This is a genomic window from Kribbella antiqua (genome assembly GCF_004345665.1).
In the GTDB taxonomy this organism is placed as follows: domain Bacteria; phylum Actinomycetota; class Actinomycetes; order Propionibacteriales; family Kribbellaceae; genus Kribbella; species Kribbella antiqua.
Genome location: NZ_SLWR01000008.1, coordinates 336,510 through 391,950 on the forward strand (window position 1 = coordinate 336,510; position 55,441 = coordinate 391,950).

The window sequence follows — 55,441 nt, forward strand, 5'->3', positions numbered from 1 at the left end:
GTGCCCGTGGGTGTTGCCGTGTTGCTCTTGTTGCCGGTAGCAATCATGTTCAATCGCGATCTGTCCGCGCTGGTGCTCGGTGACGACGTCGCGTCCTCGCTAGGAGTGCGGGTGGCCCGGATCCGGCTTGCGCTGCTGGTCGTGGCGACGGTGCTGGCCGCGATGGCGACTGCCGGCGCCGGGCCGATCGCGTTCATCGCACTGGTCGCACCGCAGATCGCCCAGCGACTCACCCGGATGGAACGACCGCCGCTGGTCACGACGGCCATGCTCGGCGCGCTGTTCGTCGTACTCGCGGATCTGATCGCGCGGAACGGGCTGGGGTGGTTGCAGGTCGGGCCGTACGAACTGCCGGTCGGTGTGGTCACCGCCGCGGCCGGAGCGCCGTACTTGCTTCATTTGATCGGCCGTCAGCAGAAGGGACGATAAGTGCACGTCGAGAACCTCACGCTCGCGTACGGCGCCGATGCGCCGGTGGTGTCGGGTCTGACGCTGGAGGTGCCGGCTGGGCAGCTGACTGCGGTGGTCGGGCCGAACGGGTCCGGCAAGTCGACGCTGCTGCGTGGAATGAGCCGGCTGGTGACGCCGCAGAGCGGTCAGGTGCTGCTGGACGGGAAGGACATCCACAAGCTGCCCGCCCGCGAGCTGGCGCGGCAGCTGGGAGTACTGCCACAGGGGCCGGTGACTCCGGAGGGCATCACTGCCGCTGAGCTGGTGTCACGCGGGCGGCACCCGCACCGCGGCCTGTTCGCGAGGCTGACCGCCGAGGACGACGCTGCGATCTCGGAGGCCCTCGCTGCAGTAGAGCTGACCGAGCTGCGGGAGCGGCCCGTCGACCAACTGTCCGGCGGTCAGCGGCAGCGGGTGTGGATTGCGATGGTCCTCGCCCAGGGGACTCCGCACCTGCTGCTCGACGAACCTACGACGTACTTGGACCTCGCCCACGCGGTGGACGTGATGAACGTGGTCCACGCGGCCGCTGTGTCCGGCCGGACCGTAGTGGCCGTGCTGCACGACCTCACGCTGGCTGCGCAGTACGCCGACCACCTGGTGGTGATGGGCGATGGACAGATCGCCGCGGAGGGACGGCCGGTCGACGTACTCACGGAGGAGTTGCTGGACGAGGTGTTCGGGCTACGGGCCACCGTGGTCGAGGTCGGCGGCGCACCGGTCGTCGTACCCGAACGTAGGCTGGCCGTGTGAGTTACACCACCCGCCAACTCGCGAGCATCCTCGAAGACTCGGTCTCATGGTTGTCGGTGCGTACGGCGGACTCCGTGCCGGGACCAGGGTGGGTGTCGTGTGCAGAGCTTGTCGCGGACCAGCAGGCTGGTGGTGACCCGACGTACGGCTGGCGCAAGGCCCTGCAGGACGACTACGGGCGGCAGTACGCCGTCGAGCCGCCGGTGCAGATCGCGGCGATGTTCACGCTGATGTGGTACGTCCAGGTGCCGTCGCTGGTGGCTGGAGTAGTCGCTGCGGTCACTGGGGTCTCACCCGACGTATCGCCGGCCTCGCTGGCGTTCCGGCGGCATCCAACCGCGCACTACCCGGTTGAGGTGGCGCTGCTGTCCTCGCAGGTCGTGCCGCTCGCCGAAGCTGCCGCACAGCTCTCGGCGCACACGACGGCCTTCCTGGAGTCGTATCGCCCTGGTGTGAAGTTGGGCTCGCTGCAGCGCTTCGGAGCGGTCAAGGACGAGCTTCGGCAGGCGATCCGGCTGCCGGAAGAAGCGCCGTACGCCGATCAGGCCGCGGCGGCCTTCGACGTGTCGCTGGACCAGAAACTGCGCACTACCTGCTGCTACTTCTACGCCTTGCCGAACATCAAGGCCTGCACGACCTGCCCGCGATTCCGCTGATTTTCAAAAACTGTCGGTGGGGCCGGGGACGATGGCCGGCATGACTGCTCACACATGTCCCATGTCACAGAGGGGTAACCCTTTGTCGGTTGTCCGGTCACTGGACCGGGGTTAGGTTCGACGACGTGACCGTATCGATGCCACGCCTCCGGCGCGGCGGGTCACGGGGCTTTGACTCCCGGCCTTCCCTCGTCACTCCGGTCGCTTCGCTCCCTGCGCTCCTCAGTCCAGGACGGGAGGCCCCATGACCATGCCCGGTGGTACTCCGGCGACGACTCCGATCGGCTCCCGGGCCGAGGCGGAGGGATTCGTCGCGATGGTCTGTTTCAAGCACGGTCCTCCGCAACTGCACGGCGTCGAGCTCGAGTGGACGGTGCATCATGCGGACGACCCGCGCCGGCCCCTCGACGCCGATCAGCTGAGCAAAGCCCTGGGCGTGCATGCGCCCGCCACCCTGGTCCGCGGCAGCCCGCAGGTGCCGCTCGGCCGGGGTGCTCTGGTCACCGTGGAGCCAGGTGGCCAGGTGGAGATCTCCGGCCCGGCCTCGGACTCGGTTCCGACGCTGATCGACAATCTGGCCGCCGACGCGGCCGAACTGACCTCCCTTCTTCTCGACGCGGACCTCGTCCCGGGCGACCACGGCCTGGACGCCTTCCGCCCGCCCCGCCGCATCCTGACCGTCCCGCGCTACGCGGCGATGGAGCAGGCGTTCCAGCGGCTCGGCCCGCACGGCCCCCGGATGATGTGCAGCACGGCCGGCCTGCAGATCTGCCTCGATGCCGGCGAAGTGGATCAGACCGGTCTTCGCTGGCGCGCACTCCACGACCTCGGCCCGGCCCTGGTCGCGCTGTTCGCCAACTCCCGCCGCCGCGCCGGCGTGGACACCGGATGGGCCTCAGCCCGGACGGAGGCGACCTTCGGTACGTACGCCCCGTTCACCGAGCCCCCGCTGCTCGACGGTGATCCAGCCGCAGCCTGGGCACGGATGGCGATGGAGGCGCCGGTGCTGTGCTTCCGCCGTGGAGACACCTGGGACGCTCCGGACGGCCTCACCTTCGGCGCCTGGGCCGACGGCGCACTGCCCGGCGACAGACCGACGTACGACGACTTGAACTACCACCTCTCCACCTTGTTCCCGCCGGTCCGGCCGCGCGGGTATCTCGAGGTGCGCTATCTCGACGCGCAGACGGGTGACGGGTGGATCGCTCCGACCCTGCTGCTCACCGCGCTGATGTCCGATCCGGCGTTGATCGACCGTGCTCTGGCGGCTGCCGAGCCTGCGGCCGGTCGATGGTTCCCGGCCGCTCGCGAAGGCTTGGAGGACAAGCTCGTCCTCCAGTCCGCGCGCGACGTGGTCGACCTGGGCACCGACGTTCTGGACCGCACCGGCGCGGACTCCCAACTCATCGATCAGGTCGCGACCCGACTGCATCGCATCGTCGAAGACACCCACGGAAGGCGAGCCTCATGAATCACCAGCTGTCCGAACTCTCCGCCGAAGGTCTCCGTGCCTTCGTCGCCGAGCAGCTCGAGCGGTCCCGGGCGCGGACGGTGCAGCTCGCCGACGCGGTCGACACCGACGACCTGGTCAAGCAGCACTCGAAGCTGATGTCGCCGCTGATCTGGGACTACGCCCACGTCGGCAACCAGGAAGAGCTCTGGCTCGTCCGCGACGTCGGCGGCCGCGAGCCGGTGCGGCAGGACATCGACGAGCTGTACGACGCCTTCATGCACGCGCGGGCGGATCGTCCGGGGCTGCCGCTGCTCGGCCCGACGGAGACCCGCGCGTACGTCGGTGAAGTCCGCGACAAGGTGCTCGACGTGCTCGACCAGGTGAAGTTCGACGGCGGCCGGGAGCTGGTCGACAACGCGTTCGCGTTCGGGATGATCGCGCAGCACGAGCAGCAGCACGACGAGACGATGCTGGCGACGCATCAGCTGCGGGCCGGTGTGCCGGTGCTCGACGCGCCGCCACCACCGGCCGGCCGTCGGCTGGCTGCGCCTGAGGTGCTGGTGCCGGGCGGCGTGTTCGAGATGGGTACGTCGGTCGAGCCGTGGGCGCTGGACAACGAGCGACCAGCGCACGCCGTGCGGGTTGCGCCGTACGTGATCGACACCGTGCCGGTGACCAACGGGGACTATCTGCGGTTTGTGCTCGGCGGTGGGTACGACGATCCGCAGTGGTGGTCCGAGGCCGGGTGGACGCACGTGCAGAAGGCGTCTCTGGTCGCGCCGCGGTTCTGGGAGCTTGCGGACGGTTCATGGTGGCGGTTGCGCTTCGGGCATCGGGAGGAGTTGCCGCTCGACGAGCCGGTGATGCATGTCTGCTTCTACGAGGCCGAGGCGTATGCGAAGTGGGCGGGGAAGCGGCTGCCGACCGAGGAGGAGTGGGAGTTCGCGGCGCGGCTCGATCCGGTCAGCGGGCGGACGCGGCGGTTCCCGTGGGGCGACGAGAGCCCGGGGCCGCAGCATGCCAACCTCGGTCAGCGCCACCTGCGGCCGGCGCCGGTCGGGGCGTATCCCGCTGGTGCGTCACCGCTGGGGGTTGAGCAGCTCATCGGTGACATCTGGGAGTGGACGGCGAGCGACTTCCGGCCGTACCCAGGCTTCCGGGCCTTCCCGTACGACGAATACTCGCTGGTCTTCTTCGGCTCCGACTACAAGGTGCTGCGCGGCGGCTCCTTCGGCACCGACGAGGTCGTTGCCCGAGGCACCTTCCGGAACTGGGACTACCCGATCCGCCGCCAGATCTTCGCCGGCTTCCGCTGCGCCCGCGACCCCCGCCCCGAAGAACTCCCCACCTGATGTGCCGCCACCTCGCCTACCTAGGCCCACCCGTCACCCTGTCCTCGCTTGTCCTGGAACCCACACACTCGTTGTTCGAACAGAGCTGGGCTCCCCACGACATGCGCGGCGGCGGTTCGGTAAACGCCGACGGCTTCGGCCTCGGCTGGTACGTCGACGCAACCCCAACGGTTCCGGCTGGCGTGCCGGGTTCCTCCTCGACCCCGGCTGCTCCGGCCGCCGCGCCCGTCTCGTCCATAGGGCCGGCGTCCACCTCCATCCCATCCACTACCCCCACGCCCGCCGCGGGCCACGTCTCTCCCACCACCCCCGCGCCGGCGCCGCGCGCAGCGCGGCAGCCGGTGCGGTACCGGCGGAGTGTGCCGATCTGGGCTGATGAGAACCTGCCTGCGCTGGTCGGCTCGATCAGCTCCGGTGCGGTGATTGCCGCCGTACGGAACGGGACGGTTGGCATGCCGCTGGGGGAGTCGGCGGTTGCGCCGTTCCAGCGGGATCGGTGGTTCTTCAGCCACAACGGGGTCGTCAGAGGCTGGCCGTCCTCAGTCGCGAAGCTGGCCGAGAGGTTGCCGGCCGCAAGCCTGCTGACGCTCGACGCATCGCTCGACTCGGCGCTGCTCTGGGCACTCATCGCCGATCGCCTGTACGACGGTTCGACACCGGCTGATGCGGTCGCGAGCGTCATACAGGAGGTGGAAGCGGCAGCGCCCGGGTCGCGGCTCAATGTGCTGCTGACCGACGGGGAGCAGCTTGTCGCGACCACCTGGACGCATTCGCTCTGGTTCCGGCAGACCGCCGACTCGATCACCGTCAGCTCGGAGCCGTTCAGCGCCGACGGCTGGACCGAAGTACCCGACTATTCGTTGCTCGTGGCCACAAATACCACGTTGCACATCACGCCGATGGAAGGACCCCAGTGACCCAGATCGACGTACATCTCACCCCGGACTACGCCGCCCGCGCATTGCGGGAGGACGCCCGGGCGGGGCTCACCGCGAACCCCAAATGGCTGCCGCCGAAATGGTTCTACGACGCCCGCGGCAGCGAGCTGTTCGAGCAGATCACCAGCCTGCCGGAGTACTACCCAACCCGCGCCGAACGCGAGATCCTCCAGACCCGCGCCGGCGAGATCGCCGCGCTCACCAAAGCGCACACGCTGGTCGAGCTCGGTTCCGGATCCTCTGAGAAGACCCGGCTCCTGCTCGACGGTCTGCGCGACCGCGGGACTTTGACGACCTTCGTCCCGCTCGACGTCTCGGAGTCGGCGTTGCGCGACGCCGCGGACGCGATCAACGTCGACTACCCAGAGCTCGCGGTGCACGGCGTGGTCGGCGACTTCACCGCCCACCTGGACAAACTCCCCGGCGATCCACCGCGGATCGTCGCCTTCCTCGGCGGCACCATCGGCAACCTGCTGCCGGCCGAGCGCGAGACTTTCTACACCTCCATCCGCGAGGTCCTCGAGCCGGGCGAATGGCTCCTGCTCGGCACCGACCTGGTGAAGGACCCGGCGACTTTGATCGCGGCGTACGACGACAGTGCGGGTGTCACCGCCGAGTTCAACCGCAACGTGCTCCGCGTCCTGAACCGCCAGCTCGGCGCGGACTTCGACGTCGACGCCTTCACCCACGTCGCCGTCTGGGATCCCGACAACGAGTGGATCGAGATGCACCTCCGCGCGACTCGCGCGATGCGTGTCCTCATCCCCGAGATCCACCTCGACATCAACTTCGCCGAGGGCGAGGAACTCAGCACCGAGATCTCCGCCAAGTTCCACCGCCACACCATAGAAGCCGAACTCGACAAGGCAGGCTTCACCCCCGCCGCCTGGTGGACCGACACCAAGGCCCGCTTCGCCCTCTCCCTCTGGCAAGCCGTCTAACCCCCATTTGACTGGTTGACCCACCAAGTGATGGGTTCACCGCCCGTATCCCGGCGGTGAACCCTCAATCTCGTGGGTCAACCAGTCAAATGCGTCAGGCGTAGGGGTCGAAGGGGATGCCGGCGGGCTTGGCGGCTGCCAGGTGGCTCTCGAAGTTGCCGTTTTTGAGGCCGAAGACGGCGCTGCCGAAGTTGGCCCCTGCGAGGGTGTCGCGGATGCCGGGCGGGTAGCCGTTCCAGCCGACCAGGTCCGGGAACTGCCAGGCGTGGTAGTGGTTCTCCGGCGGTTCGTCGTTGCTGTTGGCCAGCCGGAACGTATGCGTGCTGATGCCGTCCTTGTGATAGACGATCTTCGGATGCGTCCCGTCCCAGCGCACCTGCGAGGCCGGGTACTTGTTGAAGGACCCGTGCGCCGACGTCGACACATACACAGCCGTGTTGTTCTGGATCCACACCACCACGTGCTCCCAGTCATGCCGATGGCCGGCAGACCCCGGACCGAGCGCCGCCTGGTCCTTCTCGAAGTACAAGCCGTAGATGATCGCGCACCAGCCGTTGTTGCACTTGTAGCGCGCGTACCCGTTGGTGTTGTCGAGATCCCACGCGTCACGGCACTGCCCGTTCACGTCGCCGCCGAGCTTCAGCCCGCCGTTGACCGTGCCGTCGGGACCGATGGCCGGCGTGGGATAGCAGCCGTCGGTGTCATAGTCGTACGCCGGCTGGAACGTCTGCTCGAGACCGTCAGCGTTGGCCGGCAACGCCTGCGGCGGATCAGCAAAAGCAAGAGAAGGAAAAGCAACGGTCAGCACCAACGCGCCGACCAGACTCAGCGAAATCCTGCGCAACTTCACAGCGGCCTCCTGGGCGGGAGCGACCCCAACAAGGGTCGAAGGAGTGAGCCCGCCCAGGATCCGCTGTCTTTCTTAACGCTGTAAAGCCCTCAGGTGAAGCTCAGCCGCCTTGCTTGATCAGCCCGTTGATCTTGTCGACGTACGACGACAGTCCGGAGATCGGCTTCTTGCCGCTCAGGATCGGCTGGTACTCCGCCGTGGTCAGATCGCCGACCTGCTGCGCCCACTGGGTGGTGAACCGGACGCCGACAGTCTTCTCCGCGGACAGGTCGGCCTTGACCGTGTCGACCACGGTGGTCTGGTTCGCCTTCGTCAGCGCGTCGAAGTAGCTGGTCTGCGCCGGTGTGTAGGCCGGCGGCGCGACCGGGGAAGCCGGCAGTACGGCGTCCCACACCTTGGTGTTGAGGTACTCGAGCACCTTGAAGGTCGCGTCCTGGTTCTTGGTGTACTGCGGCGTGCAGATGCCGACCGAGTCGTACAAGGTCGCCGGGGTGTCGACCTGTGGGAACGGCGCGAACCCGTACTTGACCTTCGGCTTGTCCGTCTGGAACCCAGCCGCCAGCCACTGCCCACCGAACATCATCGGCACCTTGCCGGCGGCGAACAGCGACTGCACGTTCGCGGCGTCGTAACCGGGCGGGGCGACGGAGCCGTTCTTGATCGCGTCGGCCAGCTTCTGGACGCCCTCGGTGTACTTGGCGTCGGCCTCGGCCTTGGTCGGGTGGTTCACGTTGTCGGTGAACGGTGCGCCCCCGGCCGAGACGGAGTACACGCCCATCGTGAACGGTCCGTCGGCGCCGGTCAGTGCGTCGGCCACCAGCCCGTACTTCGCGCCGTTCTTGTTCGCCAGCTTCGCGGCGGCGGCGTACATCTCGTCCCAGGTCCAGCCGGCCTTCGGCTCCGGCAGGCCTGCGGCCTTGAAGGCGTCAGCGTTGTACCAGACGCCGTACGTGTTCATCAGCGACGGCAGGCCACCCATCTGGCCGTCCGAGGTCTTCCAGTTCTCGATCGCCGATGGGACGAACTTGTCGGCCTTGAAGTCACCGTCGCCGTTGCTGAGCTTGTCGGTCCAGTCGACCAGCAGGCCTTGCGAGGTGTACTGCTGCTCGGTGTCGTTGCCGCACCAGAACAGGTCCGGCAGCTTCTTCGCCTGGGTCAGCGAGGCGAGCTTGTCGCCGAAGTTGCCGGCCGGGGTGTCGAGCAGCTGGACCGTGATGTTGTCGTCCTTGAAGTCGGCCAGCGCCTTCTTGATCGCGGCGTTGGTCTCGGCCGACTCCCAGGTCATCACGGTGACGGTGACCGGGCCGTCGCTCGAGCCGCCACCGGAGTCCGATCCACTGCAGGCCGTTGCCGCCAGCAACCCGGCGCAGGCCAACGTTGTAACGATGAACGTGCGTTTCACAGGAGAGCCCCTTCTATTTCTGGTTCGTGCTGCCGAGAGCGCCGAGACCCTGGATGAAGTAGCGCTGCGCGGCGAAGAAGACGATCAGCGGCGGCAGCATGTAGAGCAGGTTGGTGGCCATGTAGTAACTCCAGTCCGGCGTCTTCCCGGCGAACGGGGAGATGAACGACGCCATCCCGACCGACAGCGGCCACTTGTCGGACGAGTACAGGTAGACCAGCGGGTTGAGGAAGTCGTTCCAGGACGCCTGGAACGCCAGGATCGACATCGTGATCCAGGCCGGCCGGGTCAACGGCAGCATCACCTGGGTGAAGATCCGGAAGTGCCCGGCACCGTCGATCTTGGCCGCTTCATCGATGGAATAGGGGATCGCGAGAAAGTACTGCCGGGCCAGGAAGATGAACAACGGATTCCCGCCCAGGAACGCGGGCACGATCAGCGGCAGCCAGCTGTCGTACCAGCCGATGCTCTTGTACAGCTGGAACAACGGGATCAGGCCGACCACACCGGGCAGCAGCATGCTGCCGACGAACAGGTAGAACCACAACTTCCGGCCCGGGAAGCGCAACCGTGCCAGCGCGTACCCCGCCATCATCGCGGTCATCACTCCGCCGACCACGCTGAGCGCGGTGATGATGGTCGAGTTGAGCAGCAGCCGGGGGAAGTGGATGACCTCCGGCCCCTTGATGAAGTTGCTCCAGGTGAACTCGTGCGGCAGCAGTTTCGGCGGGATGTCGAAGACCGCTGTCCGGCTCTTCAGGCCGATGGTGATCATCCACAGCAGCGGGACGATCATCACCGAGCAGATGAACAGCGCGGTCACGTACCAGGCCGTCGTACCCGCCGGGCGAGGCTTCTTGGTGGGACGGGCCTGAGTGGTGGCGGGCGGGGTGACCACCGCGGCGTCAGTCGGGAGTGTTGTCACTGTAGGTCCAGAGCGAGGTGAACTTCGCGGTCAGGGCGATCACGGCGATGATGATCACGAACAGCACCCACACCTGCGCGGACGCGTAGCCCAGTTGCGGGATCCGGCCCAGGTTCGGGAAGCCGTTGTTGTAGATCGACAGCATCAGCACGTTGGTACTGAAGCCGGGACCGCCGTTGGTGAGGATCTTCGGCTGGTTGAACGTCTGCAGCGCCGCGGTGGTCTGCAGGATCACCTGGAGCAGCATGATCGGGCTGATCATCGGCAACGTGATCCGGAAGAACACCGACGCGGATCCGGCGCCGTCCACCCGGGCCGCCTCGTACAACTCGGTCGGCACCGCCTGCAACGCAGCCAGAAAGATGATCATCGTGCCGCCGACGCCCCACAGCATCACCAGTACGACGGACGGCATCGACATCTGTGAACTCTGCAGCCACAGACTGGTCGGCAGGTGCAGTCGCTGCAGGATCGTGTTCAGCAGACCGACCTGTGGATCGAGGATGAACTTCCACAGCGTGATCGTCGCGATCGCCGGCAGGACGACGGGCAGGTAGGCCAGGGTCCGTACGACGCGAACGCCGGCGAACCGCTGGTTGCAGAACATCGCCAGCGCCAGCCCGAGCACCAGCGACAGTGGAACGTAGAGCACGACCAGATAACCGGTCGCCCGCAACGACGGCCAGAAGGCCGGGTCGACGGTGAACAACCGGCGGAAGTTGCCGAGGCCAACGAACACGGGATCGGTCAGCCCGTTGTACTTCGTCAGCGCGAGATAGAACGAACGGATCAGCGGATACACCACGAACACGGTGAATCCGATGATCGCCGGGGCGATGAAGAGGTACGCCGCCTTGACGTCGGAACCGGCGTTCCTGCTCATCGTATTTCGAGAGGCTCTGCTCATCCGGCCTCCTGGACGGTAACGTTTCCAAGGATTTACTGTTGTGTGACGATGCCGTGTCGGAAGAAGGAAGTCAACACCGTGCCCGAAACGTTTCCAACGCAGGCCGAGGCGAGCCGCCCCACGATGATCGACGTCGCCCGCCGGGCCGGGGTCGGGCTGGGCACGGTGTCCCGGGTGGTCAACGGCGGGCACGGAGTCCGGGAGGAAACCGCGCAGCGGGTCCGGGTCGCGATCGAGGAGCTCGGGTTCCGGCGCAACGAGGTCGCCCGGGCGCTCCGGCCGGGCAAGAAGTCGTCGAGCCTCGCGCTGGTGCTCGGTGACCTGACCAACCCGTTCTACGCGACCATCGCGAAGGCGTCGCTCGAAGTCGCCGGGCAGTCCGGCTTCGCCGTCGTACTGGGCAGTGTGGACGAGGACCCGGAGGGGGAGAAGCGGGCGATCCAGGAGCTGGTCAGCCGGCAGGTGGCCGGGTTGATGATCGTGCCGGATCAAGGCGACCACTCGTTCCTGGCCGGTGCCGGGGTGCCGGTGGTGTTCGTCGACCGGCCGGCGCATGGGATCGAGGCCGACATCGTGATGGTCGACAACGAAGGAGGCGGCCGGCTGGCGACCGAGCATCTGCTGTCGCAGGGTCATGAGCGGATCGCGATCCTGCTGGCGCCGTCGTACTACACGACCGGCCGCCGGTTGCGTGGGTACCGCCGGGCGCATCGGGCTTCACATGTCGACGTAGACGAGTCGCTCGTCGTACAGCTGCCCGAGGGTAATGCGGAGGCGGCGGAGAAGGCGACGTTCGAGTTGATGTTGCGCCCGGATCCGCCGACGGCGTTGTTTGCCTCGACCAACTTCTTGACCGAGGGCGTGTTACGGGCGTTGCGGGAGCTCGGCCGGGAGCCGGCGGTGGTCGGGTTCGACGACTTCCGGCTGGCCGACATGCTGCCGACGCCGGTGACGGTCGTTGCCTCCGACATCGCCGAGCTCGGGCGCAGTGCCGCGCGGCTCCTGCTGGATCGCGCGTCGGGTGAGGACACCCGGCCGCCGCAACGGATCGTGCTGCCGTGCGCGCTGATCCAGCGCGGGTCGGGCGAACGTCCGCCGGATTCTGCTGCTGACAGAAAGACCCGCTGAGCTGCCGCGCGGCCGGGTAGCGTCGGGGCGTGTACTACGAATCGTTCGGTGAAGGCCGGCCCATCGTGTTCCTGCCGGGCTGGGGCGGCGACAACGGCGAGGGCCGTGACACCCACGAGCCGGTCTTCGAGGGCCGGAGCGGGTGGCGGCGGATCTACGTCGATCCGCCGGGCACGGGCAAGTCGCCCTCAGATGCATCGATCGTGGATCAGGATGGCATGCTCGACGCCATCGCCGGGACGATCGACGAGGTCGTAGGAAGCGATCGCTTCGCGCTGGCCGGTACGTCGGCCGGCGGGCTGCACTCACGTGGCCTGATCAAGCGGGACCCGTCCCGGATCCTCGGCCTGCTGCTCCGGGTTCCAGGCGTGGTGGTGGATCGCACCAAGAGAACGTTGCCTAGTGACGACTACCTCGATCAGACTGCGGACTTCGTCGCTGCCTCGGCCGACAAGGATCGCCGGTACTACGACGCGGTCGACGACATCGCGGACCTGGACTTCCTCAACCGGATCCAGTCCGACCCTCGGACCTATGCACTCCGCGAAGACCCAGCCATCCGGTTCGAAGGCCCCACCTTGATCGTCACCGGCCGCCAGGACACCATGACCGGCTACGCCGACGCCTGGTCGATCCTCGACGACTACCCGCGCGCGACGTACGCCGTACTGGATCAGGAAGACCATGGCCTCCCAGTACGGCGGCACGCGGTGTACCGAGCGCTGGTCGGCGACTGGCTGGACCGCATGGCTGAGCGCCCGGACGCGTGAGGGGCGGCCACGCGTCCGGGCGCTGATCGGGGTTGTCGGGGATGTCGGGGTTAGAAGTTCGGCCAGGCCCAGCCGAGGTAGTTGGTGTAGTAGGGGAGTTTGGCCAGGCCGATCGCGCCGTTGACGCTGGTGGCCCAGAAGTAGCCGTCGCCGCGGGCAACGCCGACGTGGCCGTATGGTGCGGCGAGGTCCCAGAAGACCAGGGCGCCCTTCGGTGGGTTCACGTCGCCGGCGTGGGCGACCCCGCGGGCGACGGCGTCGTTCCAGTCCTCCTTGGCCGAGCCCCAGATCAGGTCCTTGCCGAACGAGTTCTCGGCGGCCTTCTCACAGAGGCCTTGGTACGCCGTTGATCCGCTGCGGGCGGCGTACCAGGAGATGGCCCGGTCGGCGCGTGGATTGCTGGTGCACAGCGGTGCGACCAGGCCGGAGCTGCCGGTGTCGACGTACGCGTCGGAGATGAAGCCCTTGCCGGGGACGTGGTCCCAGATCAGGCTGCGACCGAACTTGCCGGTGACGGGCTCGCCGTACACCTGACAGTCGATCTGGACCGGGCCGTTCGGCTGGGTGCCGACAGAGCCGAAGTTCGTGGCGTTGCCCGACCGGATGACCACGCCGGTCCCGCTGTCGGTGACGACGGTTCCGGTGGCGGCGTGGGCGGGCAGGGTGCCGGCGGTCGTCAGGGCGGCGGCGCCGAGCAGCGTGGTGGCGGTGAGGCGGGCGGTGATGCGCAAGAGGGCGGCACGCATGATGTTTGTCCTTTTCGCTCGATTAGTGGCGAACTGGCACTGATTTACAGAGAATCAGAGGGTTACTGTGTTGTCGCAGTGGGCAACACCGACCCGGGAGTGCGCCGTGAGGCCAGCACAGGCTCGCTATGTGATCGGCTGCCGGATGCGTGAGCTCCGGGAAGCGGCCGGCGTCGGACTGTCGCGCGCCGCCGCCCTGTCCGGCTGGGACAAGGGCCATCTGTCCCGGGTCGAGCGCGGCCACACCAAGCCGAGCCGCGAACTGATCGAGTGGTACGACGCCTCGTTCGGCGCCGGCCAGGCGCTCGTGAACCAGCTGATGGAGCTGGACGCCGCCGTACGGGCTGGGCGCGATGTGTCGCTGCGGGACATGCGCAGGCACGTGCAGCCCGTGCTGCTGGGTGGATCCGTGCCGGTCGACCACCACCCGGAAGACCGGGCGGAGCTGGTGGGGGAGACGGTGCCGGACGGGACGCGGGTGTGCCGGGATCAGTCGTTCGTGAAGGCTTGGGAGATCCGGAACAGCGGCTCACAGTCGTGGCACGGTCGATGGCTCACCCGGCAGGGGGCTGCCGGCACGCCGGGCTGGTTGCGGTCTCCGGCCCGTGCTTCGCTGCCGGACGCCGTACCCGGAGAGGTCGTGACGGTGTCGATGACTTTGCAGGCGCCGTCGCAGGTGGGCGCCTCGACGGCGTACTTCAAGATCACTGATGACGCGGGGCGGCTGTACTACCCCGGGCTGGAGTCACCACCGGTGTATTGCACGATCTTCACGGTCCACGAGCTCTGACCTTCGCCTTACTACCTCACTTATCTTCACACTCTCTCTATCAGGTCTTACGCGACGAGTTGCCGCGCCAGCGGCGCCTACCTTCCTTAGGGAATGCCCTTGACCTTCCTTTAGTGGGTGTTGCCGGGGGCACTTTGCGGATTAGGTTGCTGCTCTGTACCCGCCCGGACAGAGGGGGAGATGGCAGTGCTCAAGAAGATCGCTCTGGCCGTGGCTGTGGCACTGGTCGTGCCGCAGTTGGCCATCAGTTCGGCCTCGGCCGCCAAAGGTCCGCAGGATCCGCCGGTCCCGGCCATTCCGCAGAAATATCTCGACCAACCGATCCAATGGTCGGTCTGCTCGTTCGACGCCGCGGTGAAGCGGCTGTACCCGCAGGCTCCGACCACCAACTGCGCGAAGGTGACCGTCCCGATGGACTGGGCGCACCCGGACGCACACCCCGACATCCAGGTCGCGATCGCCTACAGCCAGGCGACCGGTACGTCGAAGGGCCTGATGACGACCAACCCGGGCGGACCGGGTGGCGCCGGGCTCTCGCTGTCGGCCGCGCTGGGGACCGAGAAGACCCAGCTGTTCAGTGACTTCGACTTGCTCGGCTTCGACCCACGCGGGTTCGGCGCGAGCACCCGGTTGCAGTGCCTGACCACGACCGACAAGCTCAACGCGCTGCCGTCCACCCCGGACTACAAGGAGCGCACCCGGCTGACGCACCAGGTCGAGGTGGCCGAGGCCCAGCTGTACGCCGACGCCTGCTCGTCGACCGAGTTCGGCCAGTTCGTCAGCAGCCAGCAGACCGTGTACGACATGGAGTTCCTGCGGGCGCTGTTCAAGGCGCGGCAGCTGAACTTCATCGGCTACAGCTACGGGACCTGGCTCGGCGGCTGGTACGCCGACACCTACCCGTCGAAGGTCGGCCGGTTCGTCATCGACTCGAACATGGACTGGACCCACACCCAGTGGCAGAACGTCAACTTCGACCCGTTCTCCGGCGAGCGCCGGCGCGACACCCAGCTGTTCCCGTGGATCGCCCGGCACGCCGACCAGATCGACGGCCTCGGCAGTTCCTTTGCTGAGGTGAAGTCGCGCTACAACGGGATCCGCGCGGATCTCGTCACCCTGGTGAAGGCCGGTACGTCGTCAGTTCGCGGTGACGACCTGGACGGCATCATCTACAGCACCATCTACGGCAACGTCCGCTTCATCCGGGCGACGCTCGACATCCTGGTGCACGACGAGTACGTCAAGGACCCCTCGGCCTCCGGTGCCATCGAGCTACGGCATGTGGACCGTGCCTGGGCCCGGATCTCGCCAGAGCTGCAGACGTTCGACACACTCGCCGCGATGAGGGCCCGGTACGGCGTGACGCCGGCCACCGCGACCACCGCCGCCGCGCTGCGGGTCGACTCCACCCGGTCGATCCTCGCCGACGCGCGTACCGCCGCGGCGCGCTCCGCGGCCGACGCTGTCCTCGACCTGGGCGCCATCGGTACGACGGTCCGCTGCAACGACACCGCGTGGAGCCACGACCCGGGCTTCTACCTGCGTGAAGCGGACAAGATGGCCCGCAAGTACGACTTCTTCGGCTACATGAACGGCGTGCCGTTCTGCGCCTTCTGGCCGTACGCACCGCAGGACCGCAAGCTCGACCTGACCGGCTCCCCACGGATCCTGATGATCCAGGGCGAGCTCGACCCGGCCACGGCGTACGAGGGCGCACTCCGCACCCACAACGACACGGCTCGCGCCACCCGCTTCGTCGCCATCGACGACGAGGGCCAGCACGGCCAGTACGTCGGCTCCGCGTCATCCTGCGCCGAAGAGATCGGCGACAAATACGTCTTCACCGGCGAACTCCCCGGCAAAGACCAGGTCTGCGGCACCAGCCCGCTGCCGGCCGAACTCTCCGTCTACCCAGTAGACGGCCCCGTAGACGGCAACGCCGTCCACCTCCCCCGCAACAACGGCCGCGTGAGCCCCCTCCTCCAGCAATCCCTGGACACAATCGCCGCCGGCACCCTCCGGTAAGCCCGACACAGGAACTGGTGGGTTGGAACAGGTCATAACCTGTTCCAACCCACCACGTGTTGTGCCAACCCCCGCTTCCAGGTCTTCAGACGGCCCTGCGGATGCGGTCGGCTGTGACCACCGGCTGCTCGAGGTCGGACCAGCTCGTACGGATAACCCGATATCCGCGGGCCCGGAGGCGGTCCTCTCGCCATTTCTCCGCGAGTACGACGTCGGCCGCGTTGCCGTACTTCAGGGCACCGTCGAACTCGACGATCAACGTGCCACACAGGAGAAAGTCAACCCGGCCGATCAGCCGCCCGTCCTCATCGCGAATCTCGGCTTGGAGTGTCGGTGCAGGCAGATTGTGGTTCGCCATCAGCACCCGCAGTCGCGACTCGCCGACCGACTCGCTCAGCCCGTCGGCGAACCGCGCCGCTGCTCGTGCGGCAGGCGCACCAGACCGGTACATGTGCCGATCAGCTGTCGCCACGAGGTCGTCGTGGGTGACAAGTTGCAGATGCAAGGCCGCGTCGCCCAACACCACCCCCACTTCGTACGACGAAGCGCCAGCGGCTTCAGCGATGGCGCGTGCGGGCATGACCACACGCAGGCCGTCGACCTCGGTGATCTCGTCCGGTCCGACCCGGGATCGGTGGACAGTAGTGACGGTGTCTGACCGCGGTCGGCCAACCACCTGGGTCACGTGGACCTTGGTCAGATCCAGTCCCCAGGTCGGAAGCCCGTGTAGTACCGCTGCGGACTGATGACTGACTACCGCCTCGGGACCCATGCGATGCATGACGGCCCGAGTCATCAACAGATGCAGCCGTTTGCTCCTATCCCACGGATGTTCGTCGGCCGGCCATTGCGACGGCTCGACGTACACGTCCCGGGACAGACGCCGCCATCGACCGGCTTGGAGTCGGCGCCGGAGCTCACTGTCGCTGTAGCCGGCTTCCAACGCATCCGCCCTGGTGAACCAACCGCCCCTGGCAGCCGCAATCACACTCAACTTCGGGTTCATACCAGCAACATGCAGTCGAACCGCCCTCAACCGGACTCCGACTTCCGCACCTGTGGACAACCACCGCTGGGGCCTTGCACGCCAACGTGGGCCGTGGGTCCTTGGATCGCCACCTCCTGGGGGTGGGCACAGGAATCGGGGGCTAGGAACAGGAAATAACGTGTGTCAGCTCCCGACTGCCTGTGTCAGCCTGCGGGCGCCGCCGGCCGGCGGGAGCGCGCCGCTCAGATGGTGCCGTATTCCGCGTCTAGTTGGGCGTCTAGTTCGGCTTTGCGTTTGGCCCAGCGTTCGGTGATGCCGTCGACTTCTTCGGCGATGAAGTCGATGAAGCCGAGGGACGCGCGGATGCGGCGGTGGGCGGCGGTGCCGTCGCCGGAGGCTTCGAGCACCTGGTTGAGCGAGTCGGACCAGCGGACCAGCGCCTGGTCCTGGCGCATCATGCTCTGGTACCAGAAGTCGTCCTGTACGACGTACACGTCACGCCGGCTGCCGGGCTCCCGCTCCCGGCTGGCCAGTCGCATCTGCAGCAGGTAGTTGACCGCGCCGGACACGGCGGCGGGGCTGGCCTGCAGCTGCTCGGACAGCTGGGCGGCAGTCATCCGGCCGTCCTCGCTGGCCAGGATGGCGGCGAAGACCCGGGCCGACATCCGCGGCCAGCCCGTGTCGGCCAGCAGATTGCCGAATTGCTCGGCGTACCGCCTGACGGCTTCGTCGTCTCGTTGTGCACTCACCGCCTCATCATCTCCTCTCCGTCGCCGAAAAACCTGATTCGTGAGAGACGTGTTAGTAAGATTCACAATCTTCTGAATGAAGTGTACGTTATGAATCATGACATCAGCCATCGTGGTCTCTGGACTGCACAAGTCGTACGGCAGTACGCACGCCCTCGACGGTCTCGACCTGGAGGTCGCGACCGGAGAGGTGCACGGATTCCTCGGCCCGAACGGCGCCGGGAAGTCCACCACCATCCGGGTCCTGCTCGGGCTGCTGCGTGGTGACGCTGGTGACGTCTCGCTGCTCGGCGGCGATCCGTGGCACGACGCGGCGAAGCTGCATCGCCGGCTCGCCTACGTCCCGGGCGACGTGAACCTCTGGCCGAACCTGACCGGCGGCGAGGTGATCGACCTGCTCGGCCGGCTGCGCGGCGGCGTGGACCAGAAGAAGCGGGCCGACCTGCTGCAGCGGTTCGACCTGGACCCGACGAAGAAGGGCCGCACGTACTCCAAGGGCAATCGGCAGAAGGTCGCGCTCGTCGCCGCGCTGGCCAGCGACGTCGAGCTGCTGATCCTGGACGAGCCGACTTCCGGCCTCGACCCGCTGATGGAGGAGGTGTTCCGGCAGTGCATCGAGGAGGAGCGCCAGCGCGACCGCACCGTGCTGCTGTCGAGCCACATCCTGTCCGAAGTCGAGGCCCTGTGTGACCGCGTGAGCATCATCCGCCGCGGCAAGGTGGTCGAAACCGGCACGCTGTCCGACCTGCGCCACCTCACCCGTACGTCGATCCACGCCGAACTGGCGGCTTCACCCAACGGCCTGGCCTCCCTTCCCGGCGTTCACGGCCTCGATGTCGAAGGCAACAGAGTCCGCTGCGAGGTGGACACGGCGCAGCTCGATGCGGTGATGCGGCAACTGTCCGCGAGTGGGATCAAGAGCCTGGTCGCGCAGCCGCCGACGCTGGAGGAACTGTTCCTGCGCCACTACGAGGACGACGCCGAACCTTTGGCGGCCGTGCGATGACCGACTTCGCCGGTACCGGAACGCTGGTGCGGCTCGCGCTGCGCCGCGACCGGGTCCTGATTCCGCTGTGGATCGTCGTGTTCGTGGTGATGGCGGCCGGGTCGGCGCAGGCCTCGATCGACCTCTACCCGGACGTCCAGTCCCGCGTCGAAGCGGCCCGTACGGCGAACGCATCGCCCGCGTTGGTCTCGCTGTATGGCCGGATCTTCGACGAGTCCTCGCTCGGCGCAGTCTCGCTGTTCAAGCTGACCGCGTTCGGCGCCCTGCTGGTCGCGTTGCTGGCCGCGATTCTCGTCGTACGGCACACGCGGGCCGAGGAGGAGAACGGACGGCTCGAGCTGCTCAGCGCTGGCGTCCTCGGTCGGTACGCCGCTGTGACCGCAGCGTTCATCGTGTCCGCGGGGACCGTCGTACTGCTCGGTCTGCTGACGGCGCTGTCGCTGATGGGCGTCGGCCTGGATACCAGGGGCTCGCTGGCATTCGGCTTGACCTGGGCGTCGGCCGGGCTGGCGTTCGCCGGGGTCGGTGCGGTGACCGCTCAGCTGTCTGAGGGCGCTCGTACGGCGAACGGTTTCACCGCGATCATCCTCGGTGTTTCCTATGTACTACGTGCAATCGGTGACGCGAAGTCCGACACAGGGTGGGTCTCGTGGTTGTCGCCGATCGGCTGGGCGCAACAGATACGCCCGTACGCCGGTGACCGGTTCGTCGTCGCACTCCTGCCTCTGGTGTTGCTGGTGGTGACTGTGCTCGGCGCGCTGGCGCTGATCCGGCGGCGGGACCTCGGCGCGGGGCTCGTGCGCCCTCGGCCGGGGCCGGCTACCGCGTCGGCTGCGTTGCGGTCGCCGTTGGCGCTGGCATGGCGGCTGCACCGCGGCTCCCTGTACGGCTGGGGGTTCGCGTTCCTGCTCCTCGGGTTCCTGGTGGGCAACATCGCCAGCAACGTCGACGGCTTCGTCACCAGCGAAAGCGCCAAGGAGCTGGTGCAGAAGCTTGGTGGCGTCGACGCCATCACCGATGCGTTCCTGTCCACCGAGATGGGAGTGCTCGGTCTGCTCGCCTCTGCTTTCGGCATTCAGGCGGCGCTGCGCCTGCGCTCCGAGGAGACGGCCCTGCGTGCTGAGCCGCTGCTGGCGACCGGTGTGACGCGGTCGAGGTGGCTGGGCAGTCATGTGCTGATGGCCTTGTTCGGTACGGGCGTCCTCGTACTGCTCGGCGGACTCGGTTCCGGCATCTCCAGCGGCGCCTCTCTCGGCAACATGGGTCGTCAGCTGCCGCGGATGCTCGCAGCCGCTGCCGTGCAGTTGCCCGCGATCTGGCTCGTCACCGCGCTGGTGGTGATCCTGTTCGGGCTGGCGCCCAAACTGGTCACGGCTGGGTGGGTGCTGTTCGGGACGTTCCTGCTGATCGGGCAGTTCGGCGCCGTCTTCGACCTGCCGCAGTCGGTGATGAACCTGAGCCCGTACGGCCACACCCCGCGCCTGCCCGGCGGCGACTTCTCAGCCAGTCCAGTCATCTGGCTGACGGTCATAGCCGCGGCCCTGACCCTGGCCAGCTTCACTACCTTCCGCCGCCGCGACATCGGGTAGCAGACCCGGCTCGGCCAACCTGTCAGCGCCGGTCTGAGGGGTCCGGCGCCCGGGCCCGCCCGGCACTACGCCGGGCCGGCCTGTCTACGATCGCGGGGTGCCTTGGAGTGAGCAGTTCGCTGAGTTCTGGACAGAGCGCCACCTGTGCGTGCTGAGTACGGTCCGCGCGGATGGGACCGTGCATTCGACCCCCGTCGGGGCGACCCTGGACCTGGAGACCGGCATTGCCCGGGTGATCTGCTCAGGCGGCTCACACAAGGCACGGACGATCCGTAAGGCCGGGCCGGACGGGGCTGCGGTCGCGGTGACGCAGGTGGACGGGCGGCGGTGGTCCACGCTCGAAGGCCGTGCAGTGGTGAGCGACGACCCGGACCGCGTCCAGGACGCCGTACGGCGGTATGCGAAGCGCTACCGGGAGCCACGGGAGAATCCGCAGCGCGTGGTCATCGAGATCACCGTGACGAAGGTGCTCGGCAATGCCGGCTGAGCCGCTGACCGTCGTGGGAATCGGTGCCGACGGATGGGAGGGCCTCTCACCCGTCGCCCAAGCCGCGGTGCAGCACGCCGAGGTGTTGATGGGGAGCGTCCGGCAACTGGCTCTGGTGCCAGACAGCTCTGCAGAGCGCGTTGCGTGGCCTTCGCCGCTGTCCGAGTCGTTGCCCGGGTTGCTGGAGGAGTACGGCGGCCGGCGCGTGTGTGTGCTGGCCAGTGGCGATCCGACGTTCCACGGCATCGGTACGACGTTGACGCGGCTGCTGGGCGCGGACGCCGTACACGTGATTCCGCACCCGTCGAGCGTGTCGCTGGCGTGTGCACGGCTCGGGTGGCCGCAGGACCAGGTGCAGGTGGTCAGTCTGGTCGGGCGGCCGGTTGAGCACGTGCACCCGCATGTCCAGCCGGGGCGGCGGCTGCTGGTGCTGAGCTGGGGTGCTCACACGCCGGCTGAGGTCGCTGAGCTGCTGGTGTCCCGCGGCTACGGCTCCAGTGAACTGACAGTGCTTGAGCAGCTCGGTGGGCCTTCGGAGCGCGTGCGGACCGGTCGGGCTGCTGAGTGGCCTGCCGACGACGTCGATGCGCTCAACGTGATTGGTGTGCTGTGCCAGGCCGATGCGGACGCGGCTCTGCTGCCCACTGTGCCGGGGCTGCCGGATGACGCGTACGAGAGCGACGGCCAGCTGACCAAGCGTGAGGTGCGCGCGGTGACGATGTCCCGGCTCGCTCCGATACCTGGGCAGCTGCTGTGGGATGTCGGCGGCGGCGCGGGCAGCATCGCGATCGAGTGGTCCCGCCATCATCCGACCTGCCGCGCGATCGCGGTCGAACGCGATCCGGACCGGGCCAAGCGCCTGGACCGCAACGCCGCGAACCTCGGCGTCACCGTGACCACCGTGGTCGGCGCGGCCCCCGCGGCGCTGGCAGAACTCGAGGCACCCGACGCTATCTTCGTCGGCGGTGGAGCGACAGCGCCGGGCATGATCGACGCCTGCTGGAACGCACTGCGACCCGGCGGACGACTCGTGCTCAACGGCGTGACGCTGGAGACCGAGGCGCTGATCGCCCAGTGGTACGGCGTACTCGGCGGCGATCTGGTCCGCCTCGACGTCCAGCGCGCGTCGCCCGTCGGCACTATGACCGGCTGGCGTCCCGCGATGCCCGTGACGATCTGGAGCGTGACCAAGTGACTGTCCACTTCATCGGAGCCGGGCCGGGCGCCGCCGATCTGATCACCGTGCGCGGGCGGGACCTGATCGCGTCCTCACCGGTCTGCCTGTACGCCGGAGCGCTCGTACCCGTCGAGCTCCTCGACCACTGCCCACCCGGCGCCCGCAAGGTCGACACCGCCGCGCTGAACCTCGACGAGATCATCGCCGAACTGCTCGCCGCACACAAAGACGGCCTCGATGTCGCCCGACTCCACTCCGGCGACCCATCCGTCTTCAGCGCGATGGCCGAACAGATGCGCCGCCTCGACGACCTCCAGATCCCGTACGACGTGACGCCGGGAGTGCCGGCGTATGCCGCGGCAGCCGCGACACTTGGCCGCGAGCTGACCGTTCCCGAGGTCGGCCAGACCGTGATCCTGACGCGGATCGCTGGACAGGCGTCGGCGATGCCACCGGGCGAGGATCTGGCGACTCTCAGTGCGAGCCGGGCGACGATGGTGCTGCATCTCGCCGTACAGCAGATCGATCGGGTGGTGGACGAGCTCACGCTTGCTTATGGATCAGACTGCCCGGTCGCGGTTGTCGCCCGGGCCTCACGCGACGACGAGCTGATCCTGCGCGGCACGCTCGCCGACATCGCGGATCAGGTCCGTTTGGCCGGAGTTCGCCGTACTGCCGTCATCATCGTCGGCCAGGTCCTGTCGGCGACCGCGTTCCGCGACAGCCACCTCTACTCGGCCACCCGCGAACGGAACTGAGGCATCACTCAGTCGTGGGAAAGTGCTGGCGACACCCGGCTATGGGCAACGAAAATCCACGAATGGATCCAGCGTGAAGGTCATGAATGCGGCATGAAGGCCGTGCGTCGGCGTGAGGGTCATGGGTGCGGCGTGAAGGTGATGGATACGGCGTGAAGGTCTTGGTGCTTGGCGGGACCGGCGAGGGGCGTGAGCTCGCGGGGCGGCTGCGCGACGAAGGCCTCGAGGTGGTGTCGTCGCTTGCCGGGCGTACGACGGACGCGCGGCTGCCGGTGGGGGAGGTGCGGCAGGGTGGCTTCGGCGGTGCTGTTGGCCTGACCCGATGGCTGCGGGACAACTCCGTCGACGTCATGGTCGACGCGACTCACCCCTTCGCTGCGACGATGACCGAGCACGCCGTTGCTGCTGCGCGCTCCGCTGGGATCCCGCTGGTGATCCTGCGACGGCCCGGCTGGGCCGCGCAGCCGGGAGACGAGTGGCACTGGGTCGACACAGCTGAAGCGGCCGCTCGCCTGTTGCCGACGCTCGGCTCTCGCGCCTTCCTCACCATCGGCCGCCAGGGCCTACACGCCTTCGCCGACGCCGGCGTGTGGATGCTCGCCCGCTGCGTCGACCCGCCCGAGCCGGGGCCGACGTGGTGCACCCTGATCCTCGACCGCGGCCCGTACGACGTCCCCGGCGAACTCGCCCTGATGAGGCACCACCACATCGACGTACTGGTAACCAAGGACAGCGGCGGCCCCAAAACCTCCGCCAAACTCACCGCAGCCCGCCAACTCTCCATCCCAGTCGTCCTGATCCACCGCCCACCGCTGCCGGTGGAGGTCGGGGCGGTAGGTGTTGGGGCGGTGGAGGTTGTGGTGGTGGAGTCGGTGGACCGGGTGGTGGGGTGGCTGCGGGGGCGTCGGTAGATTGGCGCGCATGGGGATTCAGATCGCGCCGAGCATCCTGACCGCTGACTTCGCCCGGCTTGCCGAGGAGGCGGCCGCGGTGTCGAATGCCGACTGGCTGCATGTCGACGTGATGGACAACCACTTCGTGCCAAACCTCACTCTCGGCATGCCGGTGGTCGAGTCACTGGCGAAGGCGACCGAGACCCCGCTCGACTGCCACTTGATGATCGAGGACCCGGACCGCTGGGCACCCGGGTACGTCGAGGCCGGCGCGTCGAGCGTGACCTTCCACGTCGAGGCCTGCCGGGCGCCGATCCGGACCGCGCGGGAGATCCGCGCCAAGGGTGCGCGAGCCGCGATGGCGCTGCGGCCGGCGACACCGATCGAGCCGTACGAGGACATCCTGCCGGAGCTCGACATGATCTTGATCATGACGGTCGAGCCCGGGTTCGGCGGCCAGAAGTTCCTCGACGTCTGCGTGCCGAAGATCCGCCGTACCCGCGAACTCCTGGACAAGCACGGCCTCGACCTCTGGATCGAGATCGACGGCGGCGTCTCGGTCGACACCATCGAACGCTGCGCCGAAGCAGGCGCCGACGTCTTCGTCGCCGGCTCAGCCGTCTACGCCGCCGACAACCCCAACACCATGATCGAAAACCTCAGATCCCTCGCCCAAAACGCCACCCACTAAGCCCAGAACGCCGTCCACTAAGCGCCGCGAACGCCGCCCACCGAGCCGCAGGGGAGTCCTCTTGGGTGCCGGCCCGGCACGGCGACACCGCGAGTACCTACGCGGGGTCCTCCACCGGGCGTGGTGGTGTCGTGGGGATGGTGTCTGGTTCGGGGGTGGGGGCAACTGGTTCCTGGGGTGGGATTCTCAGCAGCAGGACGAATGACACCGCGGCGAGCACCGCGGCGACGAGCCAGACGTAGCGCACGCCGTAGCTCTCCACGACCGCGCCGGACACCGCTGACCCAATCGCCGCTCCACCCATCGCCGCACTGCCCATCCACCCGAACACCTCGGTGCGGACCGTGTCAGGAGTCAGCGCACCCAACCGCTCGTACAGCGCACCAATAGCTGGCGCCAGCGTCAGCCCAGACACAGTCAGCGCGATCCCGAGCGACACCGGCGACCAGGTTGCGAACACGCACAGCAGCATCCCTGCCGCCACCAATGCAGCTCGCCGCCACAGGTACGACGTACGCCGGCCAGGCAACGCACCGGCGACGGCACCACCGACGAGGCTGCCGAACGCCCAGACGGCCTCCATGATGCCCGCGATCAGCCGGTCACCGTGCTGATCCGCGAACGCCACGATCCCGAGCGAGATCCCGTTGAACGCCATCACCCACAGCCCGAACGACAAGATCAACGGCAACCGCTGCCGATGCCACAGCAATTGACGCGCCGTCAGCGGCGGCGCGGTGTCGTCGTCGTGAGGAAGCGGCGCAGGTTGTCGGAGCGCGTACCACCAGATGAAGACCGCCGACATCGCCGCCGCTAGCAGCACACCGAGCCGTGGGCTCGCCACACTCACAGCTGTCGCCCCGAGCATCGGCCCGACGATGAACAGCAGCTCCTGCGACGTCGCATCCAGCGCGTACGCCGCTCGCAGTCCCGGGCCCTGCACGACCCGCGGCCAGGCGGCTCGGAGCGTCTGCATCACCGGTGGCACCACTGCACCGGCGAGGAAACTCAGCACCGGCATCAGCCGGTAAAGATTGGATGGCAGCGCGGCGAGCCCGGCCAGCATCACACTCCAGGAGATCCCGGTCACCAGCAGCACACCGCGTGGACCGCGACGATCCGCCGTCCGAGCCCAGAGTGGACCCGCGATCGCCATACCGACCGAGTACGCACCGGCGACGATCCCGGCCCACCGGAACGATCCGCCCGCGTCCTTCGCCAGGAACGCGACCGGCACCATCGTCGCCAGGACGGGCAACCGGGCAAGCAGCGATGAGCACAGCAACGCCATCACGCCGCGCGTTCGCCACAGCACTCGGTACCCGGAAAGCTCCATGACCGCATTCTCACTCCCGGCACCGACAGTTTTCGACAGCGGCAGTCACCCCACCCCCTACGATGAGGCGAGTCACCACCGCACCAGCGAGGAGACCCATGACCGAGCCCAAGCCAGTCGAGAGCTGGCTGACGGATATGGACGGCGTACTCGTGCACGAGGAGCGCGCCATCCCCGGAGCAAGTGAGTTCATCGGAGCCCTGCAGACGTCCGGGAAGAAATTCCTGGTGCTGACCAACAACTCGATCTTCACCCCGCGCGACCTGCGCGCCCGCTTGCTTGCCGGTGGCATCGATGTGCCGGAGCAGTCGATCTGGACCAGCGCGCTGGCCACCGCTCAGTTCCTCGACGACCAGCGCCCCGGCGGTACGGCGTACGTGATCGGGGAGGCGGGCCTGACGACCGCGCTGCACGAGATCGGGTACGTGCTCACCGAGCGCGCGCCGGACTACGTCGTACTCGGAGAGACCCGGACCTATTCGTTCGAGGCGATCACCAAGGCGATCCGGCTGATTTCGGAGGGCGCCAGGTTCCTGGCCACCAACCCGGACCCGACCGGCCCATCGCAGGAGGGCCCGCTGCCGGCGACGGGATCCGTGGCGGCTCTGATCACCCGCGCGACCGGCGTAGCGCCGTACTTCGTCGGCAAACCGAACCCGTTGATGATGCGCAGCGCCCTGAACCGGATCGAGGCCCACTCGGAGACCACGGTCATGATCGGCGACCGGATGGACACCGACATCATCAGCGGCCTCGAGGCCGGCCTCCGCAGCGTCCTCGTCCTCACCGGCTCCACCGGCAAGCACGAAGTCGACCGCTTCCCTTACCGCCCCACCCGCATCGTCGAGTCCATCGCCGACGTCGTCCCCCTGGTCACCGCCCTAGCATGACAACGTCCGGAAGCCGTACCCCTTCGCCTTGAGCGTCTTCAGGATCATCGGCAGCGCGGCGACGGTCTGACTGCGATTGCCGCCGCCGTCGTGCATCAGGATCACCGATCCGTTGTGTACCCCGGCCAGCACGCGGCGAGCGATGGCCGCCGTGCCGGGCTTGGTCCAATCGCGCGAGTCGACGTCCCACACCACCAGGTCCTTGCCGAGGGCCTTGGCGCGTTGCTTGACGGTGTTGTTGATCCCGCCGTACGGCGGTCGCAGGCAGCCCGGCGTACTCCCGGTCTGAGCGCGGATCGCCTGATCGGTCGGCAAGACCTCCTGCCGGAACGACGTCGCGGACGTCTTCCGGAGATCCGTGTGAGTCCAGGTGTGGTTCTGCACGCTGTGCCCGGCGTCGTGGATCCGCTTGGTCAGGGCCGGGTGCTTCGCCACGTTCCGCCCGACCTCGAAGAACGTCGCCTTGGCGCCGTACGTCGCGAGGATGTCGAGGATCTGGGGCGTGTACACCCGATCAGGCCCGTCGTCGAACGTCAGTACGACGTACTTGGTCGGCAGCGCTGCTTGTGCAGGCGCTGATGCCGCTGGGGTCGTCGTCGGCGGCTGCTTGGGCGGCGTGCGGGCCGCAGCGACCACGACCGTGCCGATCAGCGCGCTGACAACCATCATCATCGCCAGTCCGACCATGCGGTTGCCGGAGCGGGTCAAAGCCATGTGTCCCCCAGAGCGGTGGTGGGCTCACGTCCTCACGCGTCCACAATCGGCACGATCCGCCGGAAAGCGAGGACCCACGCCGCTTCCGCGTCAACAATCCACGGATACCGGACGCTACTGGCACCACAGGGGGTAGAAGACGTAGCCCCTGGCTTTGAGCGTCTTCAAGATCTTGGGCAGGGCGGCCACCGTCTGGCTGCGGTTGCCACCGCCGTCGTGCAGCAGGATCACCGAGCCAGGCTGAACCTTCGCCAGCACCCGCCGCGCGATCACCGACGCACCGGGACGCGCCCAGTCGCGCGGGTCGACGGACCACAGCTTGATCGTCTTGCCGAGCGCCGCTGCCCGTCTGGCGACGATCCGGTTCGTCGCGCCGTACGGCGGTCTGAGGCAGCGCGGGGTGTAACCGGTCTGAGCCCGGACGTAGCGGTCCGTGGTCCGGATCTGGTACTTGAAGGTCTTCCAGCTGACGTTGCGGAGATTCGGGTGCGACCAGGTGTGGTTCTGGACGCTGTGACCGAGCCGATCGGCCCGGCGGGTCAGGTACGGGTACCGCTTGACGTTCTGACCGACGACGAAGAAGGTCGCCCGCACTTTGTAGGCGTGAAGGATCTTCAGCACCTGCGCCGTGTAGCGAGCGCTTGGACCGTCGTCGAACGTGAGATACACCCACTTGGTCCCCGCCGCCACGGCTGGAGCGCCGAGCGCCTCGACCCCAGGATCCAGCGCCTCCACCTCGCCGCCTCGCGCGTCAGCCTCTGGCGCTGCGGTCGCGGCCGCGGTTTCAGTCTGCGCAGCCGCGCTCGTGGTGTCCGATGATGTCGTACTCGCGGCCAGGCCGAGCGCGATGCTCAGCCCGACAGCGAGCGCAACCCGAAGATCTCTCACGACAACCATCCCCCAGCTGTGGTCAAGCGCCCCGAGTCGGGCCTACCCCCCATCGTGGCCCTCGGCAACCATTTGCGCCAGGGGTCGCGCGCTCAGAGCACCTGCGAGAGGAACTGCCGCAGCCGTGGCGACTCCGCCGCTGTGAAGATCTGCTCCGGTACGCCGGACTCCACCACGACGCCGTGGTCCATGAACGCCACCTGGTCGGCCACCTCGCGGGCGAACCCCATCTCGTGCGTCACCACGACCATCGTCATGCCGGCCTGCGCGAGGTCCGCCATCAACCCGAGCACGCCCTTCACGAGTTCGGGGTCGAGCGCCGACGTCGCCTCGTCGAACAGCATCACTTCCGGCTTCATCGCCAGCGCCCGCGCGATCGCGACTCGTTGCTGCTGGCCACCGGAAAGGTTGCCAGGTCGCGCCGGCGCCTTGTTGCTCAGACCAACGAGCTCGAGCTGTTCCAGCGCCGCCGTACGCGCCTCCTCCGGGCCGAGCTTCTTGATCTTGCGCAGCGGCAGCGTGATGTTCTCCAGCACGGTCTTGTGCGGGAACAGGTTGAAGTGCTGGAACACCATCCCGATCCGCCGCCGCAGCTCGTCCGGATTGCCCTTCAGCACCGACTCGCCGCCGAGTTTGACGTCCCCGGCGTCCGGCTCGATCAGCCGGTTGACCGCCCGGAGGAGCGTCGATTTCCCGGATCCCGACGGCCCGATCACGCACGCCGTACGCCCAGCCGGTACGGCGAGATCGACGCCGCGCAGCACCTTGTTGGTGCCGAAAGCAAGCTCGATCCCGGTGACCTCGAGACTCGCCGCGGCGTAACCCTCCGCAGCGACCGTGTTGTTCTCAGCGATGGTCGGCATGAGCCAGCTCCTTCAGTACGACGTCCTGCTTGCCTGACTCGTCCGTCGGACGGCCTTCGCGAAGGCGCTTGTCGAAGTAGTTCACCAGGTGGGTCAGCGGCACCGTGATCACCAGGTAGAAGATGCCGGCCAGCAGCAACGGCGACAGGTTGCCGTTCGTCGCGGCGGCGTCCTGTCCGATCCGGAACAGCTCCCGCTGGCTGGCGAGCAGCCCGAGGAAGTAGACCAGGCTCGACTCCTTGACCAGCGCGATGAACTGATTCACCAGCGCCGGCAGCACCCGTCGTACGCCCTGCGGAATGACGACCAGGCGCATGCCGGACGTATAGCTGAAGCCGAGTGCCCGGGCCGCCTCGAGCTGGCCCTTCTCCACCGACTGGATTCCGGAGCGGAAGATCTCCCCGATGTACGCCGCCGCGATCAGGGACAGCGCCAGGATGCCGAGCGGGTACGGGTTCGGGCCCCACCAGTGGCGGGTGATCGGGGACAGGCCCTGGCCGATCAGCAGGATGGTCAGGATGGCCGGCAGACCGCGGAAGATGTCGGTGTAGATCTTCGCGGGCCAGCGCAGCCAGCGCTTCCTGGACAGGGCGAGGACCGCCACGATCATGCCGAGCAGGGTGCCCAGCACGACCGAGGCGGCCGCCAGAATGAGGGTGTTGACCAGTCCCACCTTGAGCATCTCCGGCAGGACTGCCTTCATCGACCCCCAGTCGAGAAAGGTGTCGTTCAGCGTCGACCAGATGTCCATGCTTATCCGGCTGCGGGGGTGGCGCTGGGCGTGGGGACGGTGAACTTGACGCTGCCGCTACCGGGCTTGAAGTTCGCCGGTACGGCGCGACCCGGGTAGTACTGCTCGACCAGCTTCGTCCAGGTGCCGTCGGCAATGACCTCGTCGAGCGCCTTGTTCACGGCCTCGCGCAGCTTGTCGTTGCTCTTGGCCACCGCGAACGCCATCGGCGCGTCGCTCAGCTCCTTGGCCGCCAGGATGACCGTGCCGCCGCCCTGCTCCTTGGCCATCTTCTCGCCGATCTCGGCCGGGGATACCCAGGCGTCCGCCGTACCGGCCTTGAGCTGGCCGAGCGCGGCGTTGTAGTTCGGCACGCGGACCGGGTTGAGGCCCTTCTGGGTGGCGTAGTCGTCCTGAACGGTGCCCTGGACCACGACCACGCGCTTGCCCTGGAGCTGGTCGAACGACGTGATGCCGGACGTCTTCGTGGTGTTCAGCCCGAGGTAGCCGAAGTCGTATCCATTGCTGAAGGCAACCGTCTTCTTCCGCGCCTCGGTCACCGTGATGGACGAGCTGCCCAGGTCGAACTGGCCGCCGTTCACCTGCGAGAGCAGCGCGGAGAAGTCGGTACCGACGAACTCGGGCTTCAGGTTCAGCTTGGCCGCGACCGCCGTGATCAGGTCGTTGTCGAACCCGGTGAACTTGCCGTCTTTCACGTACACGTTCGGCGGCGCGTCGGTGAGCGTCCCGATCCGCAACGTACCGGCCTTGATCAGCCCCAGGTCGGGGCCGTCGGCCGCCGAGTCGTCATCGCTGCCGCAGGCAACCAACGAGAAAGCCAGCGTAACGGCGGTTCCCACCGCGACAACCCGTCGAAAGGCGCTGAAGGCGCGCACAGATATCTCCTCACAACTGTTGATCCGAAGGCAGGACCGAGTCGCCCGCCACCCCGGAGCCAACACCATCAAGACAGCAGTCATTCCACCAATGACACCTGATGAGACAACCCCAAATGTCCACTGACCTCGTGATATATCGAACTCGTCTGCGAGATCTACGAGAACGAAGTCATGGCAGTCATCGGTGGCCTGTCGCCGGTTGCCATGGGTGCGATCAACGCCGGCCTCGCCGCCGCGCTTGGGCTGGCTGACTGATAGCTCAGCTGTGGTGGTGTTCGTAGTGAGCGAGAGCGTCGGCTGTGCGGCCAGTCCCGTAGGTGAGAAGGAGTTCGGCGAGTGCGGGGGAGTCGGACGCGACCGCCGCGGCAGCCCGCTGAATCTCCTCAGCCGACGCCACAGCCCGGAACAGATCCTGGATCTCCCGTACGACGGCACGCGCGGACGGCGCCGCACTCACGCCGAACCCCTGCGCCTGCCCAGTCGCTCGGGTCGTCTGGCCTCCTGGTGCTCTCGCCGTGAATGGAGGTGGCGCGCCAAACGGGGTTGGCTCCGGCAACTCCCCGCTCGATCGCGGCAACTGGGTGGTCGGCATGGAATGCGTGAAGGCGCCCGTGGCGGCCCGGATCCGGTCGACCTCGTCGGGGATGTTATCCGGGTTGATGTCGCCGATCATGGCCAGATTGGCGAGGTCGTCGAGCTCCCTCAGTCGCGACAGGACCGCTGGATTACCGATCTTCACCCGCTGGGCGCTCATCAACTGAGACAGCATCGGCGCCGACAGCCCGATCACCTGCGCCAGCGCGCTCTGTGTCAGTTGGAGCGGCCCGAGTATCCGCCGCACCAGCTCACCCAGCGGCTCGCCGTACAGTTCCATCTGCTGCTGCAGGTTGTGCGCTGTCTGATCCATGACCTTGCCCCCTCCTTGCCCGCCGTCTCCAGGCGCTCTGCAAACATCTTCGCAGTAGCGAACGCAAATTTCCAGTCGCACACCCGCAAACGTCAAACTCTCTCGCCAGCGGCTCCCAGGCGCCCGGGTACTACCAACGACCCCGGCCTGGCCTAGGGTTCGTCACCGCGAGAGGTTGGCCGGGCCACGGAATCCCGGTTTGACATTTGCTATAGCAAACTGGAAGGGTTTGCGGCAGCGAATCCGACAGGAGGAAACGATGACGGCTCTGCAGCGACACCGCCGCCCCGCGGTGTGGGCGATTCTCGCCATCACGCTGACCTCGGTGCTGGCCGGACTGACGACCGGGACTGCCCAGGCTGACCCCGATCCGGGCAGCGGCAAGCTTGTCCTGGTGCTCGACTCGTCCGGCTCGATGAAGGAGCCGGCCGGCGACGGCCAGACCAAGATCGCCGCCGCCCGGACCGCGCTGAACCGGGTGGTCACCAAGCTTCCGGCCGATGCGCAGGTCGGGCTGCGGGTGTACGGCGCGACGGTCTTCAAGCGCACCCAGCCCGGCGCCTGCACCGACAGTCAGCTGACCGTCCCGATCGGCACGAACAACCGCCCACAGCTGCAGACCGCCATCGCGAAGTACAAGCCGTACGGCGAGACGCCCATCGCGTATGCACTCCAGCAAGCCGCCAAGGACCTCGGCCCGACCGGCCAGCGGACCATCGTGCTCGTCTCCGACGGTGAGGCGACCTGCGCGCCGCAGCCGTGCGAGGTGGCGCGCTCGATCGCCAAGCAGGGCATCGATCTGAAGATCGACGTGGTCGGCTTCCGGGTCGGCGGCAAGGCCCGCAGCCAGTTGCAGTGTGTCGCTCGCGAAGGCCGTGGTGACTACTACGACGCCGACTCGCTGATCGACCTCGAGGCCGGGCTGGATCGCTTGTCCACCCGGGCGTTCCGCCCGTTCCGGATCTCCGGTACGCCGATCGTGGGCGGAGCGCAGCAGGAAGGTGCACCGACCGTTGCCCCAGGCCACTACTCGGACACCTTCGGCAACGACCAGACCGCGAAGTACTACCTGATCAAGCGCACGATGGCGATGTCCACCCTGCGCGCCGGCATCAGCTTCCGGCGCCCGAACGGTGGCAGCTTCGTCATCAAGGCCGAGGTCTTCCTGAAGACCATCGGTGGCGAGAACTGTGGTTGGAGCTATCCACTCGCCTTCGAGGGGGATCAAGGCATCGCGACCGGTGCGGCGTCGAGTTGGACCGGCGATTACCCCAAGGGCTGCACCGATGACGAGCAGCTGGTGCTGACGGTCTCTCCGGGCGACGCGTACCGCGAGCTGAAGGGCTCGCCGTACGAGCTGCGCATCGACGAGGAGCCGCCAGTCGACTCCACGGCCAACCTGCCGGCCGAGGCCGACGATCCGGTCTGGACGCCGATGCCGGGCGTGACGCCGCGCGAAATCATCCCGGGTTCGAGCTTCGCCGACGCGCCTGCGGTGACGCCAGGCAGCTACAAGACCACCCTCATGCCCGGCGAGGTACAGCTGTACAAGGTCAAGGCCGACTGGGGTCAGCGCATCCAGGCCCAGGTGACCGTGCCCAAGCTGGGCGCGGCGACTGCGAAGGCCGTGGATATCCGGTACATCGACATGGGCCTGATCTCGCCGATCGGCGAGGACGTGATCGCCACGTTCGCGAAGAACGTGCCGGGCAACGTGGGCAGGCGCGGAGTCGTGACCAAGGACGGTGCGGTCAAGGCGAACACCACCAAGGAAATCCGCTACCTCAACCGCGACGGTGCGAACACCATGGACAAGGGCACGGCGATGCCCGGTGACTACTACATCGCTGTGTCGCTCACTCGGAAGGACGGCGACAAGGCATTCGCCATCCCCATGACGCTGACCGTCGGACTTGAAGGTACGGCGGGCACCGGCAAGCCCGAGTACGTCGACGGTAAGACGCCGGTCGCGGGCACCTCCGTCACCCCGACACCAACCGCGGCCCCGTCGAGCCCCGGCGGCACGCAGGCAGGCGGTCCCGTCCAGGGCCGCGCCGACTCCGACAACAACAACACCCCGGTCGCCCTGATCGCCGGCCTCGGCGGTGGCGGCGTCGTACTCCTGGCGATCGCCATCCTGGTCATCCTCCGCCTCCGCAGGCAGCCGGCCATCGTCCAACCCAGCGCCTCCGGCTGGCACCCAGGCCAACAGCACCACCCGAACCACCCAGGCCCACAGCACCACCCAAACCAGCCGGGCCCCAACTACCCCAACCCCGGCCTCCAACACCCCAACCAGGGCGGCCACCAGCCTCCACAACAACCCCCGCACCGCTGACCACCCCTCGCCGTACCCCACACGGCTGACACCCAACGGCCTGCAGTCATCGCGCTGTTCTGCAGGACCACGAGCCCGGGCCACCACCTGGTGGCCCGGGCTCCTTCCGCTCCGCCCGCTGTCATCTGCGCGCCTGCATAAGTGCCTGAGCTTCGTTCACGCGACATCGGCACAGACCGTGAAGCAGCACCCGAGCTCCACCGTGCCGGTACCGGCCTCTGTCGACTCGGCCAGCAGCTGTCGACACCAAGTCTGGGAGGCGATGTCGGATCGCGGCCGGTGTGTTCGTAGTAGGGATGAAGGGCCGCCAACGGGAGCGGCCACCCGTACGCAAGGAGAGCATCATGAGCGCCACCTACACCTTCGACATCTTCTCCAGCCTCGACGGCTACTCCAACAGCAGGACGTTCGGTGGCTACTTCGGGAAGCAAGGTCCGGAACTGCTCGATCACCGCTTCGACCAGTACGGCGAGGAGCAGCGCCTGGTCCTCGGGGCCAACACCTATCGGGCGTTCGCGTCGATGCTGGCCTCGAGTTCAGCGGGGTCCGAGGTGCGTGACCCGTGGGTCACCCGGATGCGGAACCTGCCGACGACGGTGTTGTCGAACACCCTCGAAGGATCGCTCGACTGGCCGGATGCGACTGTCCTGAGCGGTGACCCCGTCGACGCCATCGCCCGGCTCAAGAAGGAGTCGGAGGTGCCGCTGCGCTCGCATGGCAGCCTGACGCTGAACCGGGCACTGCTGGCCGCCGGCCTGGTCGACCGCGTCCAGGTGACGCTCTTCCCCGTGATCACCGGTCAGAGCGGATTGGGCCGGATCTTCCAGGACGCAGCCGACTTCGACCTGGAACTGCTCGAGAGCCGCACACTCGACGGCCACACCCAAGAACTCATCTACCGCCCCACCCTGCACACCTGAGTGCACCGAGTGAGGTCGTGGCTGGGCGATGCCGTCGCTCCAACGTAAGGACGGAACTGCGCTGCGAGCGGCGCCATAGGCAGTGATGATCGAGACCCGCGCACCGCTGGTATGGCACGAGCGGGAAACTCTCCACTGCCACGGACAGCTCATCCCGACTGTCCCGATCGAGGTGCAACTCGCCACCATGATTGCCCGGCAGCAGGACGCCCGGATCGATGCGACCATCGCCGCGATCGACACGACTCGACTCAACGTGGGACTCCTGCGCCGCGCGATCTCGGACAAGCAGTCAGAAGTTCCCGCCATGACGGTTCCCGAATCGCTACAGCGCCTTCTCGCGGATGCTCAAACCACGACCGACTGAGCCTGACCTCGGCATCAGACCTCGACGTTGATGCGTGTCAGATCCCGCGGCCGCCAGATGCGGGCGTAAACCAAGAAGCCGCACACCGTGGCCGAGCATGCGGTGAAGGTCGTCGTACGGACGTCGGCGGGCTGATGGTGATCGGCCGTCAGGTGAGCAGGAGCCAGGTGGCGGTGCCGAGTAGGGCGATTGCTCCGGTGAGACTCACTGTCGCGACCCAAACCAGCAGTCGCCTCCGGTTGGGACCGAGCGCTGGTTGATCGGCAGTAGTTGCCGAGTGCTGTCTGCTGGCAGGCGGCGAAGAGGTGATCGTCTGCAGATCGTTTGGTGCCGTGGTAGCCGCTCGCGGGTGCTGAGAGCTGCGCCCGCCCCCCGCTGCTTCTCGCTCATGGCGCTCCCCGCCGGAAGCTGCCGGACGAGGCGCCGCGGGACCGGGCGCCGCGGGACCGGCTGCCGCGGGACTGGGGGTCGCAGGGGCGGTGGTCGACGGGGCGGGGGCCGCGGGAGTAGGCGTTGCGGGACTGGTTGTGCCGGGGGCGGGTGTTGCAGGGCTGGGGGTTCGGGGAGTGGGGGGCGGTTGGGTGGTGGGGCCAGTGGGGGTCCAGGGGGGTGGGAGGGGTGGGAGTTGGTCGAAGACTTCGGGGGTGTCGGGGGTGGTGGTCCAAGGGGTGGTGCCTGGGGGTGGGAGGGCGCCTGAGGCGGCGAGTAGGCGGGCGGCGGTGTGGGCGGATTCGGGGCGGTGGGAGGGGTCGGTCGCCGTACTGCGGTGGATGAAGTCGGCCAGTGGGCCGTCTACGTGTGGGAGTTTGCCGTCGGCGCCGGGGCGTTCGCCGGTGAGGAGTTCGGCGGCGACCGCTCCTACGGTGTACAGGTCCTGACGTGGGTCCGGGTCGGCGCCGGCCAACTGCTCGGGAGCGATGTAGCCCGGGGTACCGAGGACTGTGCTGTGGCGGGTCATCCGGGGTTCGTCGAGGAGGCCGGCGACGCCGAAGTCGGACAGGCGGAGGTGTGGGCGGCCGGTTCCCGTGACGTCGAGCAGGAGGTTGGCGGGCTTCAGGTCGCGATGTACGACGCCGGCCGCGTGGACCGCCGAGAGGCCGTGAAGGAGCTGGTCCAGCAGTACGGCGACGTACGACGGCGGGAGCGGGCCGTGGTCCCCGAGCAGGGTGGCGACTGAACCGCCGCGGACCAGGTCCATCGCGAACACGACCTTGTCGTCGTCCGCGGCCCAGCCGTGCGGCGCGACCACGTGCGGGTGCTCGATCCGCAACGACTGCTCCCGCACGAACCGCAGCAGCGTCGCCGCGTCGTGCTGCCCGAGAACCTTCGCGGCGACGTACGCCGACCTCCGCAGATCCCAGGCCCGCCAGACCGAGCCCATCCCGCCGGTCCCGATCAGGTCGATCAGCCGATACCGCCCAGCAAACGCCTCCACCGGCACGAAAATACAGCTCCACCCGCCCACCGAACCCCCGGACGCGACCTTTCGCCGCCATCCGCGCGGGTTCCACGGTCAAGTCGCCCACCACCTGTGTGCCGTCAGGCCGGCGGCAGGACGCGCGGGCGTGATGGGTGAGGACTGCGGCGCGGCGATCCTGCGGGAGTGGCGTGGCGGCGCGGCGGCGTGGCGGTGTGCGGTGTGGTGGTTGGGGGCGGCGGTGCGGGGCTGGCGTGGCGGGGCGGCGGCGTGGGGGTGTTGTGGTGCGGCGTGGGGCGGCGTGGGCTGCTGTGGGCTGGGTCGTCAGCGGGCAGCGGGCTGGCGGTGGGGGCGGCGGTCCCGGCGTGGCGGTTGCGGTGCGGTGGTGGGGGGCGGCGGTGCGGGGCTGGCGTGGCGGGGCGGCCGCGTGGGGGTGTTGTTGTGCGGCGTGGGCTGCTGTGGGCTGGGTCGTCAGCGGGCTGGCGGTGGGGGCGGCGGTGCCGGCGTGGCGGTGTTGCGGTGCGGTGGTGGGCGCGGCGGTGCGAGGCTGGCGCGGCGGGGCGGCGGCGTGGGGGGTGTTGTGGTGCGGTGTGCGGGCGGCGGGGCCGCTGTGGGTTGGGTCGTCAGCGGGCAGGGGGCAGGGGGCTGGTGGTGGGGGCGGGGCAATCGGGTTGCTGTGGGTGGGGAAATCGATTTGACTGCGAAGGATGACCGACGGTCGGGGGAGAGGCACCCGCACGGAGTTGCGTCGCGTGGTCGCCGCGCTGGCGATCACCTCGACAGTTGGATACGGCGTCCTGACCTACGCCTTCAGCGCACTCCTGGGCCCGATGAGCGCCGAGCTCAGGATCTCAACCACAACCGCCGTTGGCGCGTCGACCACCGCAGTGCTGGTGAGCGGCCTGATGTCCATCCCCGTCGGCCGGTGGCTCGACGCCAGAGGCGGACGCGGGCTGATGGCATCTGGCTCGCTGCTCGGCGCGATCGCCGTACTCGGGTGGTCGCAGGTGCAGAACACCCTTCAGCTGTACGGCGTTTTCGTCGCGGTCGGCGTCGCGTCGGCGATGGTGCTCTACCCGCCGGCGTTCGCGGTCGTGGTGGCGGTCGCCGATCCGGCCGCGCGTACGAAGGCCATCCTCAGCATCACGATCGTCGGCGGCTTCGCCAGCTCCATCTTCATCCCGCTCACCGGCCACCTCGCCGCAGACTACGGCTGGCGCGCTGCCCTCGTCGACCTCGCCGCAGCCCTGGCCGTCACCACCATCCCCCTCCACGCCTTCCTCATCCCGCGCACGACGCCCGCGCCGCGCACCACCACCAAAACCCCCAAGACCCCTGCAAGGGTCCTCAAAGACCCCGGATTCTGGTTGCTCGCAGGCGCGTTCGTGGTGCACAGCGCCGCGCTGGCAATGATCTCGGTACACCTGGTGCTGTACCTGATCGGCCTCGGCCACCCGCCCGCCCGCGCAGCAACCCTGGCCGGCCTGCTCGGCCTGCTGTCCGTCACCGGCCGCCTCGTCACCAGCCTGTCCGCGCGGTGGTTGCCGATGGCCACCATCACCGCCACAGTGCTCGGCATCCAGGGCCTGTCGATCTCACTGCTCCCGGTCGTCGGCAAACACCTCAGCGGCGCGATCGTGTGCCTGGTGCTGTTCGGGCTCGGTTTCGGCGTCTCGTCGATCGCGACCCCGGCGATCCTGCTCGACCGGTACGGCGCCGACGGGTACGCGACCATCAGCGGGATCCTGACCACCCCGGTCACCATCGCCAAGGCCGTCGGACCGCTCGGCGGCGCCGTCGTGGCCAACGCCCTCGGCTACCGCGACATGGTCCTGACCGTCGCGGCCGGCTGCCTCGTGGCAGCAACTGCCCTGGCCCTGACGCCGCGACCAAGTACCACGATGTGACCTGGCTCCTGGCGCGCTGGCCTGGCAGGGGCATACTTGAACCACGAGTGAACCCACTCGCGTGCTCCGGGGTCGGTGTAATTCCGAGCCGGCGGTAACAGTCCGCGACCCGGCCGCAGCAGTTCGGCGGCCGGTTGACCTGGTGGAATTCCAGGACCGACGGTGAAAGTCCGGATGGGAGGCGCACGCGATCGGCGGAGCGCGCCAACGGGCCTGTCACCAAGCCCGCCTGGAGCGAGTCGCCGGTTGTCACGAGCCCCGGAGTGCGTCCGTGACGACGAGGGACCGTGTGTGAACAACGCTTCGCCGATCGATGTCGCCTGGATGCGGCGTGCGGTCGAGCTGGCTGCCCGGGGCATCGGCAGCACCCACCCGAACCCGGTGGTGGGCTGTGTCATCACCGGCAAGGACGGGCATCCGGTCGGTGAGGGCTTCCACGCCGTTGCCGGTGGCCCCCATGCCGAGGTCGAGGCGCTGCGGATGGCGGGAGACGCGGCTCGCGGCGGTACGGCGTACGTGACCCTGGAGCCCTGCAATCACACCGGCCGGACCGGGCCGTGTGCCGACGCGTTGATCGAGGCCGGAGTCGCCCGCGTGGTGTACGCCGTACCGGACCCGAACAACGAGGCGGCCGGTGGCGCCGAAAAGCTCAAGAGCAAGAACATCCAGGTCGAGCAGGGCGTGCTGCAGACCGAAGCCGAAGCCGTCAACCACGTCTGGCTGCACAGCGTGCGGATGGGTCGGCCGTTCGTCACCTGGAAGTTCGCCACCACCCTCGACGGCCGCAGCGCGGCGCCGGACCGGACCAGTAAGTGGATCACCGGGCCGCTCGCGCGGGCCGACGTACACCGGAAGCGAGCCGAGTGCGACGCGATTGCCGTCGGCACCCAGACCGTGCTGGACGACGACCCTGAGCTGACCGTCCGGGACGAGTACGACGTGCCGGCCGAGCGGCAGCCGCTGCGCGTCGTCGTCGGCGACCGTGAGGTACCGCTGACCGCGAAGGTCCGCAACGACCGCGCGCCGACCCTGATCCTGCCCACCCACGACCCTGCCGAGGTGCTCCGGCAGCTGGACGACCACCACATCCGGCACCTCTGGCTCGAGGGCGGCCCGACGCTGGCCGCCGCGTTCCTCCGCGCCCGCCTGGTCGACCAGATCGTCGCGTACATCGCCCCGGCCGTGCTCGGTTCCGGGTACGCCGCGATCGGCGACCTCGGCGCGGAATCTATCGACCACCTGCGGCGGTTCAAGCTAGCGGACGTCACCCGCCTCGGCGACGACGTCCGGCTGACCCTGACGCCGCTCGATCCGCAAAGGACGCACTGAATGTTCACCGGAATCGTCGAGGAGCTCGGCACTGTCGAGGCGCTCGACCTGCTCCCAGGTGACGCCGCCCGGCTCACCATTCGAGGTCCCAAGGTCACCGAGGACGCGCACCACGGCGACTCGATCGCGGTCAACGGCTGTTGCCTGACCGTGGTCGAGACCGGCGACGGAACTTTCACCGCCGACGTCATGAGCGAGACGCTGAAGCGCACCAGCCTCGGCCAGGCCGCGAAGGGCTCGCACGTCAACCTGGAGCGGGCAGTCGCAGCGCACGCGCGCCTCGGCGGGCACATCGTCCAGGGCCACGTCGACGGCGTCGGCACGATCGCGAGCCGTACGCCGTCCGAGCACTGGGAGGACGTCCGGATCGCCGCCGACGCGAGCATCCTCAAGTACATCGCCGAGAAGGGCTCGATCGCGATCGACGGAGTGTCCCTCACCGTCACTGGCGTGGACGACGCCACCGGCACCTTCGGTGTCAGCCTGATCCCGACCACCCTCGAGCTCACCGTGCTCGGCCGCAACCAGGTGGGCGACCTGGTCAACCTCGAAGTCGACGTGATCGCCAAGTACGTCGAGCGACTCCTGGGAGGCGACAAGTGAACCCGGTCGATTGGCTGCTCCACGCACAGGTGGAGATCGCCGGCTCGCCGGTGCTGGTCCGCGAGATCGTCGGCAACGTGTTCGGTCTCGGCAGCGCTCTGTTCGGCATGCGCCGGCTGGTCGCCGCCTGGCCGGTCGGCATCGTCGGCAACGTGCTGCTGTTCACGGTCTTCGTCGGCGGGATCTTCGACACCCCGCAGGACAAGGACCTCTGGGGCCAGGCCGGCCGTCAGGTGTTCTTCGCGATCGTGAGCCTCTACGGCTGGTACCGCTGGTACCAGACCCGCCACGCCGGCGCCGACAAGGCAGTCCAGCCGCGTTGGGCGACCGCACGCGAGCGGCTCGAGCTGCTCGGCATCGGGGTCGTGCTCTACGCGATCGCGTACGTCGTACTCCGCGAACTCGGCTCCTGGGGACCGCAGTGGGACGCGTGGATCCTGACCGGTTCGATCCTGGCGACGTACGGGATGGCCCGGGGGTTCGTCGAGTTCTGGCTGATCTGGATCGCTGTCGACGTGGTCGGCGTACCGCTGCTGGTGCAGGCGAAGTTCTATCCGTCGGCGACGATGTACATCGTTTACGGGCTGTTCTGCGTGCTCGGTTTCGCGTCCTGGTGGAAGATCCAGAACCGCGAGCGGGTCTCGACTCCGGAACCAGTGGTGGTGGGCTGACATGGGTGACGTGCTGAAGCTCGACACGATCGAGCATGCGATCGACGAGATCCGGGCCGGGCGGCCGGTGATCGTGGTGGACGACGAGGACCGCGAGAACGAGGGCGACCTGATCTTCGCCGCGTCGAAGGCGACGCCGGAGCTGCTGGCGTTCCTGATCCGGTACAGCTCGGGTGTCGTCTGTGTCCCGATGGAGGGTGCTGAGCTGGACCGGCTCGGCATTCCGCTGATGACGCCGCACAACCGCGAGCGGATGCGGACGGCGTACACGATCTCGGTCGACGCCCGCGACGGCATCGCCACCGGCATTTCGGCGGCGGATCGGGCCCGGACGATTCGAGTACTCGCGGACTCGGCCTCTGAGCCGTACGACTTGGTGCAGCCGGGGCATGTGTTCCCGCTGCGGGGGCGTGAGGGCGGCGTACTGGTGCGGCCCGGACATACCGAGGCGTCGATCGATCTCGCTCGCCTGGCCGGTCTGACGCCGGCCGCGGTGATCTCCGAGCTGGTGAACGACGACGGCACGATGAAGCGCGGTCCGGAACTGCGCGAGTTCGCCGACGAGCACGGGCTGGTGCTGGTGTCGATCGACGATCTGATCAGGTACCGGCGCCGGACCGAGTCGCAGATCAAGCGGGTCGCGACGACCACGCTGCCGACCCAGTACGGCGATTTCGTTGCCCACGGCTACCGAAATGTCGTCGACGGGTCGGAGCAGCTCGCGCTGGTTCGCGGCGAGATCGGTAGTGGGCCGACGCTCGTACGGCTGCACTCGGAGTGTCTGACGGGCGATGCGTTCGGGTCGTTGCGGTGCGACTGTGGCCCGCAGCTCGACGAGGCGTTGCGTCAGGTCGCGGCCGAGGGTGGTGTGGTCGTGTATTTGCGCGGTCATGAGGGCCGGGGGATCGGGCTGCTGCACAAGCTGCAGGCCTATGAACTGCAGGACGCCGGGCGCGACACGGTCGACGCGAACCTGGACCTCGGGCTGCCGGCCGATGCTCGTGACTACGGCACCGGCGCGCAGATCCTGGCTGATCTGGGCGTCAAGGAGGTGCGGTTGCTGACCAACAACCCGGACAAGCTGTCCGGCGTGCAGGGGTACGGCATCGAGGTGGTGGAGCGTCGGAGCATCTCCATCGACCCGACCGAGCACAATCTTCGGTACCTGCGCACGAAGCGCGACCGGATGGGTCATCACCTGCCCGGTGGAGCACTCGCTGAAGAGAACGGAGCCGGCTGATGTCGGGCAGCGGAGCACCCACGATCGAAACCCCCCGCGTCGAAGGGGCCCGCGTCGCGATCGTCGCGGCCCAATGGCACCCGAAGGTCACCGACGCCCTGGTCGCCGGCGCCATCCGGGCCCTGGACGAGGCCGGCGTCACCGACTACACGGTGATCCGGGTGCCGGGCTCCTTCGAACTCCCGGTCGCGTCGTTGCACGCGGCAAAGAACGGGTACGACGCGGTGGTCGCGCTGGGCGTGGTGATCCGGGGCGACACCCCGCACTTCGAGTACGTCTGCCAGGCGGCGACCGAAGGTCTGATGCAGGTCGGCGTGACCACCGGGATCCCGATCGGCTTCGGCGTACTCACGTGCGACAACGACCCACAGGCACTGGACCGAGCCGGCCTCCCCGACAGCCGCGAAGACAAGGGCTACGAAGCAACCCAAGCAGCCCTCTCCACCCTGGTAGCCATCCGCAACCTGTAGATCCTCCCCACGCCTGAATCGCATCGAATGTTGTGATTCAGGTGCCTTTTTGCTTGGTCGTTACGTAATCTCTGTCGGTATGGATTGGCACGAGTGGCACGGGGACTATGACGTACCTGGGTCTTCGCTGGCGCGGCGGCTGGAAGTCGTCCAGGGGCAGGTTCGGTCGGCGCTGGATGGGTGTCCGCCTGGGCCGTTGCAGGTCGTGAGCATGTGTGCTGGTGAGGGGCGCGACCTGCTGGAGGTGCTGCCGAAACATCCGCGGCGGGATGACGTACGGGCGCGGCTCGTCGAGCTGGATCCGCGCAGTACGGCGATAGCCGAGGAGACGGCCCGGTCAACAGGTCTGACGCAGGTCGAGGTGGTCGAAGGGGATGCGGCCCTGACCGACAACTACGCGGGGATGGTGCCGGCCGACGTCGTACTGGTGTGTGGAGTGTTCGGCAACATCTCCGACGAAGACATCGAACGGACCATCGACACCTGCCGCGCACTGAGCAAGAGCGGCGGTACGACGATCTGGACCCGGCACCGCGGCGAACCGGACCTGGTGCCGACGATCTGCGACTGGTTCGAGGAGCGCGGCTTCGAACGGCTCTACCTCTCACCGCCCGACGCCGGCTTCGGTGTCGGCGCGCACCGCTTCACAGATCCGCCCCAACCTCTCACCCCAGGCCAATCCATGTTCACCTTCGCGAGCCAGCGGTGAACTACCGCCCGCTGATCTGGCTTGCCGTCGCGGCGTTCTCGACCGGGATCGACGGATATGTGCTGGCCGGTCTGCTCCCCGCCATCGCCGACGACCTGAACGTCGTACCAGCGGTCGCCGGACAGTTGATGTCGGCGTTCGCGCTGACCTCCGCACTCGCCGCCCCGCTGCTCAGCACCGTGACGAGCCGCTGGGAGCGGCGCAGGACCATCGCGATCGCTCTGGCCGTCTTCGTGCTCGGCAACCTCATCGTCGCCGCGGCGCCGAACTACCCGATCGCGCTCGGCGGCCGGATCGTCGCGGCGCTCGGCGGATGCCTGCTCAATGCCGCCGTGAGCGCGTACGTGATCGCGCTGACGCCGGCCAAGGATCACGGCAAGGGGCTGTCGTTCGTACTCGGTGGCTGGATGGCCGCGACCGCGCTCGGCGTACCGGTCGGCTTGGTGATCGGGCAGTCGAACTGGCGGTTCCCGATGATTCTGGTCGCAGTCGTCGGCAGCGTCGCGCTGGTCGGCATCCTGCTCAAGCTCCCGCGCTTGCATCTGCCGTCCGCAACACTGGCCGAGCGCTTGCGACCCCTCGGGCAGCCACGCCTGCTGGCCGGTCTCCTCGTCACGACCGGCATCCTCTGCAGCAGCTACACCTGCTTCACGTATGCGTCGCTCATCCTGCACCGGGCGTTCCCGGCCGAATGGATGATGATCCTGATCATGTTCGGCTATGGCCTCGCCAGCATGCTCGGCAACGCGGTCACCGGCCGGCTCGCGGACCGATTCACGCCGCTTCGGGTGCTGACCGTCGTACTGATCGGGCTTTTCACCAACGCAGTGCTGGGAGCCCTGGCGTTCAGGTTCGCTCCGCTGGGCGTCCTCGCGGTCGCGGGCCTGGTGTGGTTCTTCGCCGCCGGAATCGGCAACGGCGGCGCGGCCGTCCCTCAGCAGGCCCGCCTCGCCGCCTTCGCCCCGGACTCCGCCGCCATCGTGATGGCCCTCAACGGCAGCGCCATCTCGCTCGGCGCCGCCCTCGGAGGTGGTCTCGGCGGCGTGACGCTGGCCGCCGCCTCATCGCCGTACGACCTGCTTGCCGTCGCCGCCGTCGTCCTGGCCCTGACCCTGGGCCTCCACCTCATCGTCGCCAAGACTCGCCAGTACGACGAGGTGGTCTCCTAGCCGATCCGGGTGTGCTGCATTTGCCAGTTGGGGAGCCAGGTTTTGCCGCCGTCGGTTGAGAAGGATTGTTCCCAGGAGGCTTTGTCGGTGCCGGGGGTCCAGGTGAAGCGGACGTCGATGGGTTGGCCTTCCCAGGTGTCGGGGGCGTCGAAGATGCCGGTGCCGTCTTCGCGGAAGGAGCCGACGACGGGGGTTTCGAGTTGGCCGCGGAGGCTGTTGATCCAGTGGATCGCCCAGGTCTTCGACGAAGGGTTGTAGATGCGCAGGGTCGCGCCGCGGAAGCCTTCGGTTGGGAACCAGCCTTCGTCGAAGGAGATGGCGCCGTCGAAGTACGTCGTTACTTCCATCTCGGACTGGAAGTCGTACCACTCAGCAGGCTCCCCCAGCGCGGGCTTGCGGCGGCGATTCGCCATGTCCCAACGCCCGACGAGGAAGTCGAAGTCGCCGGTCACCTTCGGCACATCCAAAGCAGGTGGCGGTGTCTCCCGGCGAGTGAACTCCATGATCCAGTTGGTTTCCCAGGTCTCACCCCCGTCGTTCGAGTAGCTCTGCTCCCAGTGCGCCGACGACTCGGTGATGTCCGACCATGAGTAGCTCGCCAGGATCGGCTGCCCGTCGACCTCGTCCTCGCCGACCAGCCAGCAGTTGGAGCCGTCGTCCGACCAGCGGCCGCGCACTGGCGGATACAGCCGCATCGTCCGGCTGTCGACCCACCAAATGCTCCACTCCTGTGAGACCGGGTCGAACAGCCGCACCGAGAGCCCGTACGACGACTTGGTCGGAAACCGCATCTCGTCGATGCTGATGGCTCCGTCGAAGTACGTCCGGGCCGTCGTCGTCCCGTCGTACTCGAGCCACTCGTCGGAGCCCTGGAACACCTTCGTCAAAGTCCGGTGCCGGACGTCGAAGTCCCCGTTCAGGAAGTCGAAGTCGCCAGTCACCTTGGTCCATGTGGTCATGCCGCCAGCCTCGCCTCTATACCTGACAGCACCTGGCAGCGTTAAGGACTAGCCTGAGGGATATGCGTTCGAGCCGGCTGCTGTCGATCCTGCTGTTGCTGCAGACCCGCAGGCGGTTGACCGCGCGCGAGCTCGCGGACGAGCTGGAGGTCTCACTCCGGACCATCTATCGCGACGTCGAAGCACTCGCGGCGGCCGGCGTTCCGGTGTACGCCGACCAAGGCCGAGCCGGCGGCTATCGGCTGGTGGAGGGCTACCGCACCCGCCTCACCGGATTGAACGAGCAGGAAGCGGCAGCGCTCTTCCTGGTCGGCATGCCCGGAGCGGCGGCCGCACTCGGGCTGACGGAGCAGACGAGTGCGGCCGAGCTTAAGCTGTTGGCTGCGCTGGCGCCGGACCAGCGTGATCGCGCCGGGCGACTGAAGAACCGCTTCCACCTCGACCTGCCGGCTTGGTACCAGGACGCCGAGAACTCGCCCTACCTCGCGCCGGTCGCGGACGCCGTACTGCACGATCGCCGGATCAAGGTCCTCTACCGCCGCTGGGAGGCTCCGCGCGAGGTCGAGCGCGTGCTCGAACCGTACGGGCTCGTGTTGAAGAACGGCAGCTGGTACGTCGTTGCCGCCACTGCCGGCGGGATGCGCACGTACCGGGTCTCCAGCATCCTCGCGCTCACACCGACCGATGAGGAGTTCGAGCGGGCGGACGGCTTCGATCTCGCGGGGTTCTGGCAGGAGCACCTGGATCAGTTCGACCAGGCCCGGTTCACCGCGGAGGCCGTCGTACGGGTGTCGGGGCCGCTCGTCGCGCGGATGCATGACGTGTCGTTTCCGCTGCTGGTGAAGGCGGTTGCGGCGGCGGAGCCGGCGGAGGACGGAAGCGTGACGGTCACGGTGCCGATCGAGTCGGTGGGCAATGCGGCCGCCGCCTTCTGCCGGTTTGGCGACGCGCTGGAGGTGCTCGAGCCACCGGAACTGCGGGCCGAGCTGGCCAAACTCGGCCGCACTCTGGCCGGCATCTACGAGTCCTGAGTCAGCTTCCCGTTGGCGGTGCGGCCGGCTTCGGTGCAGCGCTGGAGGAAGCCGGCGATCAGGTCCAGCTCGGCGTCGGTGTAGTCGGTCAGTACGTCGTCCATCGCGCCGATCATCGGCTGGTAGAGCCGGAAGACCTCCATGCCCCGGTCGGGAAGCACGCGGATGGTGACGCTCCGGCGGTCCCCGCGCGCCCGGTCCCGGACGATCCAGCCGGCCCGCTCGAGCCGATCCAGGATGCCGGTGAGCGTGGCCGGGTGCAGGCCTGCTTGCCGGGCGAGCGCGCTCGGGGTGAGCGGTCCGTTCCGTGACAGAACGTCGAGGCAGTCCAGATCGACGTCCTTCAGCGCCAGCTTGCCGCCGACCTGGTGGTTGAGCAGGGCGAGCTGGATCCGCAGGTCGCGCAGCGCGGCCTTGATCTCGTTGCCGGTCCGCCGGCGGTGACGCGCGTCACCGGGTTGTGTCTGTTCCATATCTTATGAGTTCCGTACTATATGAGTTACAGAGATCCTTACGACGAGCACGGTACAGGGAGTTCGGATGAAGATCACGGTTTTCGGAGCGACCGGCGGGATCGGCGGTCAGGTAGTGCGGCAGGCGCTGGAGGCAGGGCACAAGGTCTCGGCGGTCGTACGCGCGTCGTCGTCGTACGACCTCGTGGATCCATCGCTCGAGGTGGTGCGGGTGGCGGGGCTGACCGACGCCGGGCCGCTGTTCGACGCGGTCGACGGGAGTGACGCCGTCATCTCCGGGGTCGGGCCGCGGGGCCGCAAGGACGGGCCGGTCGCGTCTGGCAGTACCCGTTCGATCCTCGCCGCGATGTCCCAGGCCGGCGTACGGCGCTTTGTCGCGGTGAGTGCGGCGCCACTCGGGCCGGTCCCGCCGGACGAGAGCTTCCTCAACCGGCGCGTGATCCTGCCGATGATCAACGCCTTCGCGGCCGACGTGTACGCCGACCTGCGGGTGATGGAGGCGGACATCCTCAGCAGCGCCACGGACTGGACGATCGTCCGCCCGCCGAAGCTCACCAGCAAGAGCTTGACCGGGACCTACCGCACCGTCATCGGCGGCACTGTCTCCCGCGGCTACAGCATCTCGCGGGCCGATGTCGCACATCTGATGCTCGCGGCCGTCGGCAACCCGGCGATGGTCAACCAGCCGGTCGGGGTGGCGTACTGATGGACAAGTTGTTGCGCACGGCAAGTCTGTTGTTCAGCGGACTCTTCGCCGGCTTCCTGCTCGGCGTACTCGTGCTGGAGAGCTCACTCCGCGAGTACGACGCCGCCGTCTACACCCAGGTCCGTCAGGTCGAGCTCGACTCGCTCGACACCCTCGCATCGGTCACGTTGATCCCGGCAATCATCACCACCGTGGTCCTCGCGATCCGGGCCAGAGGCAACAATCGCCGGTTGGTGCTGATGGCGGCCGCGTTGTTGCTGGTGGTGTTCGCCACCACGCTCGCGATCAACCTCCCGATCAACGCCGACCAAGGCGACTGGTCCGTGCAAAACCCACCGGCCGACTGGGCAAGCCTGCGCGACCGCTGGCAGGTCGCCCACTTGGTCCGCACGGTCGCAGCAATCCTGGCCTTCGCCTCCCTGATCACAGCCACGCTGAGCCGCCCGACCCCAGTACCCCGTCCAACCCCCGAGGCCATCAACGCCGGTCGCTAGCCGCTCAAGCCACCGCGGTTTCCGGAAACTTTTGGTCGCTGGGCGCGACCTTATGTTCCGAAAAGGCCGGGGAAGGTCGGGGCGCGGGCGGGTCGGGCCCCGGGGGGATGGGGAACGCAGGGGAATGGTGAGCGGGCCGGGCGGTGGGCTGCTGCCATTTCATGGGTTAACCCTTGACGTTGTGGGTTGCCCGCTCGCATGCCGGGGGAGAACCCACAACGCAAGGGGTTAACCCATGAAATGCGTCGCGGGTTCGGGTCAGCTGAGGGTGCCCGCGGAGGCGAGGCGGCTGCGGACGAGGTCGTGGGAGACGGCGTGGGCGGTGTGGCCTTGGAAGCCGGTTGTGGTGGTGGCCATGGTGAGGGAGTTGAGCAGCGCTTCCTCGACCGACTCCGTGGTGGCCTGGAATGGGGCGCGGAGGTCCCGGTCGGAGAAGCCTGGGGTGCGGTTGGTGGTGAAGGCGATGGCGTAGTCGCCGCTGCCGGGGGCGTAGTCGGAGCCGACGCGGCCCATCGCGAAGATCGCGCGCCGGGCGACGCGGCCGACTTGGCGGGCGTCGAGCGGGAGGTCGGTGGCGACCACGATCATGCAGGAGTTGCCGTCGTCCGGGCCAGGATCGTCGCCGCGGCTCGCGTCCCGGCGATCGCTCATCTCCCGGACGCCGGGGTCAGCGTCGCCAGCGGCCGGGATCGGGGTGCCGAGGACGGTGAGCGTGCCGGAGAAGTTGGTTTGGACGAGGACGCCGATCGTGCCTGAGCTGACCGCGCGAGACGACGTACCGATGCCGGCTTTGAAGCCCAGGGCGGCGGTGCCGGTGCCGGCTCCGACGCAACCCTCGGCCGGGAGGTCGGTGGAAGCGGAGTCGAGCGCGGCGTGGACATCGTCGGGGGTGATCGGGCGGCGGCGGATGTCGGAGAGATGGCCGTCGTTCGTCTCGCCGACGACCGGATTGAGGCTGGTCGCCAAAGGGTCCCGGTCGAGCAGCCAGGTCAACAGCGCGTCCGCGACCCGGAAGACGCTGAGCGTGCCGGTGAGCAGGATCGGAGTCTCGATCACGCCCAGCTCGTCCACCTGGGTGGAGCCGACGAGCTTCCCGTAACCGTTGCCGACAGCAATCGCAGCCGGAAGCCCGCCCGCAAACCCGTCCGGCACGATCGCGGTGACGCCGGTCTGAAGCTCACCGGTGGAGATCGTGGTCTGCCCGACACGAACCCCTGGTACGTCGGTGATCGCATTCAACGGACCGGTCGGAAGCGTGCCGACGGTCACACCGAGTTCACGGACTCTCCGGGGTATCTGCATGCCAGCTATCGTCGGGCAAATGCTGCAGCAGGTGAGCGGGCGGGTCTGGATCTATCCCCACGACCCCGACCCGGACGCGATCCGGCCGTCGGTCGCGGTGATCGCGGACGAGCGGGGCAGCGTGCTGATCGACGCCGGCAACAGCCCCGAGCATGCGGGGGCCATCCAAGCGGCGATCGCAGAGGCTGGGCTGCCGGCGCCGAAGTGGCTGGTCTACACGCATCACCACTGGGACCACATCTGGGGAGCCTGCGCCTGGCCTGACGTGACCGTGGTCGCTCATGAAGCCGCCGTCGACATCCTGGCCAAAGAGGCCGAGCGCCCCTGGAGCCACCGCTACCTCCGCGACCAGGTCGAGGAGAACCCGAAGCTCGGACCCAGCTTCCGCGCCCGGGCCCTCGCCGTACCGGACTGGACGGACTTCCGCATCGTCCTCCCGGATCAGACCTTCGACGACACCCTCACGCTCCCGACAGGCGTCGTACTGCGTCATGTCGGCGGCAAGCACGCGCCTGACTCCCTCGTCGCGATCGACTCCGGCGTCATCCTCCTGGGCGACTGTTTCTACCCGCCGCCGTTCCACCTCCGCGGCCCGGACGACACCGTCGACCACGGTCTGATCAAGCGTCTCTTCGGCGAGCGTCACACCTGGTACGTCGATGCTCACTCAGCTCCGCGCCGTCCGGGAACCGGACCTGGGGGTGGAGAGGCCGGCGTGGCCATCTAGGCTGGGCGGGCGATGAAGAGCTTTGAGGAACTGTTTGCCGAGCTGGGCGAGAAGGCGCTGACGCGGCCGGAGGGATCCGGGACCGTGGCCGCGCTGGATGCCGGCGTGCACGCGATCGGCAAGAAGCTGGTCGAGGAGGCCGCCGAGTCCTGGATGGCCGCCGAGTACGAGAGCAAGGAGCGGGCCGCGGAGGAGCTGTCCCAGCTGCTCTACCACGCGCAGGTGATGATGCACGCGCTCGGCCTGGACCTCGACGACGTCTACCGACATCTGTAGGAGCCACCCACAGATTCCGGTATTCACCTCTTCAGGAAAGGGCAGTGTCATGCTGCGCGTCGCAGTACCCAACAAGGGCTCGCTGAGCGAGGCCGCCACCGAGATTTTGATCGAAGCCGGCTACAAACAGCGCCGGACCACCAAGGACCTCGCGCTCACCGACGCCGCGAACGAGGTCGAGTTCTACTACCTCCGCCCGCGCGACATCGCCGTGTACGTCGGTGAGGGCACCCTCGACGTCGGCATCTCCGGCCGTGACCTGGTGCTCGACTCGCACGCCGACGCCGAGGTGATCATGGAGCTCGGCTTCGGCGGGTCCACCTTCCGGTTCGCCGGCCCGCCCGGGGTCGCCGACTCGGTCAAGGACCTGGCCGGCAAGCGGATCGCCACGTCGTACGCCGGAGTCCTCCAGGACCACCTGGCCGAGAACGGGGTCGAGGCCTCGGTCGTCCGCCTGGACGGAGCGGTCGAGTCGGCCGTTCAGCTGGGCGTCGCGGACGTGATCGCGGACGTCGTCGAGACCGGTACGACGCTGCGCCAGGCCGGGCTGGAGGTGTTCGGCGACGCGATCCTGAAGTCCGAGGCGGTGCTGATCAAGCGGCACGGCGTGGAGATGCCGCCGAACGGGCTGCAGCAGCTGGTACGACGGCTCGAGGGCGTCCTGATCGCGCGGAACTACGTGATGATGGACTACGACATCCGCGCCGAAGCCGTCGACGCGGCCACTGCCTTGGCGCCCGGCCTCGAGTCGCCGACCGTGTCGCCGCTGCACCGGGAAGGCTGGGTCGCCGTCCGGGTGATGGTGCTCAAGGCCGACGCGCAGCGCATCATGGATCAGCTCTGGGAGGTCGGTGCTCGTGCCATCCTCACCACGGATATCCACGCCTGCCGGATCTGACATGCTCTGGTCCTTCCACCCGCGGATTGTCGCCGTCATGGCGGGCGGAATGGGACTGTCGCTGGTGGCGATCTTCGGAGTGATCTGGTTCCGGTTGCCGGATGACGCGCGGGAGACGTTCAGCTGGTTCCAGCGGCTGACGTTGCTCGCCTTCTTCGGCGCGGTGCTATGGATCCTGTACCGGCTGGCGACACTGCGGGTGACGGCGTACGACGATCGGCTCCGGGTCCGCAACGTGTTCAAGTCCTACACACTTCCGTGGACCGAGGTGTCGGCGTTGCGGTTCCGGCCGGGGGACGCGTGGCTCCAGCTGTTCGATGCCGACGGCAACCGCCTGGGCATCCTCGCGGTCCAGACCGCCGAGGGCGCCCGGGCGTCACGTGCGGCGAAGGAGCTGGCGGCGGTCGCCCGCGAGCATGGGGCCGGGCCTAGGCAGACACCCGGAACGTAGTCGTGTGTGAGTCGCCGGGCTTCAGGACGACCAGGTTCTGCCCGGTGATGAAGGCGTTCGGCGGACACGTCATCGGCTCGACGGCGAGCGCCGTACGGCCGATCGCGCCGCCGGTGTAGAGCTGCATCCATGCGGTGTCACTGGTGAGGACAGACCTCGCGCCGGAGTCCGGGTCGGTCAGCGTCACGGACCACTCGCCGCCGCCCAGCCCGGTGAACGAGTTGTCGATGTCGAGATCCCCGATCGCCCGTGGGCTGTGGAAGTCGTACGGCGAACCGGCGACCGGCGACAGCCCGATCGGCGTCATCCGCTCCGGCGACACCTCCAGCCACTCGGCCGCGCTGAACTCCAGCACGCACTCGTCGATTGAGCGCCCCACGCTTAGATAGGGATGCGCTCCATACCCGTACGGCGCATCCGACGCGCCGACGTTGGTCGCGCTGGCAGTCACCGCGAGCCCGTCGGCCAGCTCGTATCGGATCTTCAGCTCGAGCTGATGCGGGTACCCCGGCTGGCCGTGCAGCCGATGCCCGACCTCGACCACCGCCTCGTTCGACCCGTCGTCGAGGCGTTCCCAGTTCGCCCAGCGCGTCAGGCCGTGAATGGCGTTCCGGCGGGCCGGCTCGGTCAGGTAGAGCTCGTAGTCGACGCCCTCGAACGTGTACTTGCCGTCGGTGATCCGGTTCGGCCAGGGGAACAGGTGCTGCCCGATCCCGGCGTGTGCCATCTCATCTTCGCCGTACCCGAGCAGCACCTCACGCCCGTCGTACGTGAGCCCACGCAGCCCGCCGCCGACACTCACCACCGTCCCGGTGTATCCACCGGCCCGAACCACCCACTGCTCCCCGGAAGGCAGAATCATGACCCCATCCTCACAAATTCCTGGCCGACTGTGTCCATCGGCGCCGACGCCGTTCGTGGTGATGCTGTAAACACGCTGACAGGAGGTTGGACATGAGGTATTTGCTGCTGATCAACGCCGGCGAGCTCGACCTGACCGGTGGGGCGGTCGGGTGTGAGCCGGAGGACTGGATGCGGTTCGACAAGGAGATTCAGGAGTCAGGTGTGGTCGTCGCGTCCGAGTCGCTCGCGGATCTGGTCACCGCGACGCGGGTGCAGGTGGACAACGACGGCAAGCGGACGGTGACCGACGGGCCGTTCGCCGAGACGCGGGAGGTGCTCGGCGGGTTCTACGTGATCGACGTACCGGACCTCGACGTCGCCCTCGACTGGGCCGCCCGCTGCCCCGGCTCCCGCGCCGGTGGCTCGGTCGTCGTACGCCCGGTCGCCGAGTTCCCGGGAGCCTGAGAATGGACCAGGTCGAGGCGGTGTTCCGGGAGGAGCGTGGGCGGTTGCTGGCCGCGCTCTGCCGGCGGTACGGCGACCTCGACCTGGCTGAGGAGGTTACGTCCGAGGCGATCGAGGCGGCGCTGGTCCGCTGGCCGGTCGACGGCGTACCGCCGAACCCGGGCGGGTGGCTGATGACCACGGCGCGGCGGAAGGCGGTTGACCGGTTGCGTCGTGACCAGGTGTACGCCGCCAAGCTCGCCGTGATGCAGGTCGAAGCCGACCGGGCCGCGCCGCCTGCCACGGGTGACGAGTTGCCGGATGAGCGGTTGCAACTGTTCTTCACCTGCGCTCATCCGGCGCTCGCCGCCGAGGACCGCGGTGCGCTGACGCTGCGGTGCCTGGCCGGGCTGACCACGCCGGAGGTCGCGCGGGCGTACCTGGTCCCGGTCGCGACGATGGCGAAGCGGATCGTCCGGGCGAAGAAGAAGATCCGAGAGGCGCGGATCCCGTTCCGCGTCCCCGGCGCGGATGAACTGCCGGAGCGGCTGCCGGGTGTCCTGCAGGTGATCTACTCGATCTTCACCGAGGGCTATGCGGCCAGCTCGGGCCCGTTCCTGCAGCGCATCGACGTCGCCGAGGAGGCGATCCGGCTGGCCCGGATCCTGCACCGCCTCCTTCCCGGCGAACGGGAAGTCATCGGGCTATTGGGTTTGATGCTGCTGACGCACGCCCGCCGCGACGCTCGCACAGGTCCTGGTGGCGCGTTGATCCTCCTGGAGGAGCAGGACCGCGGCCGTTGGGATCGAGCCATGATCGAGGAAGGCCGGGAACTGGTCGTCGCCGCGCTCACCGGCGGCCCGGCCGGACCGTACGCCGTGCAGGCCGCGATCGCCGCGGTTCACGACGAGGCCGCGGATTTCGCCACCACCGACTGGCCGCAGATCGTTGCCCTGTACGACGTCCTGTTCACGATCGACCCGTCACCGGTCGTCGCGCTCAACCGGGCAGCCGCAATCGCGATGCGCGACGGCCCCGAGGCCGGCCTAGCGCTGCTCGACGAACTCGCCGATGAGCCGAGATTGCGCGCGTACCACCCGTATGCCCTGGCCCGGGCGGATCTGCTGCACCGCCTCGGCCGGTTGCCCGAGGCAACCACAGCCTATGAGGAGGCGCTGGCGTCGGCCGGTACCGAACCAGAACGAGAGCACGTACGCCGCCGGATCGAGGAGACACAGCCATGACGGATGACGAGCGTCTCGCGCGGGTAGCGCGCGGCTGGGACGAGGCGGCCGACGGCTACGAGGAGTACTTCGTACCGCGCTTCGCACCCTGGGTGAAGGCGGCTGTCGATGCGATCGGCGACGTACCCGAAGGCCCGGTCCTCGTACCGTGCTGCGGGACATTTCCCGAGCTGGACCTGCTGGCGGAGCGATTCCCGGATCGCGCGATCGCCGGGATCGACCTGTCCGCCGGGATGGTCCGCCGGGCTCGCGAGCGAGCGGCTCGCCTGAACCTCCCAGGCGTCGAGGTGGTGCAGGGTGACGCATCCACGCTTGATCCACGGTGGTCGGAATCGTGTGCCGCCGTCGTCTCGGTGTTCGGTCTCCAGCAGCTCCCCGACCCGGAGACAGCGGTGCGCTCGTGGCTGGATGCGCTGCGCCCAGGCGGCCAGCTTTGTGTCGTCTTCTGGCCGGAGACCACCGAGGAGGCCGGGCCGTTCGCGTTGGTCGCGAGTCTGGTCGGTGAGCGCGGTGACTTCTCCTGGGAGGATCGCCTGGCCGCCGTACTCGGTGAAGTCGAACGCGACGAACTGGTTTCGTATCCGATGACTCACGAGGGCGGGGCGTCGTACTTCGACGCTGCCAACCACTCCGGATCGATGCGGGCTCTGGCTCTCGCCCGCGGCGACGATTTCATCGCGCGGCTGCGGCAACAATTCCTGGCGCAGGCGCCAGCAGGGGAGTGGACGCACCACCCGCGAGCGCGGCTGATCGTGGTCAGGAAGCCGCTGAGTCGTGCGGAGGCAGCGCCACCGACTTCGTG

At 68.0% G+C, this 55,441-nt stretch carries 60 protein-coding genes and 1 riboswitch (3 of these 61 cut by a window edge); of the genes, 40 read left to right on the forward strand and 20 right to left on the reverse strand.

Annotation, left to right across the window (positions count from 1 at the left end; all coding sequences use genetic code 11):
* The 7 genes from EV646_RS23930 to egtD form a co-directional block, all read left to right on the forward strand.
* A protein-coding gene (locus EV646_RS23930) for a FecCD family ABC transporter permease (protein WP_132152192.1) crosses the window boundary here: on the forward strand, positions 1–429 show its 3' end. Its footprint begins 600 nt before the window's first position; only the last 429 of its 1,029 coding nucleotides appear in the window; its start codon lies beyond the left edge, outside the window; it ends in the stop codon at positions 427–429.
* Positions 430–1,203: an ABC transporter ATP-binding protein gene (locus EV646_RS23935; protein ID WP_132152194.1), complete on the forward strand. Its 774-nt coding sequence runs from the start codon at positions 430–432 to the stop codon at positions 1,201–1,203.
* Positions 1,200–1,859 carry a (2Fe-2S)-binding protein gene (locus EV646_RS23940; RefSeq protein WP_132152196.1) on the forward strand — a complete coding sequence of 220 codons (660 nt, stop codon included), beginning with the start codon at positions 1,200–1,202 and terminating at the stop codon, positions 1,857–1,859. Before EV646_RS23935 ends, EV646_RS23940 begins: the two co-directional genes overlap by 4 nt.
* A 244-nt stretch (positions 1,860–2,103) precedes the next feature.
* Positions 2,104–3,330 (forward strand): glutamate-cysteine ligase family protein, encoded by a 1,227-nt coding sequence (locus EV646_RS23945; RefSeq protein WP_132152198.1) that lies wholly within the window; start codon positions 2,104–2,106, stop codon positions 3,328–3,330.
* The gene (gene egtB, locus EV646_RS23950) at positions 3,327–4,664 is read left to right on the forward strand and encodes an ergothioneine biosynthesis protein EgtB (RefSeq protein WP_132152200.1); all 1,338 of its coding nucleotides are present in this window, start codon (positions 3,327–3,329) and stop codon (positions 4,662–4,664) included. Before EV646_RS23945 ends, egtB begins: the two co-directional genes overlap by 4 nt.
* A gap of 71 nt (positions 4,665–4,735) precedes the next feature.
* Positions 4,736–5,581, forward strand: coding sequence for a class II glutamine amidotransferase domain-containing protein (locus tag EV646_RS23960; protein ID WP_241996280.1), 846 nt, complete (start codon positions 4,736–4,738; stop codon positions 5,579–5,581).
* Positions 5,578–6,543 (forward strand): L-histidine N(alpha)-methyltransferase, encoded by a 966-nt coding sequence (gene egtD, locus EV646_RS23965; RefSeq protein ID WP_132152202.1) that lies wholly within the window; start codon positions 5,578–5,580, stop codon positions 6,541–6,543. The genes EV646_RS23960 and egtD overlap by 4 nt, the downstream gene beginning before the upstream one ends.
* A gap of 94 nt (positions 6,544–6,637) precedes the next feature.
* Here egtD and EV646_RS23970 read toward each other — a convergent pair whose 3' ends face one another.
* From EV646_RS23970 to EV646_RS23985, 4 genes are all read right to left on the reverse strand, one after another.
* Entirely contained in the window at positions 6,638–7,393 is a 756-nt protein-coding gene (locus tag EV646_RS23970; RefSeq protein ID WP_199237148.1) for an NPP1 family protein, read from the reverse strand.
* 100 nt (positions 7,394–7,493) lie between these two features.
* A complete protein-coding gene (locus EV646_RS23975; RefSeq protein WP_241996281.1) occupies positions 7,494–8,795 on the reverse strand; it encodes an ABC transporter substrate-binding protein in 1,302 nt (433 codons plus the stop codon).
* A gap of 13 nt (positions 8,796–8,808) precedes the next feature.
* Entirely contained in the window at positions 8,809–9,720 is a 912-nt protein-coding gene (locus EV646_RS23980) for a carbohydrate ABC transporter permease (protein WP_241996282.1), read from the reverse strand.
* Positions 9,701–10,603: a carbohydrate ABC transporter permease gene (locus EV646_RS23985; RefSeq protein WP_132152206.1), complete on the reverse strand. Its 903-nt coding sequence runs from the start codon at positions 10,601–10,603 to the stop codon at positions 9,701–9,703. The genes EV646_RS23980 and EV646_RS23985 overlap by 20 nt, the downstream gene beginning before the upstream one ends.
* 102 nt (positions 10,604–10,705) lie before the next feature.
* Between EV646_RS23985 and EV646_RS23990 the strand changes: the two genes are divergently transcribed.
* Complete coding sequence (locus EV646_RS23990; protein ID WP_241996283.1) at positions 10,706–11,755, forward strand: LacI family DNA-binding transcriptional regulator; 1,050 nt, start codon at positions 10,706–10,708, stop codon at positions 11,753–11,755.
* 29 nt (positions 11,756–11,784) lie between these two features.
* A complete protein-coding gene (locus tag EV646_RS23995; RefSeq protein ID WP_132152208.1) occupies positions 11,785–12,525 on the forward strand; it encodes an alpha/beta fold hydrolase in 741 nt (246 codons plus the stop codon).
* A 50-nt stretch (positions 12,526–12,575) separates the two neighbouring features.
* Here EV646_RS23995 and EV646_RS24000 read toward each other — a convergent pair whose 3' ends face one another.
* Positions 12,576–13,271 (reverse strand): CHAP domain-containing protein, encoded by a 696-nt coding sequence (locus EV646_RS24000; protein ID WP_132152210.1) that lies wholly within the window; start codon positions 13,269–13,271, stop codon positions 12,576–12,578.
* A gap of 106 nt (positions 13,272–13,377) precedes the next feature.
* On the opposite strand from EV646_RS24000, the gene EV646_RS24005 reads away from it, so the two are divergent.
* Both EV646_RS24005 and EV646_RS24010 read left to right on the forward strand, forming a co-directional pair.
* On the forward strand, positions 13,378–14,061 hold the full coding sequence (locus tag EV646_RS24005) for an NBR1-Ig-like domain-containing protein (protein WP_132152212.1): 684 nt from the start codon (positions 13,378–13,380) through the stop codon (positions 14,059–14,061).
* A gap of 180 nt (positions 14,062–14,241) precedes the next feature.
* Positions 14,242–16,086: an alpha/beta hydrolase gene (locus EV646_RS24010; protein WP_132152214.1), complete on the forward strand. Its 1,845-nt coding sequence runs from the start codon at positions 14,242–14,244 to the stop codon at positions 16,084–16,086.
* Between the two features lie 85 nt (positions 16,087–16,171).
* On the opposite strand, the gene EV646_RS24015 is transcribed toward EV646_RS24010, so the two are convergent.
* On the reverse strand, positions 16,172–17,092 hold the full coding sequence (locus tag EV646_RS24015; protein ID WP_132152216.1) for a type IV toxin-antitoxin system AbiEi family antitoxin domain-containing protein: 921 nt from the start codon (positions 17,090–17,092) through the stop codon (positions 16,172–16,174).
* 224 nt (positions 17,093–17,316) lie between these two features.
* Complete coding sequence (locus EV646_RS24020; RefSeq protein ID WP_241996284.1) at positions 17,317–17,823, reverse strand: GbsR/MarR family transcriptional regulator; 507 nt, start codon at positions 17,821–17,823, stop codon at positions 17,317–17,319.
* Between the two features lie 97 nt (positions 17,824–17,920).
* Between EV646_RS24020 and EV646_RS24025 the strand changes: the two genes are divergently transcribed.
* The 7 genes from EV646_RS24025 (at position 17,921) to rpe (ending at position 24,424) form a co-directional block, all read left to right on the forward strand.
* Positions 17,921–18,829, forward strand: a complete 909-nt coding sequence (locus EV646_RS24025) for an ABC transporter ATP-binding protein (RefSeq protein ID WP_132152218.1) — start codon at positions 17,921–17,923, stop codon at positions 18,827–18,829.
* Positions 18,826–20,418, forward strand: a complete 1,593-nt coding sequence (locus tag EV646_RS24030) for an ABC transporter permease (protein ID WP_132152220.1) — start codon at positions 18,826–18,828, stop codon at positions 20,416–20,418. Before EV646_RS24025 ends, EV646_RS24030 begins: the two co-directional genes overlap by 4 nt.
* A 97-nt stretch (positions 20,419–20,515) precedes the next feature.
* The gene (locus EV646_RS24035) at positions 20,516–20,905 is read left to right on the forward strand and encodes a pyridoxamine 5'-phosphate oxidase family protein (protein WP_132152222.1); all 390 of its coding nucleotides are present in this window, start codon (positions 20,516–20,518) and stop codon (positions 20,903–20,905) included.
* Positions 20,895–22,100 carry a precorrin-6y C5,15-methyltransferase (decarboxylating) subunit CbiE gene (gene cbiE, locus EV646_RS24040; RefSeq protein WP_132152224.1) on the forward strand — a complete coding sequence of 402 codons (1,206 nt, stop codon included), beginning with the start codon at positions 20,895–20,897 and terminating at the stop codon, positions 22,098–22,100. Before EV646_RS24035 ends, cbiE begins: the two co-directional genes overlap by 11 nt.
* Positions 22,097–22,840: a precorrin-4 C(11)-methyltransferase gene (cobM, locus tag EV646_RS24045; RefSeq protein ID WP_132152226.1), complete on the forward strand. Its 744-nt coding sequence runs from the start codon at positions 22,097–22,099 to the stop codon at positions 22,838–22,840. The genes cbiE and cobM overlap by 4 nt, the downstream gene beginning before the upstream one ends.
* Positions 22,841–22,992: 152 nt before the next feature.
* Entirely contained in the window at positions 22,993–23,751 is a 759-nt protein-coding gene (locus tag EV646_RS24050; RefSeq protein ID WP_132152228.1) for a cobalt-precorrin-6A reductase, read from the forward strand.
* A gap of 10 nt (positions 23,752–23,761) precedes the next feature.
* A complete protein-coding gene (gene rpe, locus EV646_RS24055) occupies positions 23,762–24,424 on the forward strand; it encodes a ribulose-phosphate 3-epimerase (protein ID WP_132152230.1) in 663 nt (220 codons plus the stop codon).
* A gap of 97 nt (positions 24,425–24,521) precedes the next feature.
* On the opposite strand, the gene EV646_RS24060 is transcribed toward rpe, so the two are convergent.
* Positions 24,522–25,760, reverse strand: coding sequence for an MFS transporter (locus EV646_RS24060; RefSeq protein WP_132152232.1), 1,239 nt, complete (start codon positions 25,758–25,760; stop codon positions 24,522–24,524).
* Positions 25,761–25,858: 98 nt separating this feature from the next.
* Here EV646_RS24060 and EV646_RS24065 point away from each other — a divergent pair, with 98 nt between their 5' ends.
* Positions 25,859–26,650 (forward strand): HAD-IIA family hydrolase, encoded by a 792-nt coding sequence (locus tag EV646_RS24065; protein ID WP_132152234.1) that lies wholly within the window; start codon positions 25,859–25,861, stop codon positions 26,648–26,650.
* Here the strand turns inward: EV646_RS24065 and EV646_RS24070 are convergent.
* The 6 genes from EV646_RS24070 to EV646_RS24095 form a co-directional block, all read right to left on the reverse strand.
* The gene (locus EV646_RS24070; RefSeq protein ID WP_241996285.1) at positions 26,642–27,364 is read right to left on the reverse strand and encodes a polysaccharide deacetylase family protein; all 723 of its coding nucleotides are present in this window, start codon (positions 27,362–27,364) and stop codon (positions 26,642–26,644) included. The two genes, EV646_RS24065 and EV646_RS24070, sit on opposite strands and share 9 nt — an antisense overlap.
* A gap of 114 nt (positions 27,365–27,478) precedes the next feature.
* Positions 27,479–28,252 (reverse strand): polysaccharide deacetylase family protein, encoded by a 774-nt coding sequence (locus EV646_RS24075; RefSeq protein ID WP_241996286.1) that lies wholly within the window; start codon positions 28,250–28,252, stop codon positions 27,479–27,481.
* A gap of 92 nt (positions 28,253–28,344) precedes the next feature.
* Positions 28,345–29,115 (reverse strand): amino acid ABC transporter ATP-binding protein, encoded by a 771-nt coding sequence (locus EV646_RS24080; protein ID WP_132152238.1) that lies wholly within the window; start codon positions 29,113–29,115, stop codon positions 28,345–28,347.
* On the reverse strand, positions 29,099–29,866 hold the full coding sequence (locus EV646_RS24085; protein ID WP_132152240.1) for an amino acid ABC transporter permease: 768 nt from the start codon (positions 29,864–29,866) through the stop codon (positions 29,099–29,101). The genes EV646_RS24080 and EV646_RS24085 overlap by 17 nt, the downstream gene beginning before the upstream one ends.
* A gap of 2 nt (positions 29,867–29,868) precedes the next feature.
* The gene (locus EV646_RS24090) at positions 29,869–30,705 is read right to left on the reverse strand and encodes a substrate-binding periplasmic protein (protein ID WP_241996287.1); all 837 of its coding nucleotides are present in this window, start codon (positions 30,703–30,705) and stop codon (positions 29,869–29,871) included.
* Positions 30,706–31,003: 298 nt separating this feature from the next.
* Positions 31,004–31,651, reverse strand: coding sequence for a DNA-binding protein (locus EV646_RS24095; protein ID WP_132152244.1), 648 nt, complete (start codon positions 31,649–31,651; stop codon positions 31,004–31,006).
* 259 nt (positions 31,652–31,910) lie between these two features.
* Here EV646_RS24095 and EV646_RS40690 point away from each other — a divergent pair, with 259 nt between their 5' ends.
* From EV646_RS40690 to EV646_RS24110, 3 genes are all read left to right on the forward strand, one after another.
* Positions 31,911–33,989: a VWA domain-containing protein gene (locus tag EV646_RS40690; RefSeq protein WP_132152246.1), complete on the forward strand. Its 2,079-nt coding sequence runs from the start codon at positions 31,911–31,913 to the stop codon at positions 33,987–33,989.
* A 344-nt stretch (positions 33,990–34,333) separates the two neighbouring features.
* Complete coding sequence (locus EV646_RS24105) at positions 34,334–34,909, forward strand: dihydrofolate reductase family protein (protein WP_132152248.1); 576 nt, start codon at positions 34,334–34,336, stop codon at positions 34,907–34,909.
* An 85-nt stretch (positions 34,910–34,994) separates the two neighbouring features.
* Positions 34,995–35,276 carry a hypothetical protein gene (locus tag EV646_RS24110; RefSeq protein ID WP_132152250.1) on the forward strand — a complete coding sequence of 94 codons (282 nt, stop codon included), beginning with the start codon at positions 34,995–34,997 and terminating at the stop codon, positions 35,274–35,276.
* Between the two features lie 148 nt (positions 35,277–35,424).
* Here EV646_RS24110 and EV646_RS40695 read toward each other — a convergent pair whose 3' ends face one another.
* A complete protein-coding gene (locus tag EV646_RS40695) occupies positions 35,425–36,711 on the reverse strand; it encodes a serine/threonine-protein kinase (protein ID WP_277875133.1) in 1,287 nt (428 codons plus the stop codon).
* Between the two features lie 689 nt (positions 36,712–37,400).
* Between EV646_RS40695 and EV646_RS24120 the strand changes: the two genes are divergently transcribed.
* The 8 genes from EV646_RS24120 (at position 37,401) to EV646_RS24155 (ending at position 44,791) form a co-directional block, all read left to right on the forward strand.
* Positions 37,401–38,600 carry an MFS transporter gene (locus EV646_RS24120; protein WP_132152252.1) on the forward strand — a complete coding sequence of 400 codons (1,200 nt, stop codon included), beginning with the start codon at positions 37,401–37,403 and terminating at the stop codon, positions 38,598–38,600.
* 58 nt (positions 38,601–38,658) lie between these two features.
* Positions 38,659–38,790, forward strand: a riboswitch (FMN riboswitch).
* Positions 38,791–38,891: 101 nt separating this feature from the next.
* Positions 38,892–39,929 (forward strand): bifunctional diaminohydroxyphosphoribosylaminopyrimidine deaminase/5-amino-6-(5-phosphoribosylamino)uracil reductase RibD, encoded by a 1,038-nt coding sequence (ribD, locus tag EV646_RS24125; RefSeq protein ID WP_132152254.1) that lies wholly within the window; start codon positions 38,892–38,894, stop codon positions 39,927–39,929.
* Positions 39,930–40,532, forward strand: a complete 603-nt coding sequence (locus EV646_RS24130; protein ID WP_132152256.1) for a riboflavin synthase — start codon at positions 39,930–39,932, stop codon at positions 40,530–40,532.
* On the forward strand, positions 40,529–41,203 hold the full coding sequence (pnuC, locus tag EV646_RS24135; protein ID WP_132152258.1) for a nicotinamide riboside transporter PnuC: 675 nt from the start codon (positions 40,529–40,531) through the stop codon (positions 41,201–41,203). The genes EV646_RS24130 and pnuC overlap by 4 nt, the downstream gene beginning before the upstream one ends.
* 1 nt (position 41,204) lies before the next feature.
* Positions 41,205–42,443, forward strand: a complete 1,239-nt coding sequence (locus EV646_RS24140) for a bifunctional 3,4-dihydroxy-2-butanone-4-phosphate synthase/GTP cyclohydrolase II (RefSeq protein WP_132152260.1) — start codon at positions 41,205–41,207, stop codon at positions 42,441–42,443.
* A complete protein-coding gene (ribH, locus tag EV646_RS24145) occupies positions 42,443–42,913 on the forward strand; it encodes a 6,7-dimethyl-8-ribityllumazine synthase (RefSeq protein WP_132152262.1) in 471 nt (156 codons plus the stop codon). Before EV646_RS24140 ends, ribH begins: the two co-directional genes overlap by 1 nt.
* 79 nt (positions 42,914–42,992) lie before the next feature.
* Positions 42,993–43,622, forward strand: a complete 630-nt coding sequence (locus EV646_RS24150) for a class I SAM-dependent methyltransferase (protein WP_132152264.1) — start codon at positions 42,993–42,995, stop codon at positions 43,620–43,622.
* Complete coding sequence (locus tag EV646_RS24155; protein ID WP_241996288.1) at positions 43,619–44,791, forward strand: MFS transporter; 1,173 nt, start codon at positions 43,619–43,621, stop codon at positions 44,789–44,791. Before EV646_RS24150 ends, EV646_RS24155 begins: the two co-directional genes overlap by 4 nt.
* Here the strand turns inward: EV646_RS24155 and EV646_RS39470 are convergent.
* Positions 44,788–45,750 (reverse strand): hypothetical protein, encoded by a 963-nt coding sequence (locus EV646_RS39470; protein ID WP_199237150.1) that lies wholly within the window; start codon positions 45,748–45,750, stop codon positions 44,788–44,790. The genes EV646_RS24155 and EV646_RS39470 overlap by 4 nt on opposite strands.
* A gap of 62 nt (positions 45,751–45,812) precedes the next feature.
* Between EV646_RS39470 and EV646_RS24165 the strand changes: the two genes are divergently transcribed.
* On the forward strand, positions 45,813–46,781 hold the full coding sequence (locus tag EV646_RS24165) for a helix-turn-helix transcriptional regulator (protein ID WP_132152266.1): 969 nt from the start codon (positions 45,813–45,815) through the stop codon (positions 46,779–46,781).
* On the opposite strand, the gene EV646_RS24170 is transcribed toward EV646_RS24165, so the two are convergent.
* The gene (locus EV646_RS24170; RefSeq protein WP_132152268.1) at positions 46,769–47,254 is read right to left on the reverse strand and encodes a MarR family transcriptional regulator; all 486 of its coding nucleotides are present in this window, start codon (positions 47,252–47,254) and stop codon (positions 46,769–46,771) included. The two genes, EV646_RS24165 and EV646_RS24170, sit on opposite strands and share 13 nt — an antisense overlap.
* Positions 47,255–47,321: 67 nt before the next feature.
* On the opposite strand from EV646_RS24170, the gene EV646_RS24175 reads away from it, so the two are divergent.
* A complete protein-coding gene (locus tag EV646_RS24175) occupies positions 47,322–47,960 on the forward strand; it encodes an NAD(P)-dependent oxidoreductase (RefSeq protein WP_132152269.1) in 639 nt (212 codons plus the stop codon).
* Positions 47,960–48,454 carry an anthrone oxygenase family protein gene (locus EV646_RS24180; RefSeq protein ID WP_132152271.1) on the forward strand — a complete coding sequence of 165 codons (495 nt, stop codon included), beginning with the start codon at positions 47,960–47,962 and terminating at the stop codon, positions 48,452–48,454. The genes EV646_RS24175 and EV646_RS24180 overlap by 1 nt, the downstream gene beginning before the upstream one ends.
* Before the next feature lie 258 nt (positions 48,455–48,712).
* Here the strand turns inward: EV646_RS24180 and EV646_RS24185 are convergent, their stop codons facing one another.
* On the reverse strand, positions 48,713–49,756 hold the full coding sequence (locus EV646_RS24185) for a P1 family peptidase (RefSeq protein ID WP_132152273.1): 1,044 nt from the start codon (positions 49,754–49,756) through the stop codon (positions 48,713–48,715).
* A 19-nt stretch (positions 49,757–49,775) separates the two neighbouring features.
* Between EV646_RS24185 and EV646_RS24190 the strand changes: the two genes are divergently transcribed.
* The 4 genes from EV646_RS24190 to EV646_RS24205 are packed head-to-tail and all read left to right on the forward strand — an operon-like array spanning position 49,776 to position 52,108.
* Positions 49,776–50,483 (forward strand): MBL fold metallo-hydrolase, encoded by a 708-nt coding sequence (locus tag EV646_RS24190; protein WP_241996289.1) that lies wholly within the window; start codon positions 49,776–49,778, stop codon positions 50,481–50,483.
* Positions 50,484–50,495: 12 nt separating this feature from the next.
* Positions 50,496–50,759: a phosphoribosyl-ATP diphosphatase gene (locus tag EV646_RS24195; RefSeq protein ID WP_132152277.1), complete on the forward strand. Its 264-nt coding sequence runs from the start codon at positions 50,496–50,498 to the stop codon at positions 50,757–50,759.
* Between the two features lie 49 nt (positions 50,760–50,808).
* Positions 50,809–51,657, forward strand: a complete 849-nt coding sequence (gene hisG / locus EV646_RS24200) for an ATP phosphoribosyltransferase (protein ID WP_132152279.1) — start codon at positions 50,809–50,811, stop codon at positions 51,655–51,657.
* Position 51,658: 1 nt separating this feature from the next.
* Complete coding sequence (locus EV646_RS24205) at positions 51,659–52,108, forward strand: PH domain-containing protein (RefSeq protein WP_132152281.1); 450 nt, start codon at positions 51,659–51,661, stop codon at positions 52,106–52,108.
* Here the strand turns inward: EV646_RS24205 and EV646_RS24210 are convergent.
* Positions 52,086–52,970 (reverse strand): aldose 1-epimerase family protein, encoded by an 885-nt coding sequence (locus tag EV646_RS24210; RefSeq protein WP_132152283.1) that lies wholly within the window; start codon positions 52,968–52,970, stop codon positions 52,086–52,088. The genes EV646_RS24205 and EV646_RS24210 overlap by 23 nt on opposite strands.
* Positions 52,971–53,062: 92 nt before the next feature.
* Between EV646_RS24210 and EV646_RS24215 the strand changes: the two genes are divergently transcribed.
* The 3 genes in view from EV646_RS24215 to EV646_RS24225 are tightly spaced (at most 2 nt apart) and all read left to right on the forward strand, a layout consistent with a single transcriptional unit that may run on beyond the window.
* Positions 53,063–53,416, forward strand: coding sequence for a YciI family protein (locus tag EV646_RS24215; RefSeq protein ID WP_132152285.1), 354 nt, complete (start codon positions 53,063–53,065; stop codon positions 53,414–53,416).
* 2 nt (positions 53,417–53,418) lie between these two features.
* Positions 53,419–54,639 carry an RNA polymerase sigma factor gene (locus EV646_RS24220; protein WP_132152287.1) on the forward strand — a complete coding sequence of 407 codons (1,221 nt, stop codon included), beginning with the start codon at positions 53,419–53,421 and terminating at the stop codon, positions 54,637–54,639.
* Positions 54,636–55,441, forward strand: partial view of a class I SAM-dependent methyltransferase gene (locus tag EV646_RS24225; protein WP_132152288.1) — the 5' portion only. Its footprint extends 1 nt past the window's final position; the window shows 806 of its 807 coding nt (coding positions 1–806); its start codon is at positions 54,636–54,638; only part of the stop codon is in view: it crosses the right edge, with 2 bases visible at positions 55,440–55,441. The genes EV646_RS24220 and EV646_RS24225 overlap by 4 nt, the downstream gene beginning before the upstream one ends.
* Positions 55,396–55,441 carry the final stretch of a uridine kinase family protein gene (locus EV646_RS24230; protein WP_132152290.1) on the reverse strand. Its footprint extends 620 nt past the window's final position, so 46 of the gene's 666 nt are visible here — the last part of the coding sequence; its start codon lies off the right edge, out of view; its stop codon occupies positions 55,396–55,398. The genes EV646_RS24225 and EV646_RS24230 overlap by 47 nt on opposite strands.

Coding starts and splice junctions, on each gene's coding strand:
- EV646_RS23945 (WP_132152198.1), top strand. CDS start 2,104: ATGACCATGCCCGGTGGTACTCCGGCGACGACTCCGATCGGCTCCCGG.
- egtB (WP_132152200.1), top strand. CDS start 3,327: ATGAATCACCAGCTGTCCGAACTCTCCGCCGAAGGTCTCCGTGCCTTC.
- EV646_RS23985 (WP_132152206.1), bottom strand. CDS start 10,603: ATGAGCAGGAACGCCGGTTCCGACGTCAAGGCGGCGTACCTCTTCATC.
- EV646_RS24000 (WP_132152210.1), bottom strand. CDS start 13,271: ATGCGTGCCGCCCTCTTGCGCATCACCGCCCGCCTCACCGCCACCACG.
- EV646_RS24010 (WP_132152214.1), top strand. CDS start 14,242: ATGGCAGTGCTCAAGAAGATCGCTCTGGCCGTGGCTGTGGCACTGGTC.
- EV646_RS24015 (WP_132152216.1), bottom strand. CDS start 17,092: ATGAACCCGAAGTTGAGTGTGATTGCGGCTGCCAGGGGCGGTTGGTTC.
- EV646_RS24025 (WP_132152218.1), top strand. CDS start 17,921: ATGACATCAGCCATCGTGGTCTCTGGACTGCACAAGTCGTACGGCAGT.
- EV646_RS24030 (WP_132152220.1), top strand. CDS start 18,826: ATGACCGACTTCGCCGGTACCGGAACGCTGGTGCGGCTCGCGCTGCGC.
- cbiE (WP_132152224.1), top strand. CDS start 20,895: ATGCCGGCTGAGCCGCTGACCGTCGTGGGAATCGGTGCCGACGGATGG.
- rpe (WP_132152230.1), top strand. CDS start 23,762: ATGGGGATTCAGATCGCGCCGAGCATCCTGACCGCTGACTTCGCCCGG.
- EV646_RS24060 (WP_132152232.1), bottom strand. CDS start 25,760: ATGGAGCTTTCCGGGTACCGAGTGCTGTGGCGAACGCGCGGCGTGATG.
- EV646_RS24065 (WP_132152234.1), top strand. CDS start 25,859: ATGACCGAGCCCAAGCCAGTCGAGAGCTGGCTGACGGATATGGACGGC.
- EV646_RS24070 (WP_241996285.1), bottom strand. CDS start 27,364: ATGGCTTTGACCCGCTCCGGCAACCGCATGGTCGGACTGGCGATGATG.
- EV646_RS24080 (WP_132152238.1), bottom strand. CDS start 29,115: ATGCCGACCATCGCTGAGAACAACACGGTCGCTGCGGAGGGTTACGCC.
- EV646_RS24085 (WP_132152240.1), bottom strand. CDS start 29,866: ATGGACATCTGGTCGACGCTGAACGACACCTTTCTCGACTGGGGGTCG.
- EV646_RS24095 (WP_132152244.1), bottom strand. CDS start 31,651: ATGGATCAGACAGCGCACAACCTGCAGCAGCAGATGGAACTGTACGGC.
- EV646_RS40690 (WP_132152246.1), top strand. CDS start 31,911: ATGACGGCTCTGCAGCGACACCGCCGCCCCGCGGTGTGGGCGATTCTC.
- EV646_RS24105 (WP_132152248.1), top strand. CDS start 34,334: ATGAGCGCCACCTACACCTTCGACATCTTCTCCAGCCTCGACGGCTAC.
- EV646_RS24110 (WP_132152250.1), top strand. CDS start 34,995: ATGATCGAGACCCGCGCACCGCTGGTATGGCACGAGCGGGAAACTCTC.
- EV646_RS24120 (WP_132152252.1), top strand. CDS start 37,401: ATGACCGACGGTCGGGGGAGAGGCACCCGCACGGAGTTGCGTCGCGTG.
- EV646_RS24130 (WP_132152256.1), top strand. CDS start 39,930: ATGTTCACCGGAATCGTCGAGGAGCTCGGCACTGTCGAGGCGCTCGAC.
- EV646_RS24140 (WP_132152260.1), top strand. CDS start 41,205: ATGGGTGACGTGCTGAAGCTCGACACGATCGAGCATGCGATCGACGAG.
- ribH (WP_132152262.1), top strand. CDS start 42,443: ATGTCGGGCAGCGGAGCACCCACGATCGAAACCCCCCGCGTCGAAGGG.
- EV646_RS24150 (WP_132152264.1), top strand. CDS start 42,993: ATGGATTGGCACGAGTGGCACGGGGACTATGACGTACCTGGGTCTTCG.
- EV646_RS39470 (WP_199237150.1), bottom strand. CDS start 45,750: ATGACCACATGGACCAAGGTGACTGGCGACTTCGACTTCCTGAACGGG.
- EV646_RS24165 (WP_132152266.1), top strand. CDS start 45,813: ATGCGTTCGAGCCGGCTGCTGTCGATCCTGCTGTTGCTGCAGACCCGC.
- EV646_RS24170 (WP_132152268.1), bottom strand. CDS start 47,254: ATGGAACAGACACAACCCGGTGACGCGCGTCACCGCCGGCGGACCGGC.
- EV646_RS24175 (WP_132152269.1), top strand. CDS start 47,322: ATGAAGATCACGGTTTTCGGAGCGACCGGCGGGATCGGCGGTCAGGTA.
- EV646_RS24180 (WP_132152271.1), top strand. CDS start 47,960: ATGGACAAGTTGTTGCGCACGGCAAGTCTGTTGTTCAGCGGACTCTTC.
- EV646_RS24185 (WP_132152273.1), bottom strand. CDS start 49,756: ATGCAGATACCCCGGAGAGTCCGTGAACTCGGTGTGACCGTCGGCACG.
- EV646_RS24190 (WP_241996289.1), top strand. CDS start 49,776: ATGCTGCAGCAGGTGAGCGGGCGGGTCTGGATCTATCCCCACGACCCC.
- EV646_RS24195 (WP_132152277.1), top strand. CDS start 50,496: ATGAAGAGCTTTGAGGAACTGTTTGCCGAGCTGGGCGAGAAGGCGCTG.
- hisG (WP_132152279.1), top strand. CDS start 50,809: ATGCTGCGCGTCGCAGTACCCAACAAGGGCTCGCTGAGCGAGGCCGCC.
- EV646_RS24205 (WP_132152281.1), top strand. CDS start 51,659: ATGCTCTGGTCCTTCCACCCGCGGATTGTCGCCGTCATGGCGGGCGGA.
- EV646_RS24210 (WP_132152283.1), bottom strand. CDS start 52,970: ATGATTCTGCCTTCCGGGGAGCAGTGGGTGGTTCGGGCCGGTGGATAC.
- EV646_RS24215 (WP_132152285.1), top strand. CDS start 53,063: ATGAGGTATTTGCTGCTGATCAACGCCGGCGAGCTCGACCTGACCGGT.
- EV646_RS24220 (WP_132152287.1), top strand. CDS start 53,419: ATGGACCAGGTCGAGGCGGTGTTCCGGGAGGAGCGTGGGCGGTTGCTG.